Below are 57,671 nucleotides of genomic sequence, written 5' to 3'. Positions count from 1 at the left end.
AAACTAGCAGGGTATGTTGCGACTAAAACGCCGATAAAGCCGTTTATTTATGGCAGTGTGAATAAGGTGATGCTGGCGTCAGAAAAGTTAAAGCAAGCGGGTTTTTGGGTGGGCGCGATCCGCCCGCCTACGGTGGCCCAAAATAGCGCTCGGTTACGCATTACCCTAACCGCCAATCATAGCCAAGCCCAAGTGCAACAATTAGCGCAATGTCTTATTCAGTTAGCGCAAGAACGTTCGATACTCCAAACTAGCGACATGTCTTTTAAAAGCGCAGCTTGTATCGACGCAGCTTGTACCGATGCACTTTGTAGCAAGGAAACCGCTACTAATGAACTTGGCATAAGAGGGGGGATGTAATGAGCTTTGCTACTCTTGAGCAAGAATGCCACCACAGCCGAGTGAGTGATAAGCAAGCCATTGCGGATGCTTTTAGCAAAGCGGCCAGAACTTATGATCAGCATGCCGCTTTTCAGCGAGAGGTTGGCCAGCGCTTAATGGATAAATTACCCAACGACTTATCTGGTTTATCGGTATTAGATTTAGGCTGTGGAACCGGCTATTTTACTGAACAATTATTAAAACGTGGTGCTGATGTGACGGCCTTTGATTTGTCATATTCGATGCTAGAGCAATGCCAACAACGTTGTGATGGGGTTATGGCCCAAAGTGACAATGTATCAAGGGTGAGTTATCAGCAAGGTGATGCGGAAGACCCTCCTTTTTCCGCCGCTAGCTTCGATATTATTTTCTCCAGCTTGGCTATTCAGTGGTGTCATGACTTATCTCATTTGTTTCAGATGTTAAGCCGAATGTTAAAAAAAGAGGGGCAATGTTATTTTTCGACATTGTTAGAAGGTTCTTTGATTGAATTAAAGAGATCTTGGTCACAAATTGATAAATATCAACATGTGAACCAATTTCATCAGTGGGATCAACTAAACTTTGCGTTAGCGCAAACTTCAGCGCAGCGCTATCACGTAGACTCAGCCGAAATTCAAGTTTGGTATGACTCCGCATTTGAGTTAATGAAAGATTTAAAAGGCATAGGCGCAACCCATGTTGATGGTCGCAGTGCCGGTTTAACCAAGCGTCGTTCATTACTGGATGTAGAGAAAGCATACCAACAATTTCGTAATCCATTAGGTCAGCTACCTGCGACCTATCATGTTTGTTTAGGGCTTATTTTAAAATGATGAATTCAGTATTTATTGCCGGTACGGATACCGATGTAGGTAAAACTATGGTATCTCAGGCACTATTGCGTGCTTTTACAGAAAAAGGATTCTCAACCTCAGGTTATAAACCAGTGGCTTCAGGCTCGGAGATGACAGAGCAAGGGCTACGAAATTCAGACGCATTGCACCTGCAAAGCGCTTCAAGTGTTGAATTAGACTATGACACAGTGAATCCTTACACCTTAACCATGCCAGCTTCACCCCACTTTGCGGCGCAAAAAGACGGCGTAGTGATTGATTTTAATGCATTATCGACAAGCTTGGTGGCGCATAAAGAAGCGGCCGATTTGGTTGTGGTTGAAGGGGCTGGCGGCTGGCGAGTTCCTGTTACCGAACAAACCTGTTTATCCACTTGGGTTCAGCAAGAAAAAATGCCGGTTATTCTAGTGGTTGGGATCAAGCTAGGCTGTTTGAGTCATGCGATGTTAACCGCAGAAACGATTGAAAACGACGGTTTAGAAATCGTCGGTTGGGTCGCCAATCGCATTAATCCAGGTACAGAGCACTACCCAGAAATTATTCGTATGTTAGAGCTAAAAATCAATGCCCCTAAATTGGGTGAGATCCCATATTTACCTGGCTCAAAGCGCAAAAATGCCAATAAATATTTGGATGTTTCAAGCTTGATTTAATAACATTGCCATTATGTATTTAGCATACAAAAACGCGACTCCAAAAGAGCCGCGTTTTTTTATGTTCAATTTTTACATTTTGACAAAGGTATCTGCGTAATGAGTCATCTTGTTACTAATGAGGATTACGTTAACCCTTCACTGCTTTAAATTGACACCAGGGATCACAACGTTCACTTCTTCGTCTTTGTTTTCATTAATGCCTAAATGCTGCTTAGCTTCATCCTCTGAGAGTCCCAGATGGCAAGATAATAAATCAATCGCCATTTGGTAGTTCGCTTGCTCTGACATCTTACTATCCCTATTATTTATTGAAGTCTATAGATAAAATAAAGGGCTAGCGTTTATAAATCAATACGACCAAAGTCTTAGCTAACATGGTTCAATGAGTTTGAATCTCATCATAATGACTAGGGGCTGTTGATCAATGTAGTCGTTAACTCAACGGGAATTTAACCTTGTTTAAAATGTGACATTTTGAGTGCTATCACATTGTTTAATAATAAAAATCAATATTCAGTGCGATATTTATCAAGCAAACAGATAAAGACATCAAATGTTTCAATTTAACGCTTAACCTATGATGAGAAATCTACGATTATAGCGAAAGATAATTAAGCTTCTAATTTTATGGAGACAACGATGAAGCGAGTGATGTTATTTTTAGCAACCAACCTAGCCGTCGTGCTGGTGTTAAGTGTTGTTCTGAATATTGTTTATGCAGTGACTGGAATGCAACCGGGCAGTTTATCGGGTTTATTGCTGATGGCGGCGGTATTCGGCTTTGGCGGTTCATTTATTTCTTTGCTAATGTCGAAAAAAATGGCTCTGCGTTCTGTGGGGGGGCAAGTTATTGATCAGCCACGTAATGAAACCGAACATTGGTTAATTCAAACCGTGACTCGCCAAGCGCAACAAGTTGGAGTCGGTATGCCAACTGTGGCGATTTACGAATCCCCGGATATTAATGCATTTGCCACAGGCGCTAAACGAGATGATTCATTGGTTGCGGTGTCGAGTGGTTTATTGCATAGCATGACAAGAGAAGAAGCCGAAGCGGTTTTGGCCCACGAAATGAGCCATATTGCTAATGGTGATATGGTCACTATGACCTTGATGCAAGGGGTAGTGAATACTTTTGTGATTTTCTTATCGCGCATGATCGCCAATATTGTCAGTTCAAATAATAGCGATGAAGGCCGTGGTGGCAGTATGATGAGTTATTTCATTATTTCTATGATACTGGAAGTGGTGTTTGGCTTCCTCGCCAGCTTTATTACCATGTGGTATAGCCGTCATCGTGAATTTTATGCCGATGCGGGCGCTGCTCAATTGGTAGGCAAAGAGAAGATGATTGCTGCATTAGAGCGATTAAAAATGAGTCATGAGCCACAATTAGAAGGCTCAATGATGGCATTTGGCATTAATGGTAAGCAAACCATGATGCAATTATTAATGAGCCATCCACCGCTAGATAAGCGGATTGAAGCACTGCGTAATAGCTGATTATGTATAGATAGCAATCATAAAGGCTTGGATCTCATTTGAGACCAAGCCTTTTTTTGTTTGTGGTTATACTAATTGCATCAATCTAATGATCGTTCAAAATTGAGTACAGAGAAAATGTCAAAGGCCATGGATAATCTTTTCTCAAGCGAATAAGGATGGATCAGCGTCTTTTCGGTGTATTCAAATTGATCAAAACTTAAATGGAATGGGTATTATTTTGATTGCTTTTTTAAATCAGTCTTAACGATCTCAAGCGCCTTTAAAGCCACGCTAGGGTCAATATTATGACTTTCTAATAAGTAAATCAGATCAACCGCTAGCTTGATCTCATCGGGTGCATTATCAAGTGGGCTCGATACCGAGTCACTATCATTAGCACGATCACTATCATTCACAATTTCGGTTTGTCGCTTTTGTTCTGCTGGATTGGATTTAGACATAATCGTTACTTGGGTTGTGTTTTTCACGGTAAGTGATTTGGCGTTCAATCTTTAATTTCGCTTCTTTACAACGCGCTAAACGTTGCTCTGCGGTCATTAAATCTTGTTGCGCTTGTGTTTGGTTATGTTGGCCAGTGTGATTCAATGCGGCGGTCTTTTGGCGAACTAAATCCTGTAAACGGGTTTCCCATTCTTGGTGCTGAGCTAAATTTTGATATAACTCGCTGATCGGTTTACGGTAATGACTGCTGTGTTTTATTTCGGTATTGCGGATTTTTTGGGTAGCGAGTTCGCGTTGGATTGCGCCTAATTGGGATAATAATAATTGGGTTAAATGCTCTGCGCGCAATGCGGTTAACCGTTTTGCGGACTGTTCGCGAATAATGGTGTCATAGGTTGCGCGTGTTTCTGCCACACAAGGGACAAGCAGGCGAGCACGACAGCGAAATAAATGCTCATCAAATAATGCTTGATGGTGTTCGCCTTTTTGTCGGTCGCGACTGGCAGCTTGAATCGACATTTGGTCAAGTTTGCTGGTAATGTCGTTAAATGTGCTCATAAGTGACCTTAACTATCATGATATATGAATTTCTCATTTGTATGTGCGTTGTGCTCCTCACTTCAATATGAGCATAGCCTCAATACTCAATATTACGAGCAAAAGGGGGGAGGGAATCTAACAATGCCTTGCCATAACGCTTACTAATAATACGGCGATCAAGCAATACAACTCTACCAGAATCTTGCTCTTTACGCAGCAGTCGTCCGACCGATTGGATCAGTTTCTTGCTCGCTTCCGGCACCGAGATTTGTAAGAACGGATTGCCACCTTTATGGCTAATGTATTCTGAGTGTGCTTCTTCTACTGGAGAAGTTGGAACGCCAAAAGGGATCTTAGTGATGATCAAGTTTTCTAATAGCTTACCTGGTAAATCTAACCCTTCTGAAAAACTGCCGGTACCAAATAGAACACTGGTTTGGCCAAATTGGCAATAAGCACTGTGTTTTTTAAGAATTTCGCCGCGTGAGGCTTTACCTTGTACCTGCAAATTCCATTTATTCTTAACCGCGATCTTGTCTAACGCTTCGGTGACTTTGTTCATTTGCCAATAAGATGAGAAGAGTACCAAATTGGCTTTTTTCTCTTCGATGTATTTTGGTAGTAACTCAATTAAGTAGTCAGTGAATTCTTGCTGTTGCGGTTCTAATTTTAGTTTAGGGATCAATAACTCAGCATTGTTGGCGTAGTCGAATGGTGAGGCCAAGGCTAAAAATTGAGTGGCATCTTCCGGTTTTAAACTGACCCCAGCTTGAATCGCAAAGTATTGGAATGAATTCAGCGCGCGCATGGTGGCAGAGACTAATACCCCACCATAACAACGACTCCAAAGCTTTTGATCGAGTCGCCAACCGATTTCTAATGGAGACACATTTACAATAAAGTCATTATCACGCTCAGGGCTGATTTCAAGCCAACGGGCCAGCGGTGCGCCTGTTTCATGGTTAGGCTCAGCCATTAATTGCCAAACCTTCGCGAGATTTTCCAATCGTTGTAAGTAAAAGCCAGCTTCGGCTAATGCAGGCTCTGCGATGCGGCTTGAGAGTTCGCCATCTTTCACGCGCTCGCTAATTAAGTCGGTGATTTTTGCCATTGCTTTATAGGCTTTTTGAGTCAGCGATTTTAAGCCTTTGGATTCTTCTTCCAGCCACGCGGGCAGTTCGCCATGTTCAAAGCGATAAACTTGGTCTTTAAATTGTTCGGCGTTGAACTGTTGGCTTAATTGAGTCAGTGATGGGATCAATTGTTGAATCGCATCAATCAAATCATTTTGAAAACGACCGCTGCGTTTTATATCGGTCAGACCCGTAAACTTAGTGACCGATTTATTTAAGCTTTCTAGCCAACTGGTGACGCCTTTTAAACTTGCCGCCGCAGAAGCATGCTCACGCGCCACTTTTGGTAAATGATGCGCTTCATCAAAGATATAAATGCTTTGTTCAGGTTCGGGTAAAATTACGCCACCGCCTAAATCAATATCGGCCATCACTAAGCTGTGGTTGGCAATAATGACATCGACCTTATCTAAATTAGCTCGAGATTTTTGGAATGGGCAGTCTCGGTGAGAAGGCATCGAATTATTGCAACTGTGCTTATCGCTGGCAATCACTTTCCAAATCTCATCAGAAATTGTGGCAGGCCAACTGTCTCTATCACCATCCCACTTATTGTTGCTGATCGCTTTAAACAAAGATTGCAGTAATTCAATATCTTTGGTTTTTGGCTTGGTTTCAAACATACCCAGTTGCGAGCCGCTGCCTTGCGCGGAATTTTGCCCACTGGCGGCAACTAATTTTTCTAAACAGCAATAGCGTTGACGACCTTTGGCTAAGATAAAGCTAAAAGGGGTTTCAGTCAGCCTACGATAAAGCGGCATATCTTTATGCACCAGTTGTTCTTGCAGTGCCACGGTAGCGGTCGAAATAATGATTTTCTTTTGGCTAAATTGTGCGAAAGGAATGGTCGCCATTAAATAGGCCAGAGATTTACCAATACCCGTTCCTGCTTCTGCCACAATCATGCGATTGGAATCATGATAAGTGCCCGACAAGGTTTTCGCGATTTCAGCTACTAAGTAGTTTTGCGCTCGGCGGGGTATGAACCCATCCAGTTGATGAGATAGGTTTTGATAGCTTGTTTTGATGGCTTTTTGAATGGTTGGCGACAGCATAGATTCTTCTCATTAATTGACGCTGAGATAGTAGCATAAAATGCCGTTTTGGCCTTTAAATGAGATAGAAAGGAAGTTGTTGTAAAATTGTTGGGTTTATCAATTGAGCTAATAAAAGCTAAAACAAACAGTTTTTAGTGGCTTTTACCAATGAAAACAAGACGCTTGTCACAAAATAAGATGGAACTTTTAAAATAAAGGCGTTAAGTATCGAATTCCCATGTTGCCTTTGTGTTAATTCTTTGTTGTGGGCCATTCGTGATATTTAACTCTAAATAAATGTTATTTTTTAGTGTTATACGTTGATATTTTGTTTTGTTCTCGTGTGCTGTGTTGATTTCGAGTTACAATGCATTTTTATGAAAATGGATGTAATTAATAGTTAAATCATTATAAGTAAAGGGTTTTTATCATTTTTTATATGATCGATTATGTTTTTTTATGAAATTTGACACTTTGACGGAACTTTAGCAATCTTGTTGTGCGAATCAGATGTATGGCTTGTTGGTCGGAGTTACCGATGAGCATAAATAACAAGAAAGGAATCCCAAAGGGAATTTCAAAACAATTAAAGGCAGTGGATTATTATGAAAAAATCGTTAATCGCATTAGCAATTGCAGCAACAGCAACGGCAGGTTCTGTTAGCGCAGCGGAAATTTATAAGACAGATGAAGGCTCAATTAACTTTTATGGTCAACTTCGAACTGAGCTGAAGTGGAATGATATTGGTGAAAATAACCCTGAGTTAAGCTCTGGTTCATCACGTACTGGTATCGATGGTTCTTATAAGTTAACAGATGACGTTAAAGTTATTGGTTTAGTTGAAGTTTCTGTTGATGAAGACTCTGATATGTATGTACGTCAACATATATTTGGTCTAGCTAGTGACTCTCTAGGTACGATTAAATTTGGTAAGCAGTGGACTGTTTCGGATGATGTCTACGGTGCAGATTACTCTTACTTCTATGGTGGTTCAGCGCTTCGTTACGGTACACTGTCTGATGCCGAACATGATGCAATGATTAAATATGAGTATGTGGCTGATAGTTTTTGGATTAAAGCTGATTATGGCCTGCCTAATAATGATAAGGAGCAGGAGCTTGCAGAATTATTTGCAGGTACGTCATTTGGTGATTTAGATGTTCATGTTGGTGGTGGTTATAATATTGGCCAACCTAAAGCTTCTAAAGGTATAGATGTGAAGAATACTTACGGTGAAGCTACTGCAGAATATAATTATTCGAAAGGTGTTATTGGTTTTACGTATTATTACGCTAAATTAAAAAGTCAATCTTCAGTGGACTCAAGTATTGAAGAGAATGGCTTCTCATTAGCAGGAACATTTGCTTGGTCTGATAAAGGTACAGGCTACGCAGGTTATGAATATACAATGCAAGATCCTGATTTCGGCAATCTAGATTCTGAAGATGGTACATTGATTTACCTTGGTTCTGACTACCAAATGCTAGAGTTTGTGAGGGTTTATGCGGAAGTTGCATATGCTGACGGCACAACTTTAGGTTATGAAGCTGGTGGCTCTGGCAGTGGTAATGTTGTTGGTCCAACAATGGTTGATTCTGAAGTTCTTTTAGGTCTAGGTGCTCGCTTCTACTGGTAATTACTAATTTTAAGCACTCAAACAATAAAATAGCTCCTGATAGGAGCTATTTTTTTTATCTGTAAATAAATTCACTAAGAAAACTTACAAAAACGTGATCTCGAACATTGTTTTTTATTTGCGTTTATTTTGAACGTTGTGCAATTTATTCTGTTGAATATTCCTCATCTACGGGGTTATGGCAGGATATTTTGTGAAATTATCATTGATCGGGAGAATGTTTAATATCTGGTATCATAGTTTCCATGAATGCCAATGTTATTCGCATGGTTGAATTTTAAGGTATTTCTTGTCCATCTAATTGATAATTAAAGTGTTTTATGTTTTTTTACCTTGTTTGACTTTTTTGTGTCTATTTTGCATTCTTGTTTCAGCTTGAAAGCGGTATCGATCGCATCTTTACGCTTACTGTTTTCGTATAGCCAAAACAATAAAGACAAATGGAATTAAATTGAAAAGGCAGTAATTAACTATGAAAAAGACTTTTATAGCGTTAGCAGTGATAGCTGGCACGGTATCGGGAGCCGCGCAAGCCACTGAAGTTTACAAAAACGATACAACGTCAATCGACTTAAATGGCCGTTTTTACTCAGTCGTGGAAACGGTAAAGGCAAACGGGCATACCAATACCGATGTTAAAATTGATGACTCTCGCTTGGGAATGAACCTCCGCCATCAAGCGAATGACTCTTTAGCATTAATTGGTAAATATGAGCTTCAATTTACTACTGCAGAGGATGACAGTGCATTTGAAAATCGTGATGCATGGGCAGGCTTTGATTTTACCAATATTGGTCAGTTAACTTTTGGTCGTAACTCTACCGTTTATGATGACTTTTACCTTGGTGGCTTTGATGAATACTATGGCTTTAGCCAAACATTAGCAGACCGTGGTCGTGATAACGGCATGATTAAGTTTGTTTCTGCGCCAGTATTCGGTGGTTTAACTGTTGCGGGTAACTATCAAACTCGTAATGAAGCGGAAAGTATCCGTGGTGCGTATACCGCTGGTGTAAAGTATGATTTTACATTTGATGAATCGACGCTAACAATTGGGTTGAGTAATTTTGATTACGATATTATTAATAGCTCGGATCATGTCACCGGACAAAATCTAGGGGCTAAATATGCATTAACAGATAGCTTTGCCGTTGGTGCCGATTATGGTCTACAAAACAATCGTCTAGCGGGTGTAGGTAAGACGAAGACTGCAGTTGATTCTGATATTACGTTATGGCGTGCTGGTGCCGAGTACACCGGTTTTTCCGATTACCGTATCTATGGTGGTTTAGGTCAAGTGACTGTTGATGATAAAACAGCAGCGAAAAAGGACGGTCAGGGTTACTATGTAGGAATGTCTTATAATATCATTCCAAACGCCTATGTATTTGCTGAGTACGCGTCATATGATAAAGATACCTTAAACGCGAGTGGGGATGCTGGTTCAGATAAATTTGCTCTCGGCCTTAACGTTAACTTCTAATGTTATCGTTATACCCCCATAATGTGTTGTGAAATCATTTGGGTATAGTCTACTTTATATAAAGCCACTTCCTTTAGTGGCTTTTTTCATTTATGGAGAATAAATGATTTTTTGCTTGTCGCAACCGATTGCTATTTGTCTCCATATTGATGAAGTCCACTTCTGACGCTACAATCCATAACCCTGTCCCTACTAAATATACTCATTATGAAATTTCCTGGTCAACGTAAGTCCAAACACTATTTTCCTGTCCATGCTCGCGATCCATTAGTCAGCCAAGCACAAGAAAGCAAAACAATGACACGCACTCACATTATTGGTATTGATCAAACCTTGGTTGATATTGAAGCGAAAGTCAGTGACGACTTAATCGAAAAATATCAATTAAGTAAAGGACATTCATTAGTGTTGGACGACGATAGAGCAGAAGCTTTATATAATGAATTAAAAGAAAAGGACTTGATCACCGATGAATTTGCCGGTGGCACCATAGGCAATACACTGCACAATTACTCAGTATTAGCCGATGATAAATCGACCTTATTGGGCGTGATGAGCAACAATATTAAGATCGGTAGCTATGGTTACCGCTATATCTGTAATACTTCAAGTCGTATGGATTTGAACTATTTACAAGGGGTTGATGGCGCGATTGGCCGTTGTTTTGCATTGATCAGTGATAATGGTGAGCGTACCTTTGCTATCAGTGAAGGAAAAATGAATCAACTTTCCCCCAATAGTATTCCGGAATCTATTTTCCTTGGTGCGTCAGCATTAGTATTAACTGCTTATTTAGTGCGTTGTAAGCCTGGCGATCCTATGCCAGACGCCACAATGAAAGCAATTGAATTTGCCAAGAAACACCATGTTCCAGTGGTATTAACACTTGGTACTAAATATGTGATCCAAGATGATCCTGAGTATTGGCGAGAATTCATTCAACAGAATGTTTCAGTGCTGGCCATGAATGAAGAAGAAGCGGAAGCATTAACGGGCGAACATGATCCATTAGTGGCCTCAGACAAAGCTTTAGAGTGGGTTGATCTTGTCTTGTGTACCGCAGGGCCGGTTGGTTTATATATGGCAGGTTATACTGAAGACGATGCAAAACGGGAAACGACACTACCGCTATTACCGGGTGCGATTGGTGAATTTAACCGTTTTGAATTTAGTCGACCAACGCGTCGATTTGAATGTAACAATCCGATTAAAGTCTATTCTCATATTGCCCCATATATGGGGGGTCCTGAGAAGATTAAAAATACCAATGGGGCAGGCGATGCCGCGTTATCGGCAATATTGCACGATATGGCCGCCAATAAATACCACAAAGAAAATATCCCTAATTCCAGTAAGCATGAATATCCATTCTTAACCTATTCATCATTTGCTCAAGTTTGTAAATATGCTAACCGTGCCAGTTATGAAGTGTTGGCGCAACATTCTCCTCGTTTATCTCGCGGATTACCTGAAAAAGAAGATAGCTTAGAAGAAGCGTATTGGGAAAGATGAACATCGCTTTTAATTGACGATGGTAAAAGGTTAGACACAAAAAAGGGGCGCTAAATTAGCGCCCCTTTTAACGTTTTAATCAATGATTACTTGATTAAAAATGTATCAATTGATTTGCCAGAATCAAGAGCTTCTTGGATAACAGAAGGTGTACGACCTTGACCAGTCCAAGTTTTTACTTCGCCATTTAGCGTGTATTGATATTTTGCAGGGCGTGGCTCGCGTTTTTTACGAGACTTAGTTTTTACTTCGCCGCCGCTCATCGCTGCAACAAGATCTTCTAAGTTAATGCCATCTTTTGCGAGTTTATTTGCGTAATCCGCTAAAATTGCATCACGTTCAGCTTGTTGAGCAAGCTCTTGTTCTTCAGCTGCTTTTCTTTCTTCATATACAGTAGAAAGTTTTTCTAGTAGCTCTTCTACTTCTTGTAAAGTGAATTCTTCACGAGTGAAAGCGCGCAAGCTGCGAATATTAAGGAGTGCTGATTTTTTGATTTCTGACATGGTTGATCCTATTTGGTATTAGGTAGAATAATTAATAGTGTTGTTGCATCTGTGTGTAGATAATAACGTTCTTTATTTTATATGTGAAATTTTATTTTAACTAATGTGTAAAATTATTTAAAGATACAGCTATAAGATTAGACAAATCCGACAAAGTTCAATTATATATTAAATTATTTTGTATATCGTTTTATTGCTGGTCGATATCATACATAGCGTTTAGAATAGTACTGGGCTTATCGTATATATATAAGCCACTTACTGTATGTATGTATGTATATGAAGAATGGTGGAGATTGATTAGTCATTTATCTTGCCATTTTCCTCTGTATCATTACAATAAGCGGCATCTTTCCCTATGGCATCTTGAGATCCGCTAAAATGCGTATCTTGACTAGATGGTTGTATTGAAAAGATGTAGAGGTGCAAGTTTCATCAGTAACTTATGCTAGGGTGATGCCGATGAGTATAAGTGAAAGGGATATTTGCCGAAGTAAGAATAAAATTGTCACGATAGTGCTTATTTTATTGATATTTATCAAAATAACTTACTGGGGGTGCATCGAATAGGTGTACCACTGCCATAGTTTATATTTAAAAGAACCGACATAATGCATTCAACTGCTGTCTGTTTTATCTACGCTTGCTGTTGGCGTAATGTCGGTTTAAATATATTATTTACCCACTATGGAGCGCTACTGTAAGCAAACCTACTCATAGCTTTGCTTGTGCTAAGATATTTTATTGTTTGTAATGCTCAATAATATCCTTTCTGCAGTAGATCTCTGACCAATTTTGGTTCTTAAGATCATGAATTTAATAGATTTTACATCCTCTCCGGAATCCTTGCTTCCCCCATTAGTTGCACTCACGATGGCGATCTTAACTCGCCGTGTATTGTTGTCATTAGGGCTCGGTATCTTGCTCGGTGGCTTTTTGCTGGCTGATTACTCTTTGGTCCATACTTTCTCTTATGTCAGCAGTAAAGCACTTGGCGTGTTTGTCGATGGTGCAAGTTTAAATTGGAATAATATCTTTATTCTTGTTTTCCTTATCTTGCTTGGTATGACGACTGCGTTATTAACGTTATCTGGCGGGACTTATGCTTTTGCCGAATGGGCGCAAAAACGCATCAAAACCAAACGTGGAGCAAAGTTACTCGCTGTTTGGCTTGGGGTATTCATCTTTATTGATGATTATTTTAATAGTTTGGCGGTAGGAGCCATTGCGCGCCCAGTGACCGATCGTTATTACGTTTCACGCTCTAAATTGGCTTATATCCTCGATTCAACCGCTGCGCCTATGTGCGTGATCATGCCAGCGTCGAGTTGGGGAGCGTATATCATGACTGTGGTCAGTGGCATCCTGGTCTCGCATGGTATTACTGAGTATTCAGCATTAGGAGCTTATATGCGCCTGATCCCAATGAACTTTTATGCCATCTTTGCTTTGTTAATGGTGTTTGCAGTCGTATGGTTTGATTTAAATGTGGGCCCAATGCGTCAACATGAACTCGCGGCTAAACAAGGTAAAACCGATGATAAAGATGATAACGCGGTCGATTTAACCGAAGAGTCTGAGATCGAAGAGAGTAAGAATGGCCGAGTGTCCAATCTGATCTTGCCAATCGTGGCGCTGATTGTGGCCACGGTATACTTTATGATTGCCTCGGGTGCCAATGTATTAGAAGACGATGGGCAAGCCTTTAGTTTATTAAAAGCATTTGAAAATACCAATGTCGGACAATCACTTTGTTTTGGCGCTTTAGTTGGTATCGTGGTTGCTTTAATTACCGTAGCAAGACAAAAAATGCCAATTAAAGATGTGGTAATCACATTATGGATTGGCGCTAAATCGATGTTTGGTGCGATTTTGATCTTGGCATTTGCTTGGACCATTGGCGCGGTCATTAAAGATATGGGTACGGGTGCGTATCTTTCTACCTTGGTGGAAGGCAGCATTGATGATCACTGGTTGCCGGTTATTTTATTCTTGCTCTCTGGTGTGATGGCGTTTTCTACCGGTACCTCGTGGGGCACATTCGGTATTATGTTACCGATTGCAGGCGACATGGCTGGCGCAACGGATTTAGCGCTAATGTTGCCAATGCTCAGTGCGGTATTAGCGGGCTCTGTGTTTGGTGACCACTGTTCGCCAATTTCAGATACCACTATCTTGTCATCAACTGGCGCACGTTGTAATCATATCGATCACGTCTCTACTCAGTTGCCTTATGCACTGGCTACGGCGTTTATTTCAGCGGTTGGTTTCTTAGTGCTAGGCTTAACGGTCAATGTATGGTTGGGTCTATTAGCATCGAGTATTACCTTTGTGCTGGTTTGTTTTGCGCTTTCTATTATTGCAAAGTCGAAGATGCCAACTAAAGCTTAAGTCTCGCCTGCTTATACATAAGGTATTAACAATAAACCGTTTAGCTCGCCATTTGCGCTGCTAAGCGGTTTTTTCGCTTTAGCCGTTCAATGCACTTGGCAGATCCCGTATTGATGAAAAATCCAAGTTTCGGCTAACATCTTAAAAATAATTAAATTAATAGTTGAAAAAATTGGCGAGCTTCGATAATGTGAACTTATACAAACTGATTAACAAAAGTGAAAACTTATGCGTACATTTGATATGAACATTCATCATCACCATCATCCTGTTTTATCTTGCGGGTGAGTGTATGCATCCGGAAGATAACTCTTCCGGCGCTGAATCAGTAACAGATTCAAACCCTCGGAAGAGTAATCTCTCCGGGGGTTTTTTCATTTTGGACGGTTTTAATTAATACATTTAATAAAACAAATTACAGGGATAGAGATTATGCAAACCAAACGATTAAGAATTGCGATTCAAAAAAAAGGCCGTTTAAGCAAAGAGTGTCAATTGTTGCTTAAAAAATGTGGCGCTAAGTTCAATATTGCCGGTGAGCGCCTAGTGGTACACAGTGAAAACATGCCAATTGATTTACTGCTGGTTCGTGATGATGACATTCCGGGCCTGATCATGGATGGTGTGGTTGATTTAGGTTTTATTGGCGAAAACGAATTAGAAGAAGTGCGTCTTGATCGTAAAGCGCTGGGTGAGCCATGCGAATTTAACACTTTGCGCCGTTTGGATTTTGGTGGTTGTCGTTTGTCGATTGCAATTGATAAAGACGAAGCTTACAACGGCCCGCAAGATCTCGCCGGCAAGCGTATTGCGAGCTCTTATCCACACTTGTTAAAAAGCTACATGGATGAACAAGGCATTAACTTTAGCGCTTGTATGCTCACCGGTTCTGTTGAAGTTGCGCCACGCGCCGGTCTTGCCGATGCGATTGCGGACTTAGTCTCAACTGGCGCCACTCTTGAAGCCAATGGGCTAAAAGAAGTCGAAGTGATTTTCCGCTCAAAAGCGACGCTTATCCAACGCAAAGGGGAATTCTCTCAAGATCAACTTCAATTGATTGATAAATTACTGACTCGTATGCAAGGCGTTATTCAAGCCAAAGAATCAAAATACATCATGTTGCACGCACCATCGGACAAACTAGAGCAAATCAAAAAATTACTGCCTGGCGCAGAAGATCCAACCGTGTTGCCACTTTCTCAAGAAAAAAATCGGGTTGCGGTCCATTTAGTCAGTACTGAAAATCTATTCTGGGAAACGATGGAAGGCTTGAAAGAGCTAGGTGCAAGTTCGATTTTGGTATTGCCAATTGAGAAAATGATGGAGTAAGCACGATGAAAACAGTGGTTTGGCAATCATTAAGTGAGCAGCAACAACAAAGTATTTTGGAGCGTCCTGCGATCAGTGATGGCGCGAATATTACCGATATTGTCACGGGTGTCATCAAGCAAGTGCAACAAGACGGTGATGCGGCGCTGAAAGCATTAACGCAAAAATTTGATAACGTGGCACCAGATTCCATATGTGTGTCAGCGGCTGAAATTGACGCCGCATCAAATCGTTTATCCGATAAAATGAAGCAAGCGTTGCAACAAGCGCATAAAAATATTTCAGCTTTTCACCAAGCACAAAAAGCGAAGCCATTAAGTGTTGAAACCCAACCGGGCGTGGTGTGTGAATTAGTCACTCGCTCGATAAATAAAGTCGGCTTGTACATTCCAGGTGGCAGCGCGCCATTACCTTCAACGGTATTAATGCTCGGTGTGCCGGCACAAATTGCCGGTTGTCGCAAAGTAGTGTTATGTTCGCCACCGCCGATTGCCGATGAAATACTCTACGTTGCCAAGCTCTGCAATATCGATGAAGTGTATAACGTGGGTGGCGCTCAAGCGGTGGCTGCCATGGCTTATGGCACCCAAACTGTGGCAAAAGTCGATAAAATCTTTGGCCCGGGTAACGCATTTGTGACCGAAGCGAAACGTCAAGTCAGTAATGATTTTTCTGGCGCGGCGATTGATATGCCAGCGGGCCCTTCTGAAGTATTAGTGATTGCCGATGAAGGCGCGGATGCCGACTTTGTAGCGGCCGATTTATTGTCTCAAGCCGAACACGGACCTGATTCTCAAGTGGTGTTATTAACCCCATCAGCTACGATTGCCGATCAAGTTGCCGATGCGATAAAGCAGCAACTTAAACAGCTTTCGCGTAGCAATATTGCCGAACAAGCATTGGGTTCAAGTGTGCTTATTATTACAGAGTCGCTAGAGCAATGCGTTGAGATTTCCAATACTTATGGCCCTGAACACTTAATTGTTCAAACCCAAGACCCACGGGCATTACTGCCATTATTGGATAACGCGGGTTCGATTTTCTTAGGTCAATGGTCACCAGAGTCGGTGGGTGATTATGCCTCAGGCACCAATCATGTCTTACCAACCTATGGTTACACACGCACTTATTCTAGTTTAGGTTTAGCCGATTTTTCAAAGCGTATGACAGTGCAACAATTAACCCAACAAGGTTTACAAGGTTTGGCCGATACCGTGGTGACGATGGCAGAGGCGGAAGGGTTAGATGCGCATAAACGCGCGGTGACGATCCGTATCGAAAAGCTAGGCCGTATTGAAAAGCTAAGTAGTATTGATCAGTTAAGCCGCACTGAAGAATCAAATCAAAGCCAGTTAGGCGATTAATTAGGAGTCAACATGGAAAGGTTAGCTCGTAAACAAGTTCAAGCATTAACCCCTTATTTATCTGCTCGTCGTATTGGTGGCTGCGGTGATGTGTGGCTCAATGCCAATGAATCGCCATTTGATAATGAATATAAAACCAATTTCTCACGTCTTAATCGTTACAGCGAGTGCCAACCGAAAGCATTAATTGATGGCTATGCCGCTTATGCCGGTGTCGCGCCAGAGCAAGTATTAACTTCTCGCGGCGCTGATGAAGGCATTGAGTTATTGATCCGCGCATTTTGTGAGCCCAATGAAGATGCGATTTTATATTGTCCACCAACCTACGGAATGTATGCGATTAGCGCTGAAACTTCGGGTGTTGAGCGTAAAGTGGTACCTTTAACCTCTGATTGGCAATTAGATCTTGAGGCTATCCAAGCAAATCTGGCTAAGGTAAAACTGGTGTTTGTGTGTAGCCCTAATAACCCAACCGGCAATCTGATCAAGCGTGAAGACATTATTCGTTTATTAGAGTTGACGCAAGATAAAGCGATTGTGGTGATGGACGAAGCTTACATTGATTTTTGCCCTGAAGCGTCCACGGTTGATTTACTGGCGCAGTATCCAAACTTGGCTATTTTGCGCACCATGTCGAAGGCTTTTGCTCTAGCTGGACTGCGTTGTGGCTTTACTCTTGCCAATCCCTCTATTATTGAGGTGTTATCAAAAGTGATTGCGCCGTATCCAGTGCCAGTGCCGGTGTCGGATATTGCGGTGCAAGCGTTATCAGAAGCAGGCCTTGCTCGAATGCGATATCAAGTGTTGGATTTAAGTGCCAACCGAGCGTATTTACAAGCCGGTTTAGGTATGCTCGATGGTATTGAAGTGTTTGAAGGTTGGGGTAACTATTTATTAGTTAAGTTCAATGATGGTGACGCAGTATTTAAGGCTGCGTGGGATAACGGCATTATTTTACGTAACTCACCGATCAAAGATTGTGTCCGCATTAGTATCGGCAACCGAGATGAGTGTGAGAAGACGTTAAGTTTTCTGCGCAACGCTTTGATCGCCGCTTAAATAAAATCATTAAATATATACCCAAAGTAATTGATGTTGCAGTGCGGCAAGTAAATGAATCCCATGAGTTTAGCTCGTCTAAGTGATTGGGGTGAGTGCACGTAGCCAACAAAGCTGCAGCTTAAAGTACGACAGGTATACACGGCAGTCTAGGATTGCCGTAAGCTCTGAGAAGGAAATCGATGTGAGCCAAGCCAATAAAATTCTTTTTATCGACCGTGATGGCACCTTAATTGTTGAGCCTCCGGTTGATTTTCAAGTCGACCGTTTAGACAAACTTAAGTTTGAACCAAACGTGATCCCCGTATTATTAAAGCTGCAAGATGCCGGTTATCGTTTAGTGATGGTGACCAATCAAGATGGGTTAGGTACCGACAGTTACCCGCAAGCGGATTTTGATGCGCCGCACGATATGATGATGGAAATCTTCGCATCACAAGGGGTGAAGTTTGATGATGTGTTGATCTGCCCACACTTTGAGGCTGATAATTGTTCTTGCCGTAAGCCGAAACTGGGGATGGTAAAAGATTATCTGCAAGCGGGAAAAGTGGATTTCAAAACCTCAGCTGTGATTGGCGATCGCGCCACTGATATACAACTGGCTGAAAATATGGCGATTCGCGGTATTCAATACAACCCAGAAAGCATGAACTGGTTGGATATTCTAAAAGACCTAACCGTCAATGCTCGTAAAGCCACCGTGATCCGTACCACCAAAGAAACCGATATTAAAATCTCGGTGAATCTCGATGAGCAGGGCGGTAATAGCATTTCAACCGGTATGGGCTTTTTTGATCACATGCTCGACCAAATTGCCACTCATGGCGGTTTTCAAATGGTGGTTGAGGTGGAGGGGGATTTGCATATCGATGATCACCACACCATAGAAGATACTGCTTTAGCACTGGGTCAAGCACTAAAAGAAGCATTAGGTGATAAGCGCGGTATTGGTCGCTTTGGCTTTAGTTTGCCAATGGATGAATGTTTAGCTCAATGCGGTTTGGATTTATCTGGCCGTCCTTATTTGAAATTTGACGCTGAATTTAGCCGCGAGCAAGTCGGCGAACTATCAACCGAGATGGTGGTGCACTTCTTCCGTTCACTCACCGATACGCTAGCGTGTACCTTGCATTTGTCTTCTACTGGGCATAATGATCACCACATCATCGAGAGCTTATTTAAAGCCTTTGGTCGTACTTTGCGTCAGGCAATAAAAGTAGAAGGTAATGAACTGCCAAGCAGTAAAGGGGTGCTTTAATGTCGCTAATATCCTCTGATATAAACAATCAAAAAGTCGTGATTATTGATACCGGCTGCGCCAATGTGTCATCGGTACGATTTGCGATTGAACGCTTAGGTTATACGGTCACGATTTCTAAAGATCCCGCGGTGGTTTTGGCGGCAGATAAGCTATTTTTACCGGGTGTCGGCACCGCATCGGAAGCGATGAAAAACCTGCAGCAACGTAATCTCATCGAATTGGTTAAGCAAGTCGAAAAGCCCTTACTTGGCATTTGTTTAGGCATGCAGCTTTTGGGTAAGTTATCAGAAGAAAAAGGTCAGCAAGGCGCTCAAACTAACTCGCAAGACGTCGCGTGTCTTGGCTTGTGTGATGGTGAAGTTCGTTTGATGGACAGCGGCGATCTGCCATTGCCACACATGGGTTGGAATACAATTCAACCGGTGGCAGGACACCCATTGTTTAACGGTATTTCGCCAGAGAGTTATTTTTACTTTGTGCATAGTTATGCGATGCAAGTTGGTGATCATACTATTGCCCGTTGTGATTATGGTCAGCCGTTTACCGCGGCGTTGCAAAGTGGCAACTATTATGGGGTGCAATTTCACCCAGAACGCTCCTCGAAAGCTGGATCTAAGTTGATCCAGAATTTTCTCGAATTAGATGGATAAATTAAAAAGGATTTAATCGTGATCATTCCTGCACTCGATTTAATTGATGGTCAAGTAGTACGCTTATTTCAAGGCGACTACGGACAGAAAACAGAATACAAAGTAGACCCAGCTGAACAATTTAACTTATATCACCAAGCGGGAGCGAACTGGCTTCACTTGGTGGATTTAACCGGCGCGAAAGACACCAATGCGCGTCAGTTAGATTTGATTGCAAAGTTATTAGCCAGCACCCCAGCCAACATTCAAATTGGTGGTGGTGTACGCACAGAGCAAGATGTGGTCGATTTACTTGAAGCTGGAGCACAACGTGTTGTAGTGGGCTCAACTGCAGTAAAACAATCTGAGCTAGTTAAAGGTTGGATGAGTAAATACGGCGCTGACAAAATCGTGTTAGCGTTAGATATTAATATTGACGCGCAGGGTGTACGTAATGTGGCGATTTCCGGTTGGCAAGAAGATTCAGGCGTCACCATTGAAGCGCTGATAGAGGATTATCTCACGGTCGGTTTAACCCATGTGCTGTGTACCGATATTTCGCGTGATGGCACATTGATCGGTTCGAACGTTGAATTGTATATCGACCTTTGTAAACAATACCCACAAGTGCAATTTCAATCTTCTGGTGGCATTGGCAGTTTAGAGGACATTGCGGCGTTAAAAGGCTCAGGGGTTGCGGGCGTGATTGTTGGCCGCGCATTACTGGATGGTAAGTTTAGCGCCGAGGAGGCATTCTCATGTTGGCAAAGCGAATAATTCCTTGTTTGGATGTAAAAGATGGCCAAGTAGTTAAAGGGGTGCAATTTCGTAACCACGAAATTATTGGTGACATCGTCCCTCTGGCGCAACGTTACGCGGATGAAGGCGCTGATGAGTTAGTATTTTATGATATTACCGCATCCAGTGACGGCCGAGTGGTAGATAAAAGCTGGGTGGCGCGAGTCGCTGAAGTGATTGATATTCCTTTTTGTGTTGCTGGTGGCATTAAGTCTGCCGAAGATGCAGCGCGAATTTTAGAGTTTGGCGCGGATAAAGTGTCGATCAACTCGCCGGCATTAGCAAACCCTGAACTTATTACCGAACTGGCGGATAAATTTGGCGTGCAGTGTATTGTGATTGGTATCGATTCTTACTTTGATAGTGAAACCGGAAAATATCAGGTTTACCAATTTACCGGTGATGAAGAACGCACTAAGGCAACAAAATGGGAAACCCGAGATTGGGTGATTGAAGTGCAAAAACGCGGCGCTGGTGAAATCGTGTTAAATATGATGAACCAAGATGGCGTGCGTAATGGCTACGATTTAGAGCAATTAAATATGGTACGGGAAGTGTGCCATGTTCCGTTGATTGCATCAGGTGGCGCGGGTGAAATGGTGCATTTTAAACAAGCCTATCAAAAGGCCAATGTTGACGGAGCGTTAGCCGCTTCAGTTTTTCATAAGCAAGTGATCAACATTGGTGAATTAAAACAGTATTTGAAAAATGAAGGCGTGGAGATACGTTTATGAGTGAAGTAGCAAATCAAAATCAACTTAGCGCATTTCAAGCATCGGATTGTGCAACTTTAACGGCGCGAATTAACTGGGAAAAAGTCGACGGATTACTGCCAGTTGTAGTGCAAGATTTTCAATCAAGCCAAGTGTTAATGCTCGGCTATATGAACCCAGACGCGCTGCAAAAAACCGCGCAAACCGGCTTAGTCACCTTCTTTTCAAGAACCAAGCAACGCTTGTGGACTAAAGGTGAAGAGTCGGGTAACTCGCTTAATGTCGTTAATGTGGCGCTTGATTGCGATCAAGACACCTTATTAATCCAAGTTAATCCGATTGGGCCAACGTGCCATACTGGCACCACCACATGTTTTGATGCAGGCCAACAAATTGACCCGAGTAAACACAGCGAAAGTCAATTGGTGTGGCTTCATCAACTTGAGCAGTTATTGGCTGCCCGCAAGAGTGCCGATCCCGAGTCCTCTTATACTGCCAGTTTATATGCCCGTGGCACCAAGCGTATTTCGCAGAAAGTGGGCGAAGAGGGCGTTGAAGTCGCGCTTGCGGCAACGTCGGGTGACAAGGCGGAATTAGTGTGTGAGTCTGCTGATTTGATGTATCACTTATTTGTTTTGCTGCAAGACCAAGACTTGTCGTTTAACGATGTGATTAATAAGCTGAAAGAACGTCATCAATAACGCCGCATAAAAAATCAGCAATCAGAAAATCGCTTAATGTCTACTGACATTAAGCGATTTTTTTGTCTGTTATTATTTTTATTACCCACTTGTGCAGTAAATGCTTGTAAATTTAATAAGCAATGCTTACTATATGTGTGACTTACCGCACGTCATCATGAGTGTGAAATGTTCATTCAATCATAACTAATTGATACAAAGGTTTTTATGGCTAGGGCACCGATTGGGTATTTATTATCAGACGTTTCGCGTTTGATTCGACATGAATTTCAAAGCGATCCCGCGATGGGCGAAATGACTTTAGCGCAAGCCAGAGCATTAAGTTTGATTTCTCGCCATGAAGGGATCAAACAGGTCGAGTTGGCTGAATTGCTCGAAATTAAACCTATGACATTAGGGCGAATTATCGATCAATTAGTAGAAACGGGGTTGATTGAACGACGCCCAAATCCTAGTGATCGCCGCGCCTATTTGATTTATTTATTGCCAGCTGCACAACCAGAACTCGATCATATTCAAATGGCTGGAAGCCGAGTATGGGCCAATGCTTTAGAAGGGTTATCTGAAACAGAGATTGAAGCCTTTGTACAAACATTAGAACGTATCCATAAAAACTTACCGTCTTATTAACTTTGGAAATATTTATATATGACTAAGCCATCTACCAATAATGACTCACCTGAAACAAAGACGGTTGAATCTCTATCGCCAGCAGTGAAAAGCCCTAAGAAGAAAGCGAAACGTGTTGTCCTCCTTTTTGTCGTGTCTCTTCTTATTATTGCGGGCAGTGGTTTTATCTATTTGACTGGTGGTCGTTATGTTGAAACCGACAATGCCTATGTTAAAGCGGATAAAACATTGATTAATGTTGAAGTACCAGGACGTGTCACTAAAGTATTGGTAAAAGAAAATCAACAGGTTAAATCCGGTCAACTATTGCTCACCATAGATGCAAAGCCGTATAAAATTGCGGTTCAACAAGCGCGTTCTCACCTTGATGATGTACGCACTGGGCTGCTGACCACTAAGGCTGAATACAAGAGTAAACTGGCTAACTTAGCCGTATCAGAAAACCAATATAACTTCGCGAAACGTGAAGAAAAGCGTCAATACGATTTATGGCAGAAAAAGTATTCATCGCAAGCAGAATATGAAGCAGCGGAAAATAAATCGTTATTATTTCAACTTCAAACCAATATGTTTAAAACCCAGTTAAAACAAATTGCGGAAAGTTTAGGGGGCAATATCGAACGTCCTGTTGAACTACACCCTAAATACAAATTGGCACAGGCGCAATTAGCCCAAGCCAAATATAACTTGCAACACGTTGAATTACGCGCCCCAGCAGACGGTGTAGTTTCTAAGGTGATGAAAAAAGGTCAGTATATTTCACCAAATAACACCACCATGTTACTGGTTGCTAATACTCACCTTTGGATTGAAGCGAACTTTACGGAAAAAGAAATGACCAATGTAAAAGTAGGTCAAAAAGTGGCTATTGATGTCGATTACGCGCCTGATAATCAATGGACAGGTCATGTCAAAAGTATTAGTCCCGCCACCGGCGCCGAGTACTCTGTGATCCCTGCGCAAAACGCAACCGGTAACTGGGTGAAAGTGACCCAACGTTTACCTATCCGTATTCAAATTACGCCACAAAAAGATGCACCACAACTGCGTGCGGGTATGAGTGCCACAGTGACGGTTGATACCCAAAATGAACGCCATTTAGACCTGTAATTATTGAATCAGTCCGAGGTTTAAATGAGCCAAATTATTGTCAGCCAAGAAGAAAAAGATTTGAAGTCGAAACGACTGCTGATCACTTTCTCGGTGATGCTTGCCACCATAATGCAAGCATTAGATACCACTATTGCCAACGTTGCTCTGCCACACATGCAAGGCGCGATGGGCGCGACTCAAGATCAAATATCTTGGGTATTAACCTCGTATATTGTTGCGTCGGCAATTGCGATGCCGATGACGGGGTTTGTTGCCGCTAAAATTGGCCGTAAGCGCCTGTTTATTTTTTCTGTGATTGGTTTCACCTTAGCTTCGGCCCTATGTGGCGCGGCACAATCGCTTGATCAAATAATTATGTTTCGTTTACTGCAAGGGATATTTGGTGCCAGTTTAGTACCGTTATCTCAAGCGGTGATGTTAGATACTTATCCGAAAGAGCAACATGGATCTGCAATGGCATTGTGGGGCATGGGCGTGATGGTGGGGCCGATTTTGGGGCCTTCACTTGGTGGTTGGTTAACCGAGTATTATAACTGGCGTTGGGTGTTTTATATTAATATCCCATTTGGCGCTTTGGCTTGGTTTGGTATTGCCGCTTATGTCAAAGAAACCTCGTTGGATACGAAACGAAAATTCGATATGTTCGGCTTTGCGCTAATTGCGGTGGCGATTGGTTCTTTGCAACTATTTCTGGATCGAGGCGAGTCGCAAAACTGGTTCTCAAGTATGGAAATCGTGATTGAATGTGCATTAGCCGCGCTCACGCTGTATATGTTTTTGGTCCACATGTTTACTGCCAAAAAGCCATTTTTAGAGCCGACTATGTTTAAAGACCGCAACTTTGTGGTTGGGGTAACAATTGGTTTTATGATGGGGGTAGTGCTGCTTGCTACCATGGCATTATTACCGCCCTTTATGCAAAGTTTGATGGGTTATCCTGTGTTGGATGTTGGTTTCCTTTTAACGCCTCGCGGTTTTGGTACCATGACCAGCATGATGATAGTAGGACGAGTGGCTCGTAAGGTCGACCTACGTTATCTGATGTTTATTGGTGTGTGCTTAATGATTTTCTCATTATGGGAGATGACGTTATTTACGGCTGAAGTCAGTTCGTGGGATATTATTCGAACCGGTGTAGTACAAGGACTCGGTTTAGGTTTGGTGTTTGTGCCATTATCCACCATGACATTCTCTACGCTACCCACACACTATAGGACCGAAGGCACTGCGTTTTATAGCCTGATCCGAAATATTGGTAGTAGTATTGGGATCTCGGTGGTAACCACTTATCTGGCGCATCGAGTGCAGATCAATCATGAGTCATTTTCGCAATTTATTACCCCATTCAGTTTGCCGCTTAAAATGGCATCGGAGCATGGATTATACAATATTTCGACTCAAGCAGGCTTGTTATCGATCGATGCAGAAGTGAACCGACAAGCGGCTATTTTAGGTTATTTACAAGATTATCGTTTGATGATGTTTGTCTGTTTGTTCATGTTGCCGTTGTTATTTTTATTTAAAAAGCCGAGTAAGCAATAACGAATAGACGACAAATTTATTGCTATGAATATGATATAAAAAATGCCCAGATCTCTTTAACTGATAGGTAAAGAGTCTGGGCATTTTTAGATTAAAGTGAAGCACAAATGGTATTAACCGCAACACTTCTTAAATTTCTTACCACTGCCACAAATACACGGATCATTACGACCCACTTTTAAGCTTTGAATGCTTTGATTTAATCGAGGATCATCGCTTTGAGTTAACTGGGGTGATTGTGGCATAAAACCATCAATGTAAGTCCAAAGTCCATTTTCTTTAATAAATCGTGAACGTTCGTGCAAACAAAATTCGTTCTCTCCTTCCATAAAGTAAGCTTTAAATTCGACATAACCTTGGTCGTTATTGACCGAACTCGCGGCGACGACTTCTAAACGGCACCACTGGCTTTCAATTGATTCTGCAATCGCGGCACGCTGCGCAGGAGCTTGGCAGGATGAATGATAGGTATCCACCACAAAATCGACTAATTTCAGGACATGAGCACTATAGCGAGCACGCATTAATTGCTCGGGCTGCTTGGCTAATGTCACATCATTATGAATAGGCTGACAGCATTGTGAATAGGGGATGTTACTGCAACAAGGGCAAAGCATAATCGATCTCTTATTGTTTTAAACCCGATACCGAAGTGTCGATATCAAGATAACGAAATTCTGGGGTGGACCAATCATTAGCTTGAGAAAAAACCTGCAAAGCCTGATGGGTTTCAAGTGATAATGTAGCGCTTAAATTGACGATATTGTCGGCTTGATTGTTTTCTAAGGCAAGCGCAAGTTTTAATATATCGCCCAGTATTCCCTGTTGTTGAGTTAAGGCAAGTTTGGCCGCTGAGGTCAGTGGTAGCGATTGGATTAAATCGGCCAAAGGTTGTTCAAACAATTTATCCAGTTGTGAAAACATACCAATAAAGTAAGCCTGATCAGCATCTATTTCGAGTGGGCTGAGTTTTGCTAATTGAAAACAGCATTGAGCGCGTTGCATCGACGATTGATAATAAGGTGACGGTACCGAATCATGCTCAGCAATTATTGATAGCGAGATAAATAATTTGATATTTTTATTGCCAAGTAACTGTAATGATTGTTGCACTGAGACAAACGTACTTGGGTGGTGCCCAGTCATAAAATGCATCAACTTATAGGTCATAGTGATGTCATTTTCAATTAAATGGGCGACATAATCACAGTCAATAATATCTTGTTGCACAGCTTGTTTGAGCTCTTCAATCATAAAAGAGGCCGATTCAATCCGGCGTTTTCGGATGATTTCAGGTCGATGAAAGTGATAGCCTTGAAAGTAGTGGAATCCTGCCTGAATACAAGCTTGAAATTCGCTATCATCTTCAATTTTTTCTGCCAGATATTTTAGCTTAAATGCCTTGTTTTGATGCATAAAAACTTGCGCCTCAGCAATGCTGATCTGGCGAATATCAAATTTAATTAAGGTAATAAAAGGTAAGAAACGTTGCCATTTATCCGAAGGCACAAAATCATCTAATGCGATGCGATAGCCTTTGCTGTGCAAGGATTGTATCGCGTCAAAGAGTTCGTCATTGGGCGGACAGTCTTCCAATACTTCGATCATCAATAACTCAGATGGAAATAGAGTAGGCATTTGTTCAATTAAGCTTTGATATGGGAAATTGACCAAGAATATCTGGCGATCAATATCTTTCACATTGGTCAAAAAGAAATGCTCGATCAATAACCGGCTGGTGGCTTTGTCGGGATCCATCTGCGGAAAGGTATTAACTAAGCTCTCACGAAATAATAACTCGTAAGCTACGATGGAACTGTCTAGATCAACAATAGGCTGGCGTGCAATGTAAGAGTACATCTGGTCATCTCTTTTATTTTTGTAAATATCGCTTGGTAATATCAACAGTGTAGTGGATATAACCGGTTCGTGTATGAGTTCAACACACGACAATAACGAAATACGTTTGGACCATATATGAAAACGATTGCATTTACTATTTTAACAACAGTATTTTGTGAACTGCCTTTGTGTTAGTCATTTAGATGCTGGATTATCGGTCGCTTTGGGAGATAAAACGGCGAGTTTGTAGCGATGTTGATTCAGGAGTGCAAACTAAAACTGACCCTTGCTCATACCAATCGCCTAATACAATCCGGGTGGCGTTGCCTTGTTTGGTCTGAAGTTGATGCACCAATGGACGGTGTGTATGGCCGTGGATCATCTGCGTTACTTGGTAGGATTCTAATACCGCAATCACTTCACTGGGCGTGACATCCATTATATTCATTTGTTTGGTTTGCTTAACTTGTTTGGCTTTATTTTGTACGTGAGACACAATTTTTTGGCGAATGAATAATGGGATATGATTGAATAAGAACTGTAGCCAAGGTTGATGCACGCGAGCGCGGAATTTTTGGTAGTTTTCATCCATAGTGCACAAGGTATCACCATGCAAAATGACCGTTGGAATGCCGTATAAATCAATTAAACACACATCGTCAAGCAAGGTTACGCCAGTTTGCTGACAAAATCGTTTACCCAGTAAAAAATCGCGATTTCCTTGAATAAAGTAACACTTAACCCCTTGTTTGGTTAAGCTCGAAAATGCTTGTTTAATCGTGTGGTTGAACGGGTTGTCATCATCATCACCGATCCAAAATTCAAATAAATCGCCTAATACATATAAGGCTTGCGCTTGTGGTGCTTCGGTTTGCATAAAATGCAGAAAACAATCCGTAATATCAGGACGTAATGGAGAGAGGTGCAAATCTGCAATAAAAAGCGTGCTCATTGAGGCCTATGTATTTGGGAATTTTAGAAAGAGGAAATTGAATAAAAAGGAGAGAACATAGCCTCTCCTTTTTACGGCAATGAAACTATTAAGCTTCGATAGTGGTACTCGTGATCAGTACGTCTTCTAGTGGTACATCTTGGTGCATACCGTAAGAGCCAGTGTTTACATTTTTAATTTTTTCAACGATGTCCATGCCTTCAACTACTTCAGCAAATACGCAGTAACCCCAACCGTTCATTGATTCAGATTGGAAATCAAGGAAAGTGTTGTCATTGACGTTGATGAAGAACTGAGAGCTAGCAGAATGTGGTTCGTTTGTACGTGCCATAGCAAGTGTACCGGTTTTGTTGCTTAGGCCATTGTTAGCTTCATTTTTGATTGTTGCGCGAGTGGTTTTTTCTTTTAGGCCAGAAGTCATGCCGCCGCCTTGAACCATAAATCCGTCGATAACACGGTGGAAAAGCGTGTTGTCGTAGAAGCCATCTTGACAATATTGTAGGAAGTTAGCACTGGTTAGTGGTGCTTTTTCTTCGTTTAACTGAATTTTAATATCGCCGAAGTTGGTGTGCAGGATGATCATGGTGTAGTCCTTTCGTTCTTGATTAAATCTATACTTTGTTACATAAGTATAGGAGAAGTGAGTAAGGGTAATTTTATAGTAACTCGGGGTGAAAGCAACCGTAAGCCACTTAGGAATAACATTTGTTGCTATGCTGCTTAAAAAAGAGCCGATCAAGCACCAGAAAAGGCTTGAGGTTATCGACTTAATCGCCGCTTTGAGTATAATGAAAAACTTGAATTTTTACCCAATCAATAGATAGAGATCATGTTAAGAATATATAACACATTGACCCGACAGAAAGAGGAATTCAAACCCATTCATGCTGGCAAGATTGGCATGTACGTTTGTGGGGTAACCATCTACGATCTCTGTCATATTGGTCATGGTCGTACTTTTGTCTCTTTTGATGTTATTTCACGTTATTTACGCTTTTTAGGTTACGACTTAACCTTCGTACGTAACATTACCGACATTGACGATAAAATCATTAAGCGTGCAGCAGAAAATAACGAAACCTGCGATTCATTGACAGAGCGTTTAATCGAAGAAATGTACGCCGATTTCGATGCGCTTAATATTAAACGCCCAGATGTTGAACCTCGAGCAACACGCTTTATCTCTGAAATTATTGAATTGGTTGAATGTCTGATTGAACGTGGTTTTGCTTATGTTGCCAGCAATGGTGATGTGATGTTTGAAGTGAAAAAATTTGAACAATACGGCAAGCTATCTGGTCAAGATCTCGATCAACTGCAAGCCGGTGCTCGTGTTGATATTGACAGCGCAAAACGCAGTCCGATGGATTTCGTGGTGTGGAAAATGTCGAAACCTGGTGAACCAACATGGGAATCACCTTGGGGACCGGGTCGCCCTGGTTGGCATATTGAATGTTCGGCCATGAACTCGTCTATTTTAGGACAACATTTTGATATTCATGGTGGTGGTTCAGATCTGCAATTCCCACATCATGAAAATGAAATCGCTCAATCTTGCTGCGCCCACGATACCCCTTATGTGAATACTTGGATGCACAGCGGTATGGTGATGGTTGACCGTGAGAAAATGTCTAAATCACTGGGTAACTTCTTTACCATTCGTGATGTATTACAGCATTATGATGCCGAAACTGTGCGTTACTTCTTAATGTCGGGACATTACCGCAGCCAGTTAAACTACAGCGAAGAAAATCTGAATCAAGCACGCGCTTCTCTTGAGCGTCTATACACGGCATTGCGCGGTTTAGATCTTAATGCTGCGCCTGCTGGTGGTGAAGAATTTGTTGCCCGTTTTAGCAGCGCAATGAATGATGACTTTAATACCCCTGAAGCTTATTCAGTTTTATTTGATATGGCGCGTGAAGTTAACCGCTTGAAAACAGTCGATATCGACAAAGCGTCAGCATTGGGTGCATTAATGCGTGAACTGGCGGATGTGATTGGTATTTTGCATCAAGACCCAGACAGCTTCTTAAAAGGCGATGCCGGTAATGAAGATGAAGTGGCTGAAATTGAAGCCCTGATCAAATTACGTAACGATTCTCGTGCCAACAAAGATTGGGCTAATGCCGATGTGGCACGTGATAAGTTAAATGAGCTTGGTATTGAGCTTGAAGATGGCGCACAAGGCACTACTTGGCGTCGTAAATAAACGGATACCGATACATTTTAAAAAGGGAAGGCTGGTGAAAAACCAGCCTTTTTTATAACTATATTTTTTATAACTACAGACTTCGAATAGGTATTTCTTGTGGCTCAGATGTATTTCTATTACTCGGCAATGAATGCGGGCAAATCGACAACTTTATTACAATCTTCATTTAACTATCGCGAACGTGGCATGAATTCAGTGATTTTTACTGCTGAAATTGATGATCGCGATGGCGTGGGTAAAGTGAGTTCGCGTATTGGTTTGCAATCGGATGCGCATTTGTATAACGCTAACACCGATATGTTTAGCGCGGTTAAAACATTGAACCAGGCTGAGAAAATTCATTGTATTATGATCGATGAATGTCAGTTTTTATCCAAGCAACAAGTGTATCAATTATCTGAAGTGGTCGATAAATTGCATATTCCGGTATTATGCTATGGACTGCGCAGTGATTTCTTAGGTGAGTTATTTGAAGGCAGTCAGTATTTACTCGCTTGGGCGGATAAATTAATCGAATTGAAAACCATTTGTCATTGTGGACGTAAAGCCAATATGGTGGTGCGCATGGATGAAAATGGGGTCGTGATAGCAGAAGGGGATCAAGTCGCCATCGGGGGTAACGATCGCTACGATTCAGTATGCCGCATGCATTACAAAGAAGCGCTAGGTAAGTAATACCAATTTCATTTAATATTTGATCAATCTGAATATGCCGAAAAGACGCTGATCCGTCCTTGGTCGCTTGAGAAAAGGCCATTCATGGCCTTTGACACTTTTCTCTGTACTCAATTTTGAACGATCATTAAATTTATGGAATTGGTATAAGACAATTTGTATTATTTGTAAGCAAAGACAAAAAAGCCGCCGATATAAAAATATCGGCGGCTTTTACATTTAACGAGTATAAAGCTTAGAACTGCGGTTTGGCTGCGAACTGCTCGGCAGCATAAGCGACGCGCTCTGCCGGTTTCGGGTAGTTGGCTAGATCGGGTGTACCCAAACTTTCGATATGATGTAAACGAGGCAGTAGACCTGCGCCATTGGCAATTTGAATGGCTAAACCCGGACGGGCATTCAATTCAAGCACCATTGGGCCTTCTTCTTTATCGAGTACCATATCGGTGCCCATGTATCCCAAGCTAGTCATCTCCCACGCACTGGAGGCTAAAGTTAATAACTTTTCCCAGTTCGGCACGATCAAGCCATTCAATGGTTTATCGGTATCAGGGTGATTAGCGATAGGGCGATCATATTGAACCGCACGTACGGCGCGTCCGGTGGCAATATCTAAACCGACACCTACTGCGCCTTGGTGTAAATTGGCTTTACCATCAGAAGCAGCTGTAGAGCAACGCATCATCGCCATTACTGGGTAGCCTTGAAACACAATCACGCGAATATCTGGCACGCCTTCATAGCTATAACCTTCAAAGGCAGTATCATCAAACTTGATCAAGTTCTCAACCACGGCAACATCGTTTTTACCGCCTAAAGAAAATAAACCCGCCAATGCATTACTGATATGACGTTCGACATCTTCTTTGTTGATCGCTTGTCCAGAGGGTTTGATATAAACACCATCTTTATGCGAGATAATAACCAAAATACCTTTGCCGCCCGAACCTCGAGCAGGCTTTATTACAAAGCCAGGCCATTTATCGACCATGGCATGAATCGTTCTCACTTGCGCCTGTTGGGTAATCACACCAATCAGTTTAGGTACGGTTGCGCCGTGTTCTTGGGCAATGATTTTGGTTTTTAATTTATCATCTACTAACGGGTATTTTGAACGGTCGTTGTAGCGCCCGATATAGGCGCCGTTACGTTTGTTCATACCCATCACGCCTTTCGCGTTTAGCTTTTGCGGTGAGGTAAACATAGAAAACATAATTTAGTCCTCCGCAAGTGGTTTGAATCTTCTCAGCTCAAGTAAGCGATAGCCGGTGTAGTTACCGAGAGATAAAATACAAGCTAAGATAATGAACTGCGTACCGATAAAGTTAAAGGTGTAATGCTGGACATATGGGTTAGTCATCGCAAGATAAATAATCACAGCGGTAAGTAACGAACCACCACCTTGCATAACCACTTCTTTCGCACCTTCTTCTTCCCATAGAATAGACATACGTTCAATGGTCCAAGACAAGATGATCATTGGGAAGAATGTAATAGTCAGACCTTGAGTTAAACCGATATTAAACGCCACGATAGTAAAGACCGAGATGATCAATATTACCGTGATGATCACCGCGGATATTCGCGACACCAGAAGTAGGTTAAGTTTGGATAAATATCCCCTGATGATTAAACCAGTACCGACAATTAATAGGAAACCGACAATGCCGGGTAACAGTTGAGTCTGAACAAACGCTACTGCGATCAATACTGGCATGAAAGTACCAGAGGTTTTTAGACCGATTAACACGCGTAAGAACACAACAATAAATGCCCCGATAGGGATAAGCATTATGGTCTTAAACATAGACTGCTCTTCTAGCGGTAAGCTGTGAATCGAGAAGTTTAATAAGTTATCCGCAACAATTTTTTGTTTGGTTGCATTGGTTGGTGAAACGTCATGCGAGAGCATGGAGAAGTAAACTTTACTGTGTTTACCGCCAATAACATCCAGCAATGATACATTCGACTCATCCCAAATAAGCATGTTGTCACTCACGCCTTGCTCATTGGTGTCGGAGTTAAAGAGCTGCCATGCATTGCCATCCCAAACTTCTATCATAGGAATAATAGACTGGCGACGACGACCATCTTCCATTTCTACCACACCCACGGTTTTGTTGTAGATTTTTGAGGTGGCTAATAATTTAGAAATGGCATCGACTTTATTCATATCATCAAGCAATAAAGAAGCATTCTGATTATCAGGGTCATTGAACTGTTTAATAATCTCACGGGTGAGAGTGGTATTATCCGATGAGCGTTGTGATGCTTGGTTTAAAATTGAAGTTGCTGCAGCTTGCTGAGGGCCTGTGAGTGTTGGCTCAACAAAATCCTTAGCCACTGGCGGTATTGTTGATACGTGCGCTTGTGGATCAACTAAAAACTGGGTTTTATAATAAATCGTTTGTGGGCCGTTTGCATGACGAATAGACCATTCAGCGCGGCGACCAGTATCGGTTTTGATATAAGAAAGGCCATAACCAGGAGATGAAGCGCTTTCATCCACTAAGGTAAATCCATTTTGAGTATGAGGAGCGGCTAAAGAAACTTTAACCGGACCATCAGAGGCAAGAAATTCCACTCGCGCTTCGATATCCCAGACTTGTCGTGTTTCACCTGGAGTCCAAGGTACGCCATAGTCTTGATGGCGCATCACACTGAGCGTTACCCCAGTGGCGACCAAAATGGCAATGAGAAAATAAAAGGCTACTTTAGACGTCATAATTTTTCCTTAAATCAGTCTATACCCATGTTGTATTGAAATTATAGCTTCAATTGCGTTGGGTAATATTTATATTAATTGTTGTTAGTATACCTAAATTAATCAATGTCTTGTCACTTTATAATGACGAAAGATCAATTTTTAGTTTCAGCATGATGTTTTTTCTGTATGAATTTACGGCTCACATCGACTACGGCAATATCTTGAATGAATTCCCTTCCTAAAAGTATTGGATAATCCATTTGTGAACGGTCTGCAAGGGTAAATTGTGCTTTTTCATGTACCTTGCCAATTTGAATCCAAAGTTCAACCACAGGACGACGTTCTACTTGATCGCTACTTGATTGACGAATCTTGACATGGCGTATAATCGGCGCTTCAACCCATTTACGGGCCTTAGGATCGCTATCATCAGACACATGGAACTTAACCCAACGCTTACCGTTACGGTCAAACTCTTGCATATCGACAGCGTTGATGGATGAGGTGGTGGCACCGGTATCGATGCGCGCTGTAAATTCTGATTTAATCACATCGATATAAAGATGCTCCAAAGAGCCCAACGCAATCATACCGGCTTTTAAATTGGGCACGGTACTGGCAAGCAACTCTGGTTTGTCTTTGTTACTGCTTGGTGTTGCTGCACGAGTAGGGGAGCTGACTCTGGTAGTACGTTGGTTTTTCTTGAGTACTTCAACTTCGTTGGTGAGGTTGATGATAGAAGACTCTAAACTTTCGATATAATCGGTTTGATTACTCAAGTTTAAATTTACTGATTCTAGTTGTTGAGACAACTTCTGATCACTCTTTGCCATTGCATCGAGTGTTTTTTGTGAATATTGGTCACCATCTACTAATGTGCAAGCAGAAAGTAGTGAAAGTAGTGCGAGACTTGCTGTTACTTTGAACATACTAAAAATCATCATCCTTGATATTAGTGCAATAAGTTAAGTTATTGTTAGTAAAAGTTTAGCCGATCTAATTCATGAGGTGAAGCACTCATGATAAAGCTTGAGTGATCACGAGCAAAAATTTAAGGATTAGTGGCAATTAAAACTGCACGGCGCGGCGCAGGGTAACCTTCAATGGTTTTACTTGGATCGGTTGGATCTAAATAATCGGGTAGAGAATTGTGCGTCATCCAATCAGTTGTGCGCTGTTCACCGACAGATGTGGTATTTTCATCCACAATTTTAACATCAATGAAACCACATTTTTCCAACCACATTTTTAACGCTTTTGCCGATGGGAAGAAATAAACATTACGCATTTGAGCATAGCGATCGACTGGCACTAAAACGGCGTTTTCATCTCCTTCAATCACTAAGGTTTCAAGCACCAATTCCCCACCAGACACTAACTGGTTTTTAAGTTGGTATAAATGATCAAGTGGTGAGCGGCGATGATACAACACGCCCATACTAAACACGGTATCAAAGGCTTTGAGTTCGGGTAATTGCTCGATACCGAGAGGCAGAAGATGAGCGCGTTGGTCGCTGCCCATTAATTTACGCATCGCTTCAAACTGGATTAAAAATAGGTGGGAAGGGTCGATACCGACACACATTCGCGCGCCTGCGCCCAACATACGCCACATGTGATAACCATTACCACAGCCCACATCGAGCACTGAGCGATTGGTCAGATCAGAAATATGCGGCAACACACGGTCCCACTTCCAATCGGAGCGCCATTCGGTATCAATATTTAAGCCGTGTACATGATATGGACCTTTACGCCAAGGGTGAAATGTGCGTAATAGGCTCTCAAGTTTTTTTTGTTCGCCAATCGCCAATGCTTGGTTGTTAGTGATCCGCACTTCCTTACTAATTTCAATGTTATCTGGGTGCTGGTCTGAAATTTTATTTAACGCTCTTACCCAACGTTCAAAATCACCATGTTCGGCATTTTGCCAATCGGTTAATTGCTGCGGCAGCGTATTTAACCAAGGTTGAAGGCGTTGGTCTTGAGCAATAAGTTGATAAAAACTAGCAAAGTTAAACATAAAATTATCTTTTTTAAGTGAATGTATAGAGCGTGTTTACGCGTCAGTCGAGTGGTATTACTTGATGGCAAACATCGATCCAAAATTAAAGCACTGGAACCATACTTCGTAACTGCTAAAACCGATGCTTTTAAAGCGGGCTTTATGAGTGTCGATACTGTCTGGTTTCATCACGTTTTCAATCGCACTACGTTTTTGACTGACTTCAAGTTCGCTATAACCGTTGGCGCGTTTAAAATCATGGTGTAAGTCGATCAATAACTCATTCGCTTCGTTGTTTTTGAAAATATATTTTTCCGACAAGATCAAAATGCCGCCTGGACGTAGACCGTCATAAATTCTTTCTAGCAAAGTGAGGCGATCATCGGGGGTCAAAAATTGCAGAGTGAAGTTTAAAACCACCACAGATGCATTTTCGATAACCATGTTACGGATATCGGCTTCAACCACAGTAACAGGGGTGTCGGAGCGATAGGCATTGATATGCAATTTACAGCGCTCGACCATGGCAGGAGAGTTATCCACCGCAATGATTTGACAGTTTTCTTGATTAATATGACGACGCATAGACAACGTAGCCGCACCAAGTGAACAACCTAAATCATAAACATTCGAGCTAGGTTTGGCGAAGCGTTCCGCCAGCATACCAATGGCAGAAATAATATTGCTGTAGCCTGGTACCGAACGTTGGATCATATCAGGAAAGACTTCGGCTACTTTCTCATCAAAAGTAAAGTCACCCATTTTCTCAATTGGGGCTGAAAAAATCCTATCACGTTGAGTCATACGTTCTCGCTTACTAGCTAAGTTTGGCAAACAAATGCTTAAATATTGAATGGTTATTTTAAGGCAACTTGCGTGCTTCTGCTATGGCTGAAAGGGGATATTTGTCATTATTTTACCGAGTTGACACAAATGGATAAAAGATGGACGCCAATTGTTGTTTGTTTGAACAAATAGTGTTTCCAATTTTGCGTGAGGAACTCGATTGTCGTTTGTGCGCATTAACCGCTTTCTCTTATGCTGAACGATGATCTGAATAACAATTGACCAGTTATTCTCGCTTGTTAAATGAAAACGATGGAAATCAAACAAATTATTTCGGTAGTGGTCGATTTTTGTTGTCTTTCCAAGTATAAATAGTCAGATATAAATCCGGACGGCATTTTCTGTATTACAGAGAGTTTGTCGTCATTCGAACACTAAATTAGAGAGATTGGGAAATTCATTATGCGCACCCAGTATTGTGGTCACCTGAACAAAGCCCTTGCGGGACAAACTGTAGAACTTTGCGGATGGGTTAATCGCCGCCGTGATCTAGGCGGTCTTATCTTTATCGATATGCGTGATCGTGAGGGTATTGTTCAAGTTGTCATCGATCCAGATATGACCGAAATTTTCGCTCAAGCGAACCAATTGCGTAATGAATTTTGCATTAAATTAACCGGTGAAGTTCGCGCTCGTCCTGATACGCAAATCAATAAAGATATGGCGACTGGCGAAGTTGAAGTGTATGCCACAGGTCTTGAAATCATCAACCGCTCTGAAGCGCTGCCATTGGATTTCAACCAAACTAACTCAGAAGAGCAACGTTTAAAATATCGTTACATCGATTTACGTCGCCCTGAAATGAGCGACCGTATTAAGTTGCGCGCCAAAGCTTCTAGCTTTGTACGTCGCTTTTTAGATGATAGCGGCTTCCTTGATATCGAAACGCCAGTATTAACCAAAGCCACGCCAGAAGGTGCGCGTGATTACTTAGTACCAAGTCGTGTGCATAAAGGCAGCTTTTACGCATTGCCACAATCACCTCAGCTATTTAAACAATTGCTGATGATGTCGGGTTTTGACCGTTATTACCAAATTGTAAAATGTTTCCGCGATGAAGATCTTCGCGCCGATCGCCAACCAGAATTTACTCAAATCGATATTGAAACCTCATTTATGTCGGCTGAGCAAGTGCGCGGCGTAACTGAAACTATGGTGCGTGACATGTGGCAAGAGCTGCTGAATGTTGACCTTGGTGATTTCCCAATCATGCCATTCTCTGAAGCGATCCGTCGTTTTGGTTCAGATAAGCCTGATTTACGTAACCCACTTGAACTTGTCGATGTTGCCGACCTAGTAAAAGATGTTGAATTTAAAGTGTTCGCCGGCCCTGCAAACGATGAAAAAGGCCGTGTTGCGGTTATTCGAGTACCAGGTGGCGCGTCGCTTTCTCGTAAGCAAATTGACGAGTACGGCAGCTTTGTGGGTATTTACGGCGCCAAAGGTTTGGCTTGGATGAAAGTCAACGATCTGGATGCCGGCTTGGAAGGTATTCAATCACCAGTGGCTAAATTCCTGAATGAAGAAGTGATTAAAGGTATTTTAGAGCGTACCGGCGCACAATCTGGCGATATCATTTTGTTTGGCGCAGATAAAGCCAATATTGTATCTGAAGCCATGGGTGCGCTGCGTGTTAAATTAGGTAACGATCTAGAATTAACCGATAATGCTGCTTGGAAACCACTTTGGGTGATTGATTTCCCAATGTTTGAACAAGATGATGAGGGTAATTTGCATGCGATGCACCACCCATTCACATCGCCATTAAACCTAACAGCTGAAGAATTGCTTGCTAATCCTGCTAGCGCGATTTCAAATGCTTACGATATGGTGATCAATGGTTATGAAGTGGGTGGTGGTTCTGTTCGTATTCACAACACTGAAATGCAATCGGCAGTATTTGGTTTGCTCGGTATTGAAGAAACAGAGCAACGCTTGAAGTTTGGTTTCCTATTAGATGCACTAAAATACGGCACGCCTCCTCATGCTGGTCTTGCGTTTGGTTTGGATCGCTTAGTGATGCTACTTTGTGGTACTGATAATATTCGTGACGTTATTGCCTTCCCTAAAACTACGGCTGCAGCATGTCCGTTAACTAATGCGCCAAGTCTGGCAAACCCAGCAGCATTAGAAGAGTTGTCGATTGCGGTTGCGATTGCAAAAGACAACACCGAAGAAAAATAACATAACCTTTATTATGCTCAAGTGAGCGCAAGGGTTTACTAATTAACACCTACATTCTATTGATTAGTGTGTAGGTGTTTTTGTTTATAATGGCTTTGTTGCCACAAGGAAAACCATGACCATTATCCTCGGTATCGATCCTGGCTCTCGCATTACAGGCTATGGCGTGATCCGACAAGAAGGCCGACATTTGCAGTATTTAGGCAGTGGCTGCATTCGTATGTCTGAAAAAGAATTACCGGGGCGCTTAAAGCAAATCTATGCGGGCGTTTCAGAAATTATTACCCAGTTTCAGCCAGATGTATTTGCTATCGAGCAAGTGTTTATGGCCAAAAACCCTGATTCGGCGTTAAAGCTTGGTCAAGCTCGTGGCAGCGCGATTGTGGCTGCCGTAAATGTCGATTTGCCAGTGTATGAATATGCGGCACGATTAATCAAGCAATCGGTAGTGGGAACCGGCGCAGCTACCAAAGAACAAGTTCAACATATGGTGCAAAGTATGTTGAAATTGTCGGCCAAACCACAAGCAGATGCCGCCGATGCATTAGGCGTAGCAATTTGTCATGCTAATACCAATAAGACCTTAATAGCGTTAGCCGGTAAAGCCAGCGGTGCTCGGCGTGGCAGGTATCGATAAATGTGCAGTTTAATTTAATATGTACTGGATGTTTATCCAGTAACTTATTATGATTGGCGATATAATCAAGTTTAAGAAGGAAAGTGGTGTGATTGGTCGTTTACGTGGCAATATTATAGAAAAACAACCACCGGAAGTATTAATTGAAATTGCAGGCACCGGCTATGAAGTCAAAATGCCAATGAGCTGCTTTTATGAGCTGCCCAATGTTAATGAAGAAGCCATTATCTATACCCATTTTGTGGTGCGCGAAGATGCACAACTTTTATATGGTTTTAATACCGTGAAAGAACGCGCGCTGTTTCGCGAAGTAATTAAAGCCAATGGTGTCGGTCCAAAACTCGGTTTGGCTATTTTATCGGGTATGACCGCGTCTCAATTTGTCACTTGTGTTGAACATGAAGATGTCACCACGTTAGTCAAATTACCCGGAGTAGGTAAGAAAACCGCTGAACGCTTAGTGGTCGAAATGAAAGATAGATTGAAAGGCTGGACCAGCCATGATTTGTTTACGCCTGCAACTGATGCTGCGCCAATGGATTCTGGTTTTACGTCTTCGTCGCAACACGCGGAAGAAGAAGCGGTCAGCGCCTTGATCTCACTCGGTTATAAACCACCGATGGCGTCAAAAGTTGTCGCACAGGTTGCCAAGCCTGACATGAGCAGTGAAAACATTATCCGTGAAGCATTAAAGTCAATGGTATAAAATACCCGACTTAATCTCTCTTAAACTACGTTATATAGGTCTTAAATGATTGAAGCTGATCGCCTAATTGCTCCCGAAAATCCGATATTTCGCGATGAAGATATTATCGACAGAGCAATACGTCCAAAAAAATTGGCAGATTACCGTGGGCAAGATCATGTGCGCGACCAAATGGAAATTTTCATAAAAGCGGCACAGATGCGCAGTGAACCGCTTGATCACTTATTGATTTTCGGGCCTCCAGGACTTGGTAAAACCACGTTAGCCAACATTGTTGCCAATGAAATGGAAGTGAATATTCGCACCACTTCGGGGCCGGTGTTAGAAAAAGCGGGCGATCTTGCCGCTTTGCTGACCAATCTTGAAGAAAACGATATCTTATTTATCGATGAGATCCATCGTTTAAGTCCAGTGGTAGAAGAGATCCTTTATCCTGCAATGGAAGACTACCAATTGGATATTATGATTGGTGAAGGTCCGGCAGCACGTTCAATCAAAATTGATTTACCGCCATTTACCTTAATTGGTGCCACCACGCGCGCCGGTTCACTGACTTCGCCATTACGCGACCGATTTGGTATTGTGCAACGTCTTGAATATTATAAAATTGAAGATCTGCAATTTATCGTTAAACGGAGCGCTGATTGTCTTGGCCTTTCGATGGACGATGATGGCGCATTAGAAGTGGCAAGGCGGGCTCGTGGAACACCGCGTATTGCTAACCGTTTATTACGTCGAGTACGTGATTACGCTGAAGTTAAAGGTAATGGTCATATTTGCGCCGACACCGCCGATAAAGCGCTTAATATGCTCGATGTCGATAATCAAGGTTTCGATTATATGGATAGAAAACTGCTTTTGGCGATCATGGAGAAGTTTGCCGGTGGCCCTGTGGGGTTAGATAACTTAGCGGCGGCGATTGGCGAAGAAAAAGATACCATTGAAGATGTGATCGAGCCTTATCTTATCCAACAAGGCTATTTGCAGCGCACGCCAAGAGGGCGCATTGCCAGTGATCGTGCCTACCTCCATTTTGGTATCGATCGAAAATAATTTATCATTCAATTTAAAATAGCGACACCGCATTGTAGAAAAGATAATTGTTAGTGATATTAACGAACAATTATCTTTTATTTTGTATGTATCTGCTATTCCCCGCGCTACAGTTTCCCTATTTTTATTCCTTTCGATGCTATTTTCTAGATTAAAGCGTGTTTATTTTTCCTCATTAATGATTTGACACAACTTGTCAGGCTATTTCTACTAAACCGGATTGATTGAATAAGTGAGTTTTGATTCAAATCAAAGAAAAATTAACAAGAAACCTTTTGTAACATGAGGATTTAACAAGTAATATTAGCGCAGCTTTAATTGGCTGATATTTAACATAAAATAACTATTTATGTACATTTTTGTAACAACTCGGTATTGCGGGTTATTTTACAAAAGGGTACTAACACTACTTATCCTAATCGCCAGTTACCCTCTAATGAGGTAGGTGAAATAAAAAGGAGTTACCATGATTGATGTTGTTGATCTATCGCGGTTGCAATTTGCAATGACAGCGATGTATCACTTCCTATTTGTTCCTTTGACTCTCGGTATGGCATTTTTACTTGCCATTATGGAGTCAGTTTATGTAATGACTGGAAAGCAAATCTACAAGGACATGACTAAGTTCTGGGGTAAGCTTTTTGGTATCAACTTTGCACTTGGTGTGGCAACTGGCCTAACCATGGAGTTTCAGTTCGGTACTAACTGGTCTTACTATTCGCACTATGTAGGTGATATTTTTGGCGCCCCTCTGGCTATCGAAGCACTGGTTGCATTCTTCTTAGAATCAACTATGGTCGGCTTGTTCTTCTTTGGTTGGGATCGTCTATCAAAACGTCAACACTTGGTGGTAACTTGGTTAGTGGCATTTGGCTCTAACTTCTCAGCATTGTGGATCTTGATCGCCAATGGCTGGATGCAAAACCCAGTCGGTGCAAACTTTAACTATGAAACCATGCGTATGGAAATGGTGAGCTTCTCTGAAGTGATCTTTAACCCAGTCGCTCAAGTTAAATTTGTCCATACCGTTTCTGCTGGTTACACCTGTGGTGCAATGTTCATTCTTGGCGTAAGTGCTTATTACTTACTAAAAGGTCGTGACATTCCATTTGCTCGCCGTTCATTTGCTATTGCTGCCTCTTTTGGTATGGCTGCGATCATGTCAACGTTAGTACTTGGCGATGATTCTGGTTATGAATTAGGCGATGTTCAGCAAACTAAACTTGCAGCAATTGAAGCAGAATGGCACACAGAAGAAGCACCTGCATCATTCACTGCATTTGCTTTCCCAAGCCAAGATGAGCAAACCAACAAATACTCAATTGAGATCCCATATTTAATGGGTATTATTGCGACACGTTCATTAGATACCCAAGTTAAAGGTATTGATCAGCTTCAAATTGAACATGAAGGTCGTATCCGTAACGGTATGATTGCGTATGGTTTACTAGAGAAACTACGTGCCGGTGATAAGTCACCAGAAAACGTGAAAGCGTTTGATGAAAGCAAGAAAGATCTTGGTTATGGCATGCTACTTAAGCGCTATACCGATGATGTTCCTCATGCAACAGAAGAACAAATTCATAAAGCAGTGAAAGATTCGATCCCAACGGTTTGGCCGTTATTCTGGTCGTTCCGTATCATGGTTGCTTGTGGTGTTGTGATGCTGTTGGTATTTGGTTTTGCCTTTGTACAGACTTGTCGTCAACGTATTGGTCAACACCCTCTACTCCTTAAAGTGGCACTTTGCAGCATTCCACTGCCTTGGATCGCTATCGAAACCGGCTGGTTTGTGGCTGAATTTGGTCGTCAACCGTGGGCGGTAGGTGAAATATTACCAGTGAACATGGCGGTGTCTTCATTGTCTCGTGGTGATGTATTAACCACTATCTTTGGTATTATTGCACTGTATACGTGCTTCTTAGTGGCTGAAGTTTACCTAATGGTTAAATTCGCACGTAAAGGTCCTAGTAGCTTGAAAACAGGACGTTATCACTTTGAGCAAAACGATACTTCTTTAGAAAGTAAAGTTTCTCGTCAAGTTGAAGTATAAGCAGGGGATCATTTATGTTTGATTATGAAGCATTACGATTTATCTGGTGGGCATTGATCGGTGTACTATTCATCGGTTTCTCAATCACAGATGGATTTGATATGGGTGTGGGCGCGTTAGTCCCACTTATTGGTAAAACGGATACAGAGCGTCGCGTGATGATTAACTCAATCGCACCGCACTGGGATGGAAACCAAGTTTGGTTAATTACTGCTGGTGGCGCATTATTTGCGGCATGGCCAATGGTATACGCGACTTCTTTCTCTGGTTTCTATTTTGCAATGTGTCTGACACTTGCCGCGCTTTGGTTGCGTCCAATCGCGTTAGATTACCGTTCTAAAATTGAAACACCAAAATGGCGTAACAATTGGGACATTTGTATTTCAATCAGTGGTTTTGTTCCACCATTAATTTTTGGTGTGGCATTTGGTAACCTACTTCAAGGCGTACCATTTGAACTGAATGATTTCATGATGTCTCAGTACCATGGTGGTTTGCTTGGCTTACTGAACCCATTCGCATTAGTGTGTGGCTTGGTCAGTGTGTCAATGTTTGTACTTCAAGGTTCAACTTGGTTACAAATGAAGACTTCTGGTGAGGTTTACCAACGTGCTCGTGCAGTATCGGTTATTACTGGTCTAGCGGTTGCAGTACTGTTTATCGCAGCAGGTTTCTGGGTTCAAAACATTGACGGTTATGTATTGAAAAGTGTTATTGATCACAATGGTCCATCAAACCCTCTTCTTAAAGAAGTGGCACGTGAACCAGGTGCTTGGATGAACAACTTTGTTGAATACCCGTTGATGTGGATTGCTCCAGCATTAGGTGTGGTGATGGCATTGTTTGCTGTGGTTGCGACTAAAGCACAGAAAGGCGGATTGGCATTTGTTGCTTCAAGTTTGACTTGTGCTGGCGTTATTTTAACCGCTGGTTTTGCCATGTTCCCATTCGTTATGCCATCAAGCTTGAACCCTAATGATAGCTTTACTATGTGGGATTCGACCTCAAGTCTGTTGACACTGGAAATTATGACCGGTGTTGCCGCTGTGTTTGTGCCGATTATTCTTGGCTACACTTCGTGGACTTACTACAAGATGTTTGGTCGTATTGATGATAAATTCATCGAAGAGAACAAAAACTCACTTTACTAAGGAGCAATCAATATGTGGTATTTTGCTTGGATTCTAGGCGTGTTACTCGCCTGTGCATTCGGTATTGTCAATGCTCTTTGGTTAGAGCACTCAGAAATGATGGACGAGGATCGTGAATAATATTAGTCAAAAAATGACTGATATACACGCGCCAATGAATAGGGCTCTTTTTAGAGCCCTGTTTTTTATTGTTGCGATGTTTCATATCAGTATGTTTATGTGGTTACCAAAAGCTTATGCCGAGCAAGTAGGTGGTTTTAACTTGATTTTGACCATCTTATTTATTTGGTCAATTTGCAGCACCATGATCTACAGTGTTGGTTTTAAACCCATTTACTGGTTATGGCAGGGTTTATTTAGCCCATACATTTCTGGTGTGATCTTACTCTTCTTTTCTTATCAGTATTTTGTATAAATAGATTTGATTATAAAATAAACAAAGTGGCACCATCGACAACTTGCGTCGATGGTGCTTTTTTTATTTATAGCGCTACGGTTATGAAATAAATATTAAACATAATAAAAACGATGCAAAGGGAAGGCTTTGTGGCTAATCTTCCAGGCTGTAATGCCTATTGTGCACCGCTCAAACTAGTAATAAGCTGAAGATGACGCAAAAGTGAGCGATATCTGTTCAATTGAGTCTGTTTTGGATAAATTTGTACGTATGTTATTATTGAATCTCGTAACTTACTGTATAGTGAATAGTAATAGATATATTGTCGATGGGAAGTGACATGGAAGAACAAGCAACATCTGCATTCAAATGGCCAATTACCATTTATTATGAAGATACAGACGCAGGTGGCGTTGTATATCATTCTAATTACCTCAAATTTTTTGAGCGCGCGCGTACTGAGCTACTGCGCATGCTTGGCATTTCTCAATTTACTCTACTTGAACAAGAGATTGGTTTTGTGGTTCGCCATATGGATATTGATTACATCCATGGCGCGACGTTAGATCAACAGTTAAACGTCATCACCACTATTTCTAGCCTTAAAAAAGCATCAATAATATTTTGTCAGGAGTTAGTCAATCTTGATGGCAAAGTGTTGTGTAAAACAAATGTTAAGGTAGCCTGTGTCAACATTACAAAAATGAAACCACAAGCTATCCCTAGCTCAATTATGTTGGAGTTAACCCGTGTCAGCTGATATTTCAATTTTTGACCTTTTTTTACAAGCGAGCTTATTGGTTAAGCTTGTTATGCTTATTCTGTTAGGAATGTCGGTGCTGTCTTGGGCTGTGATCCTAAAAAGAAGTAAATTACTCAACCGAGCATCTAAAAATGCCTCAACGTTTGAAGATAAGTTTTGGTCAGGTATCGATCTGTCTAAGCTTTATCAAGAAGTGAAAGGGCGTAAAGATGAATTAACTGGCACCGAGCAAATTTTTTATGCAGGTTTTACAGAGTTTGCCCGTTTGCGCCGCACGCCAGGTGCTTCTGCTGAATACGTGATGGATGGTGCAGGTCGCACAATGCGAGTGACACTCTCAAAAGAAATCGATGAGCTTGAAAATCAACTGCCGTTTTTAGCTACGGTAGGTTCAATTAGTCCTTATATCGGCTTATTTGGTACGGTATGGGGTATTATGACGGCGTTTATCGCGTTAGGTCAGGTAAAACAAGCAACCTTGGCAATGGTCGCTCCAGGGATCGCGGAAGCTTTGGTGGCTACAGCAATGGGTTTGTTTGCGGCGATCCCTGCGGTAATGGCATTTAACCGTTTAACCAATCAAGTGACTAAGCTTGAGCATAACTACGTTACGTTTGCCGAAGAATTCCACAGTATTTTACATCGCCAAGTTATGACTGAGAATAAGGAATAATCATGGCGGGTTACGGTCGTAAAAAACGTCAACTTAAAGCTGAAATCAATGTCGTCCCTTATATCGATGTGATGTTAGTGCTATTGATTATCTTTATGGTGACCTCACCTTTTGTTACCCAAGGGGTGGAAGTTGAATTGCCGAAAACAGAAAGCGCTAAGCCAGCGTCAGATATTGCCGGTGACTCTGGTGCCAGTTTTATTATTGTTGAGATCAACCAAAAAGGACAGCTTGGACTAAGTGTCAATGATGAGGATATGATCCGAGGTCTCACTATGGACCAAGTCGTTACTCGAGTGAAAGCAGAACGCAGCATTAACCCTGAATCTCCAGTGGCAGTCGGTGGAGATGCGAAGACTTCTTATGCCGATGTTGTCTTGGTCTTAGATCAACTTAGTAAAGCAGGCATAGAGAAAGTCGGTCTGCTCACTGATATTAAAGAGAACAGCTAATTTGTTGATATTTAGCAAAGAATACAAATCAGCTATATTGTTTTCGATAGCTCTGCATATTATCATCCTAGTGCTTCTTGTGGGCGGCTCGTGGTTTTCTGAAACTGAAAAAAAACCGCAGCATAAAATGGTAGAGGCGGTGGTGATTGATCCAAAAGCGATCGCACAGCAAGCGAAAGGTATTCGCGAAAAACGTGAAGCCGCCCAAAAAGCCGAACAACAGAAAATTGAAAAGCTACGCCAACAAGCGCAGCGAGTTGAGCAGAATAGAAAGAAAGAAGAACAGCGCTTAAGAGCGGAAAAAGAAAAACAAGTTGAAGCGGCCAAAGCAGCGCGTGATGCCGAACGACAAAAGCAAATCGAACAAGAAAAGCAAAAAGTTGCAGCCCAAAAAGCGAAAGTAGCCAAAGAACAAGCAGCTAAGGCAGAAGCGCAACGTCAAGCGAAAGCAAAAGCAGCGGCAGAAGCAACCGCTCTAGCTGAAGCCAAAGCTGCAAAAGTTGCGGCCGAGCAAAAAGCTAAAGCCGACGCAGAAGCAAAAAAACAAGCGAAGGCTAAGGCCGATGCCAAAGCCAAAGCTGACGCTCAAGCGAAAGCCGAGCAAAAAGCAAAATTAGCCAGAGAAAAGAAAGCGCAAGATGAAGCTTTAAATGATGTTTTCTCCGGACTTGAAGCCGAAAAAGCACAGGTTTCAGTGGCGAGACAACGTTATATCAGTTCTGAACTGGATAGATATGGCGCAATTTATACCCAAATGATCCAAGAAAAATTGTTAACCGAGGATTCATTTAAAGGTAAATCGTGCAAAATTAATATTAGATTAGTTCAAGCAGGCAAAGGCGCTATTATTAGTAAAGTATCGCCGATCGATGGTGATGCGCGGCTTTGCTCTGCTGCTAAACGAGCGGTTGCTCAAGTAGGGACATTCCCATTGCCAACCGATCAAGATGTGATTGACCAACTTAAAAACATCAACTTGACCGTTCAACCTGAATAGAAAGGAATTATCAGTGATTAAACGTATATTACTAGGATTGTTTATTCTGCTCACTGCAAGCCAAACGGCCAATGCAGCGCTAGAGCTTGTGATTACCGAAGGGGTTAACTCAGCGCGTCCAATCGGTGTTGTGCCTTTCCAATGGACAGGAAAAACTGCAATTCCTCAAGATGTTGCCGCGGTTATTGCCTCAGATTTACAACGCAGTGGTAAATTTAGCCCAGTTGCCACTTCTAAAATGCCTCAGACCCCATATTCAGATTCGGAAATTAATTTTTCTCAATGGAATTCAATGGGGGTTGATTCACTGGTCACAGGCTCAATTAGCCAAAATGACAAAGGTGATTACATTATTAATTATCAATTAGTTGATATTGTGCGTGGACAGCTTAATAATGGTCAAAACAAAGCCTTAGATAGTGATGGTAAACTCGTATTATCTAAAGATTATTTGCTATTAAATAAGCGCGCAGTAGTGCCGGCGAAGCGATTACGTGAGTATGCTCACCGTATTTCGGATTTAGTTTATGAGAAACTAACGGGTGAAAAAGGTGCATTTCTCACCAGAATCGCCTATGTTGTTGTAAGTAGTAAAAGTAATTATCCGTATCAATTAAGAATTGCCGATTATGATGGCTACAACGAACGATTGGTTTTACGCTCTAAACAACCGTTAATGTCACCAGCCTGGTCACCAGACGGGCGTAAATTGGCGTATGTCAGTTTCCAAACCGGTCGTGCAGAGTTGTACATGATGGACATCTATACGGGTAAATCGGAAGTGCTAACTGCATTCCCTCGTCATAATGGTGCGCCAGAATTTTCGCCAGATGGTAAAAAATTAGCGTTAGTGCTATCCAAATCTGGCAGTTTACAAGTTTATATTCTCGACCTACAAACCCGTAAGTTAGACAGAGTCACGACGGGATGGGCGAATAACACTGAACCATTTTGGACTCCAGATGGTCAGTCACTCATATTTACTTCTGATAGAGGTGGTTTACCGCAAATCTACAAAGTGAATTTGTCAGATCAAGCGACGACTCGTTTGACTTGGCAAGGTAGCCAGAACCTTGGTGGGCAAATTACCCCTGATGGTCGATTCCTTATTATGGTGAATCGTAATTCAGATGGGTTTAATATTGCGAAACAAGATCTGGAAACAGGAGCAGTTCAAGTGCTAACTAAAACGCAATTGGATGAATCTCCTAGCTTGGCGCCAAATGGGAGTATGGTGATTTATAGTTCGATGTATCAGAGCCAGAACGTATTGTCTATGGTTTCAATTGATGGTCGATTTAAAGCCCGCTTACCGGCGACAAATGGGAGAGTTAAAGCACCTGCTTGGTCTCCATTTTTATAATTAAGAATAACAATTTTACAATATAAGGAAGATATACATGCAACTTAATAAAATTCTAAAAGGTTTAATTATTGCCCTGCCTCTTTTAACAGTTGCAGCTTGTAGTTCTAGTGATGATGCAGCAAACAATACTGACTCACAAACGAGCTCACAAGAAACAGCAGTAACAACACCAGTTGTTGACGATGGCGCAATGTCTGAGCAAGATATCGCAGCTGCACAACAAAAACTGCGTGAAAACTCTACTGTATTCTTTAAATTTGATACTTCAGAAATCTCTTCTGAGTACGAAGATACATTGGCAGCACACGCTAAATTCCTAAGCACAATGCCAGATGTTAAAGTAACTATCGAAGGTTATGCTGATGAGCGTGGTACTCCAGAGTACAACATCGCACTAGGCGAACGTCGTGCTGAAGCGGTATCTAAATATATCCAAGCACTAGGTGTTCAAGCTGACCAAATTTCTATCGTAAGCTACGGTGAAGAAAAACCTTTAGAAATGGGCCAAACAGAAGCGGCTTATTCTAAAAACCGTCGCGCAGTTATCGTTTACTAATAGGCGATATCTATGCTTAGTAACATAAAGCGAGTTATTACGCTTTCGTTACTCGTATTAGCAGCAAGCCCTGCGCTTGCTGCTTCTACTTCAGTATCTGATGTTAATAGCTCTAGCCGTTCAGAAACCGACATTCAACGTGTCCAGCGTTTACTTGATAACAGTAATCGTGTCCAAGCTCGTCTGCAACAACAGGTTGATGCGCAAAATGCAGAAATCACCACTCTACGCGGCACCATAGAACGTAGTAACTATGATATGAAGCAATTGGTTGAACGCCAACGTCAACTCTTTATTGAGCTTGATAATCTGCGTACCGATGTTAAAAAAGCCAAAGTAGCGCCCACCACTGCATCGGCGGTTACATCAACGGTGGCTGCCATTCCAGCATCAACGTTTGATGCCAGCAAAGACGAACAATCTTCTTATCAAACCGCGGTTGATATGATTTTAAAAGACCGTAACTATGACGGCGCTATTACCGCATTCCAACAATTCAAAACCCAATATCCAAACTCTAGCTTGTCTGGTAACGCGAATTATTGGTTAGGCCAATTGTATTTTGCTAAGAAAAAAGATGGCGATGCTGCCAGAAGTTTTGCTGCTGTGATCTCAGAAGCTAAATCACCAAAACGACCAGATGCCTTGGTTAAACTGGGTGATATCGCCAAGAGAAACAATAAAGCGGATATCGCTAAAAAATACTACCAACAAGTCATTAAAGAATATCCAGACTCTTCAGCGGCTAAACTCGCGCAAGGCAGTTTACAGTGACAGTTTGTGTATAGCTCAATATGTCTTATTACTTGATTGAAAACCATCTTAACCGATGGTTTTTGTTTTTAATCATCTCGCGATTGGGATTATATCAATTAGTTAGGGTATGTTAGGGGTGAAATCGTCATTTATCTGCCGGCGAACGGTAACTTCAATTCGTTTGGCTATCGGTGTACAATGCTGAGAATATTTGATTGCCGAGAGTAAGAGCAATGACGTACATTACCGATACCATCGATACCATCGATACTATTTATCCATTTCCAGCAAAACCGGTTCCGTTGACTCAAGATCAAAAAGATCAGCATATAACCAATATTAAAAAGCTGCTAATTGAAAAAGATGCAGTGCTTATCGCGCATTATTATACTGACCCAGAAATTCAAGCATTAGCAGAAGCGACGGGTGGTTATGTTGGCGATTCGTTAGAAATGGCTAAATTTGGTAACCGCCATTCAGCCAAAACGCTGATCATTGCTGGTGTACGCTTTATGGGTGAATCGGCAAAAATTTTGACGCCAGAAAAACGAATCTTAATGCCTACTCTAGAGGCAGAATGTTCACTTGATTTAGGTTGTCCAACCGATGCTTTCACCGAATTTTGTGATGCCCATCCAGACCATGTTGTGGTGGTATACGCCAATACTTCTGCCGCAGTCAAAGCACGCGCCGATTGGGTGGTGACTTCAAGTATTGCACTGGAAATTGTTGAACACTTAGATGCCCAAGATAAAAAAATCATTTGGGGTCCCGATCGCCATTTAGGATCCTACATTGCTAACCAAACTGGCGCAGATATGTTGCTATGGCAAGGTGAGTGTGTGGTACATGATGAGTTTTCAGCTAAAGCTCTAAAAGACATGAAAGCGCTATATCCTGAAGCAGCGGTATTGGTTCATCCTGAATCACCTGCTAGTGTGGTAGCGTTAGCCGATGCAGTAGGTTCAACCAGTCAATTGATTAAAGCGGCTAAGTCCTTACCGAATAACAAATTGATCGTGGCAACGGATAAAGGCATTTTCTTTAAGATGCAGCAATTAGTGCCAGAAAAAGAATTGGTTGAAGCACCAACGGCAGGTAACGGCGCCACCTGTCGCAGTTGTGCGCATTGTCCGTGGATGGCAATGAATGGCTTAAAAGCGATAGAAAACGCCTTACAGCAAGGTGGTGCTGAGCATGAGATCTTTGTTGATGAGGCTATCCGAGTAAAATCGCTGATCCCGCTTAACCGAATGCTCGATTTTGCCGAATCCTTAAACATGAAAGTCAAAGGCAACGCATAAACACAAATTTCAGTTTGATGTGTATTGAATTTGATATGCATTAAAAAAGAGGTCGATAAGTGAGTTCTTATCGGCCTCTTTTTATTTGCTTATGCTTTGTACTTAGGGCGGTTTAATGATTAGCTTGTTGGGCTAAAGCATGACCTCGTTGAGTTAAACCACATAGCATTAATGGAATGGCATTATAAATTTCTTGGAATTCATCTAAGCCAGTTAAACCTTGGTCAGATAACGTGGTGATCGCCGTTTCTGGATCGTACAACATGCTGATAGACAACAATACACCACCAAGCAGTGCATCATCTTCGCTATCTTCTGGCATTAAGGTTTCCCAATCATCACGGGTTAGTTGCCAACCTTGTAAAAGACCCTCAGCAAAGTCACGTACTGCTTCTGTAACCACTTCTTCTTCATCTAGGTCATAACCTTCCGGCCAAGCCCAAGAACCGTCTAATAGAGCAGGGTGGATAATATTCCATTGCTCAATCACAAGTTCAGCATATTGCTCAAATTGCTCTGCAGTTTCAAAAGGAGCAACCTCATCACCACCCCATAAATAGGCGAGCCAATCCGATGGATCCAGCAAATGTGGCGCGGCAGCCATTGCGGTTAAAAAACCGATCGTTTGCTCATTATTAAGCAGTTTGTTCTCGAGTTCGGGTTGGCTGAGTAGTTGGTTTAAAGTCACGATAATATCCTTACAAGAATGTATAGCACTATGATAACAAGGTGTGAGGTTTTTAAATATAGCTGTACCGAAATAGAGCTAGTGAACCGTGCTGGTATCTTTAATTTATCCAGCTTTTAAAACTGGTCTACCAACTAAAAAGCAATCATAAAAACTAGATATTGACTCAAGAATAGTGATATAAACTTTGTTTTTTACCTGGTAAAGGTCATATAATCTGCAATTATCCGGTGAGGGCAGAATAAGCGCCCAAATCGAAATAAAATCCTAGCAGTATTGATGACTTTAAGGCGCAGCAATGACAGCAACTAACCAATTACGCTTTCGACAATTAGCGGCAGATACCTTTGCCATGGTCGTTTTTTGCTTTATCTCAGGCATGCTGATTGAAATTTTTATATCTGGCATGACGTTTCATCAGTCATTGGCATCGCGTCTTGTTTCGATCCCTGTCAATATTGCGATTGCGATGCCTTATGGTGTGTTCCGTGATTGGATGCTACGCCAAAGCAACAAAATATCGTCTAATACATTGAGTAAAAAAATTGCTGATATGCTGGCTTATGTACTGTTCCAGTCACCAGTCTATGCATTGATCTTATTGTTTGTTGGCGCATCGCCAGAACAGATCATTACCTCAGTGCTGAGTAATGCAGTGGTCTCTTGTGGTTTGGGGGTTTTGTACGGCACATTCTTGGATCTATGTCGCCGTTGGTTCCGCGTGGCAGCGTACCAAGAAAGTCAGGAAGTGGTAGAAACAACCGCCGCTTAACCAGTGAAAGTGTTAAATAATGAGCAGTTAAACCGTAATAGAGTAAAAATCGGCATTTAAGCTTGACCTTACCCTATAGAATCATTAAATTAGCGCTTCGTTAAGCAAAGCCTTAACACACAATACGGTGAGTTGTCCGAGTGGCTTAAGGAGCACGCCTGGAAAGCGTGTATACGGCAACGTATCGAGAGTTCGAATCTCTTGCTCACCGCCAAATTATAAAGGTCTGATTATTCAGGCCTTTTTTCATTTCTAAAGGTTAATGACAACATGATAGCCCACACTGAGCTAACACATGTTATCTAAGCACCGCTTATCATCACGTAAAGCCACCTACCTAATCACCAGTAAAACAGGGGGTTATTCCTTTCGTTGGAACATCCGAATTGATGGTATTTTTATACGTTCTGTACGGTTACAATGTGGGTTTGAACCATCATATTCAGACTCGCACTGAAGTCCGTGATAATACTGCATATCATCAATAACCGAGTTATCTTCTGTCGTTTGAGATATAGTGCGGATCGCTTGACTTAGATCGGTAGGGTTCAAGACATCACTTTTCCCCCAATATTTGTCTCCCCATAAGACTTCAGATTGACGGATAATAATATCTTCACCGTTATTGTCTTCTGTGCGGATAGTGACAACATGGAAAAGCGCATCAGGGTATTCAGTTTCAAGTTTTGCGCGATAGGCATAACTGGCTTGAAGTTGTTCGACGATATAGATCGCATCAGCTTGAAGTTGTGTATTTCCATCGGCAATAAAATCGCTGTAAATATCATCAACTGTGATGTTGTATTGATTAGCGATACGATACTCTTCATGTTCCATATCATCTTGCAATTGCAGATAGGTATCTTGATTAGACTTTAATTCAGCACATGTTTTACCTTGCAAGGTTGGGTAGTTTCCTTTAATTGAATCCCAAAATGAATATTTGCTTAAACCTTAGTCCACACTTTCTACCCACAAAACTCCGACGTCTTGCTTTACAACACTAACCGTTTGTCCTTTTGATAGCGGTTGTTGACTACGTACTTTCCAGTTAATACCAGAATAAGCATGTAATACCGTATCACTGGAGGAGTTAACATCGTCCGTTAACACAAAAGTGATCTGAGCAAAATCGGTACGTTGATGTTCTTTATCAACAGGTTTGTTTTGTAGATGTTTAAGCGGACGCCATAAGATTAGAGCAAAGATACACGTTAAAACACCACCGAGCCAAATAGCGTTGTGGATGTTAGCTTCAAGCAAATTAAACTGCATGCTCAGGCCGGTAAAAAACACGCTGAGTCCCATGAAAAATAATAAGAATGTAGAAAAACCAAACACCGCAATCTCAATAATTAGTAGCACAATACCGAGGGCCATTAAAACTTGCGGGAAATAACTGTGTATCAAATCCATAATTAACCTTTAGGGCGATTTAATGAGTTAATAATCGACATGCCTTGTGCCACTAATGAGCTGGCGTCAGTGCCGTTTTCTGGTAGTAATACCACCGATGACTCTTTGGCAATTGCATGTTTGGCTTCAATCGCTTTTGTGGCAAGATCAAGCTGAATCGCTTTTTGGCCTTCTTCGGTATTGGCGGCATCACCGACGGTTCTTAGTGCTTCGGCTTGAGCTTCAGCAACCGCAATAATCGCTTTTGCTTCACCTTCTGCTTTTAAAATCTGCTCGGTTTTATCCGCTTCAGCCGCTAATACTTGAGCTTGTTTTTTACCTTCTGCAACGTTGATTGCCGCTTGGCGATCACCTTCAGATTCTAAAATTTGAGCTCGTTTTACCCGCTCAGCTTTCATTTGTGCTTCCATCGATTCCATGATGGAACTTGGTGGCACAATATCTTTGATCTCGTAACGTAAAACCTGAATACCCCAAGGTTCAGCCGCCATATTGATTGCAGCCACAATGTTGGTATTCAGTACATCACGCTCTTCAAAGGTTTTATCCAATTCCATTTTGCCAAGTTCAGAACGCATTGTTGTTTGCGCTAATTGAGTCACGGCAAATGCGTAATCATCGACACCGTAAGTCGCTTTGTATGGGTCTAATACGCGGAAGTAGAGAATACCATCCACTACTAATGAGATATTGTCACGCGTGATGGCCGATTGAGATGGAACGTCTTGAGCTTGTTCTTTTAAACTACGTTCTGCAGAAATACGGTCAATGAAAGGAACAATGAAATTGATACCTGCCACTTTTGTTGAATGGTATTTACCAAAACGCTCCACTAACCAAGCTTGGTTTTGGGGAACAAATTTTATCCCACTTTTTAAAATCGCGATGATAAAAATAAATAGGACAATGGGGACAATATTGCCAAATAAAATATCGATTATAGGGTTCATACGTTTCCTTGTTGTATGTCATTAAGTGATGGCTATTATTCTACTCTTTATTCGCTTGATTGGCTTGTATAACAAAGATAAGCCACATACGGATACAGAACAAAACGACCATTATCGCTTTTTTATGTAACTTATAGAGTTGTAAAGGCGACGATCATTGGTCTAATTGGCATTAAAACCAGAGTCTCTTTGGTTTTGTACCCATAACTTGATTTTTTGATTAAAAATATAAATACACAAGCCAATGATGATGATGCCGCAACCCATAAATTGTAGCGAATTCAGTGTTTCGCCTAAAATAAACCAACCTGAAAATAATCCGATCACCGGCACGAGAAGCGCAAAAGGCACCACGTTAGCGGTGCCATGTTTGGCGATCACAAATCCCCAAGCGCTGTAGCAAAATAATGAGGCAGCAAAAGCAAGGTACACAATCGTTAAGCCACTGGATAAGGTAGGGTAGCTTATCGCTTGGATCACTAACTCTCTATTATCTAACAAATAACTTGAAATGAAGAATGGCAACACTGGGACTAAAGAGGCCCAAACAACCAAGTGGATCATATTGGTATGCGGGTAGCGCACTGAAATAGTGCGGTTACAAATGTTGCCTACACCCCAAGAACATGCCGCACACAAGGTGAAAAAATAACCGGCAAAACTGATATGGGTGTCTAATACGCCTATCAACAAACAGACCACGCCACTAAACGCGATAAAACCACCGAAGAGTTGCAGTCGATTTATTGTATCTTTATAAATAGTCACTCCTAGAATAGCAGTTACGAACACCTGCATTTGTAATATGAGTGAGGCTTGACCCGATGGCATTCCAACATGTAAGGCGTAGAATAAAAACGCAAATTGACCAAAACTGATGGTTAAGCCATACCAAATAATCCAGCGCCAAGGCACTTGAGGTTTTGGTATGAAAAAAATGAGAGGCAATGCGACAAAAATGAAACGAGAGCCTGCCAGTAAAAAAGGCGGCATGTCTTGTAGCCCTAGCGTAATAATGACGAAATTAATGCCCCAGACAAACACCACTAATAAAATAAGAAATACGCTGCGAGCATCCATGTAAAACCTCTAATCTTAACCGCGATCTCATCATCCACATGCTGGTAAATCGCGCCAATGTGGATGAATGACAAATCAACAAATGTTACAAAAAAGTTATCATGGCACGTGTTGTTTAATTAAGCATTAATTATTTATTGTACTGAGGTAATGCTTGGCCTGTTCGACACCCATTTGATAACCAATATCTAGCTTTTGTCGGTCTTTGGTTAAACGGCCAACGGGGAAGTCATCGGGTGGGGCAATCACATGAATAATACAATCATGCGGTGGATTGTTAATAAAATTGATGGTGCGGTTATATATCTGAGCTCGTTGTAGCGCAGCTTCTGCCAAATTAGGATGACGAGCTAAAAATTTGCGCGTTAACCACGGCGCTCTGCTAGTTTTTTTTATATAGCCTAAAGGGCGCGACAAAATGACGGTAATTTCTTTGGCGCCCATCTGGTAGGCTTTTTCTACTGGAATAGAATCGGCCACGCCGCCATCAGTCATCGGTTGCTGTTCAATCATAGGAAAATGTCGATAAGCAAGCGGCACCGAACAAGAGGCTTTTAATAACTCGACCACATTAGTTGGGGTGGCTGCAATGTAATGGGCCTTCCCTGTCTCTACATTGGTTGTTACCACATACAACGGGATAGGTTGAGCAAATAATGCTTCAGTATCAATAGGGATTTCATCAATAGTGATTTGCCATAACCAATCTAAATCGAGCCAATGACCCCCTTTTAAAAAGCGCCCAAAGCGAATAAATTCTGGTCGGCAGGAGTAATCGGTTATCACGGTGTAGGTTCGTATTTTTTGATTGGCGAGCCAAGAGGCCAAACTGGTTGAGCCGGCAGAAACCCCTAAACAAAAATCAAACGAGGTATAATCCGTGTCAATAAAATGGTCGAGTACCCCAGAAGAGAAAATGCCACGCATAGCCCCACCTTCCACTACTAATGCGTGTGCATGAGAGAATAATTCCATTTGTATTTTGCCTTGTATGACTCAATATTTAATCTATTAAATCATGCCTAAATTGCTATTTGCAATCAATCGCATGGCTTTAAGGTTAAAAGATAAAATCAACCACTAAAAGGAAGCGTTTTTTTACGAGTGAAGAGGTTATTTTTGTTATGTTTTGGCCAAGAAGTGATAAGCTGATTATTCTGGTCAAGCCCAATAGGACACCTGACTTTGTAATTTTTCATAGTCGATTGGCGTTAAATCACCAAGCGTAGTATGCAACCTTTCATGGTTGTAATACCGGATATATTCTTCAACATCTTCTT

The 57,671-nt window shown here is 41.8% G+C and carries 58 protein-coding genes, 1 tRNA gene, 1 pseudogene, 1 riboswitch and 1 other annotated feature (1 of these 62 running past the window's edge); of the genes and pseudogenes, 39 read left to right on the top strand and 21 right to left on the bottom strand.

Annotated elements, in window-relative coordinates; all coding sequences use genetic code 11:
* The 3 genes and pseudogenes from bioF to bioD all read left to right on the top strand — a co-directional run.
* Positions 1-234 (top strand): annotated as a pseudogene (bioF, locus tag HC723_RS03080) (8-amino-7-oxononanoate synthase); its annotated part reaches 921 nt to the left of the window's first position; the annotation flags it as partial.
* A gap of 125 nt (positions 235-359) precedes the next feature.
* On the top strand, positions 360-1,196 hold the full coding sequence (gene bioC / locus HC723_RS03075) for a malonyl-ACP O-methyltransferase BioC (protein WP_190338186.1): 837 nt from the start codon (positions 360-362) through the stop codon (positions 1,194-1,196).
* Positions 1,193-1,870 carry a dethiobiotin synthase gene (gene bioD / locus HC723_RS03070; RefSeq protein ID WP_190338185.1) on the top strand — a complete coding sequence of 226 codons (678 nt, stop codon included), beginning with the start codon at positions 1,193-1,195 and terminating at the stop codon, positions 1,868-1,870. The genes bioC and bioD overlap by 4 nt, the downstream gene beginning before the upstream one ends.
* 138 nt (positions 1,871-2,008) lie before the next feature.
* On the opposite strand, the gene HC723_RS03065 is transcribed toward bioD, so the two are convergent.
* On the bottom strand, positions 2,009-2,161 hold the full coding sequence (locus tag HC723_RS03065) for a hypothetical protein (protein WP_178306460.1): 153 nt from the start codon (positions 2,159-2,161) through the stop codon (positions 2,009-2,011).
* A 351-nt stretch (positions 2,162-2,512) separates the two neighbouring features.
* Between HC723_RS03065 and htpX the strand changes: the two genes are divergently transcribed.
* On the top strand, positions 2,513-3,376 hold the full coding sequence (htpX, locus tag HC723_RS03060) for a protease HtpX (protein ID WP_153447331.1): 864 nt from the start codon (positions 2,513-2,515) through the stop codon (positions 3,374-3,376).
* Between the two features lie 215 nt (positions 3,377-3,591).
* On the opposite strand, the gene rsmS is transcribed toward htpX, so the two are convergent.
* The 3 genes from rsmS to dinG all read right to left on the bottom strand — a co-directional run bounded on the left by rsmS (position 3,592) and on the right by dinG (position 6,548).
* Positions 3,592-3,774 carry a pleiotropic regulatory protein RsmS gene (gene rsmS / locus HC723_RS03055; RefSeq protein ID WP_225874311.1) on the bottom strand — a complete coding sequence of 61 codons (183 nt, stop codon included), beginning with the start codon at positions 3,772-3,774 and terminating at the stop codon, positions 3,592-3,594.
* A 37-nt stretch (positions 3,775-3,811) separates the two neighbouring features.
* The gene (locus tag HC723_RS03050) at positions 3,812-4,378 is read right to left on the bottom strand and encodes a primosomal replication protein (protein ID WP_190338184.1); all 567 of its coding nucleotides are present in this window, start codon (positions 4,376-4,378) and stop codon (positions 3,812-3,814) included.
* A 79-nt stretch (positions 4,379-4,457) separates the two neighbouring features.
* The gene (gene dinG, locus HC723_RS03045; RefSeq protein ID WP_190338183.1) at positions 4,458-6,548 is read right to left on the bottom strand and encodes an ATP-dependent DNA helicase DinG; all 2,091 of its coding nucleotides are present in this window, start codon (positions 6,546-6,548) and stop codon (positions 4,458-4,460) included.
* Positions 6,549-7,135: 587 nt separating this feature from the next.
* On the opposite strand from dinG, the gene HC723_RS03040 reads away from it, so the two are divergent.
* The 3 genes from HC723_RS03040 (at position 7,136) to HC723_RS03030 (ending at position 11,162) form a co-directional block, all read left to right on the top strand.
* The gene (locus tag HC723_RS03040; protein WP_190338182.1) at positions 7,136-8,167 is read left to right on the top strand and encodes a porin; all 1,032 of its coding nucleotides are present in this window, start codon (positions 7,136-7,138) and stop codon (positions 8,165-8,167) included.
* Positions 8,168-8,639: 472 nt separating this feature from the next.
* Entirely contained in the window at positions 8,640-9,650 is a 1,011-nt protein-coding gene (locus HC723_RS03035; RefSeq protein ID WP_190338181.1) for a porin, read from the top strand.
* Between the two features lie 207 nt (positions 9,651-9,857).
* Positions 9,858-11,162, top strand: a complete 1,305-nt coding sequence (locus tag HC723_RS03030) for an inosine/guanosine kinase (protein ID WP_190338180.1) — start codon at positions 9,858-9,860, stop codon at positions 11,160-11,162.
* 86 nt (positions 11,163-11,248) lie between these two features.
* On the opposite strand, the gene HC723_RS03025 is transcribed toward HC723_RS03030, so the two are convergent.
* Positions 11,249-11,665, bottom strand: coding sequence for an H-NS family histone-like protein (locus HC723_RS03025; protein WP_153447324.1), 417 nt, complete (start codon positions 11,663-11,665; stop codon positions 11,249-11,251).
* A gap of 410 nt (positions 11,666-12,075) precedes the next feature.
* Positions 12,076-12,371: riboswitch (Lysine riboswitch) on the top strand.
* Positions 12,372-12,475: 104 nt separating this feature from the next.
* Between HC723_RS03025 and HC723_RS03020 the strand changes: the two genes are divergently transcribed.
* The 12 genes from HC723_RS03020 to HC723_RS02965 all read left to right on the top strand — a co-directional run bounded on the left by HC723_RS03020 (position 12,476) and on the right by HC723_RS02965 (position 25,195).
* A complete protein-coding gene (locus HC723_RS03020; RefSeq protein ID WP_190338179.1) occupies positions 12,476-14,056 on the top strand; it encodes a Na+/H+ antiporter NhaC family protein in 1,581 nt (526 codons plus the stop codon).
* Positions 14,057-14,307: 251 nt separating this feature from the next.
* Positions 14,308-14,431: a sequence feature (His leader region), on the top strand.
* Positions 14,432-14,488: 57 nt separating this feature from the next.
* The gene (gene hisG, locus HC723_RS03015) at positions 14,489-15,385 is read left to right on the top strand and encodes an ATP phosphoribosyltransferase (protein ID WP_153447322.1); all 897 of its coding nucleotides are present in this window, start codon (positions 14,489-14,491) and stop codon (positions 15,383-15,385) included.
* A gap of 5 nt (positions 15,386-15,390) precedes the next feature.
* Positions 15,391-16,749, top strand: coding sequence for a histidinol dehydrogenase (gene hisD / locus HC723_RS03010; protein WP_153447321.1), 1,359 nt, complete (start codon positions 15,391-15,393; stop codon positions 16,747-16,749).
* 12 nt (positions 16,750-16,761) lie between these two features.
* A complete protein-coding gene (hisC, locus tag HC723_RS03005) occupies positions 16,762-17,808 on the top strand; it encodes a histidinol-phosphate transaminase (RefSeq protein WP_153447320.1) in 1,047 nt (348 codons plus the stop codon).
* 184 nt (positions 17,809-17,992) lie between these two features.
* Positions 17,993-19,066 (top strand): bifunctional histidinol-phosphatase/imidazoleglycerol-phosphate dehydratase HisB, encoded by a 1,074-nt coding sequence (gene hisB / locus HC723_RS03000; protein ID WP_153447319.1) that lies wholly within the window; start codon positions 17,993-17,995, stop codon positions 19,064-19,066.
* A complete protein-coding gene (gene hisH / locus HC723_RS02995; protein ID WP_178306459.1) occupies positions 19,066-19,719 on the top strand; it encodes an imidazole glycerol phosphate synthase subunit HisH in 654 nt (217 codons plus the stop codon). The genes hisB and hisH overlap by 1 nt, the downstream gene beginning before the upstream one ends.
* Before the next feature lie 18 nt (positions 19,720-19,737).
* Positions 19,738-20,475: a 1-(5-phosphoribosyl)-5-[(5-phosphoribosylamino)methylideneamino]imidazole-4-carboxamide isomerase gene (hisA, locus tag HC723_RS02990; protein ID WP_190338178.1), complete on the top strand. Its 738-nt coding sequence runs from the start codon at positions 19,738-19,740 to the stop codon at positions 20,473-20,475.
* A complete protein-coding gene (gene hisF / locus HC723_RS02985) occupies positions 20,457-21,230 on the top strand; it encodes an imidazole glycerol phosphate synthase subunit HisF (protein ID WP_153447317.1) in 774 nt (257 codons plus the stop codon). Before hisA ends, hisF begins: the two co-directional genes overlap by 19 nt.
* A complete protein-coding gene (gene hisIE, locus HC723_RS02980; RefSeq protein ID WP_190338177.1) occupies positions 21,227-21,910 on the top strand; it encodes a bifunctional phosphoribosyl-AMP cyclohydrolase/phosphoribosyl-ATP diphosphatase HisIE in 684 nt (227 codons plus the stop codon). The genes hisF and hisIE overlap by 4 nt, the downstream gene beginning before the upstream one ends.
* Before the next feature lie 207 nt (positions 21,911-22,117).
* Positions 22,118-22,540, top strand: coding sequence for a MarR family winged helix-turn-helix transcriptional regulator (locus tag HC723_RS02975; RefSeq protein WP_153447315.1), 423 nt, complete (start codon positions 22,118-22,120; stop codon positions 22,538-22,540).
* Positions 22,541-22,558: 18 nt separating this feature from the next.
* Positions 22,559-23,650 carry an HlyD family secretion protein gene (locus tag HC723_RS02970; RefSeq protein WP_190338176.1) on the top strand — a complete coding sequence of 364 codons (1,092 nt, stop codon included), beginning with the start codon at positions 22,559-22,561 and terminating at the stop codon, positions 23,648-23,650.
* A 24-nt stretch (positions 23,651-23,674) separates the two neighbouring features.
* Entirely contained in the window at positions 23,675-25,195 is a 1,521-nt protein-coding gene (locus HC723_RS02965) for a DHA2 family efflux MFS transporter permease subunit (protein ID WP_190338175.1), read from the top strand.
* 113 nt (positions 25,196-25,308) lie between these two features.
* Here HC723_RS02965 and HC723_RS02960 read toward each other — a convergent pair whose 3' ends face one another.
* The 4 genes from HC723_RS02960 to HC723_RS02945 form a co-directional block, all read right to left on the bottom strand.
* Positions 25,309-25,815, bottom strand: coding sequence for a YchJ family metal-binding protein (locus HC723_RS02960; protein ID WP_178306489.1), 507 nt, complete (start codon positions 25,813-25,815; stop codon positions 25,309-25,311).
* A 7-nt stretch (positions 25,816-25,822) separates the two neighbouring features.
* On the bottom strand, positions 25,823-27,055 hold the full coding sequence (locus HC723_RS02955; protein WP_190338174.1) for an EAL and HDOD domain-containing protein: 1,233 nt from the start codon (positions 27,053-27,055) through the stop codon (positions 25,823-25,825).
* 193 nt (positions 27,056-27,248) lie between these two features.
* Positions 27,249-27,989 (bottom strand): UDP-2,3-diacylglucosamine diphosphatase, encoded by a 741-nt coding sequence (gene lpxH, locus HC723_RS02950; RefSeq protein ID WP_190338173.1) that lies wholly within the window; start codon positions 27,987-27,989, stop codon positions 27,249-27,251.
* An 88-nt stretch (positions 27,990-28,077) separates the two neighbouring features.
* Positions 28,078-28,572, bottom strand: coding sequence for a peptidylprolyl isomerase (locus HC723_RS02945; protein WP_153447309.1), 495 nt, complete (start codon positions 28,570-28,572; stop codon positions 28,078-28,080).
* Between the two features lie 246 nt (positions 28,573-28,818).
* Between HC723_RS02945 and cysS the strand changes: the two genes are divergently transcribed.
* On the top strand, positions 28,819-30,201 hold the full coding sequence (gene cysS / locus HC723_RS02940; protein ID WP_190338172.1) for a cysteine--tRNA ligase: 1,383 nt from the start codon (positions 28,819-28,821) through the stop codon (positions 30,199-30,201).
* A 99-nt stretch (positions 30,202-30,300) separates the two neighbouring features.
* The gene (locus HC723_RS02935; protein WP_190338171.1) at positions 30,301-30,879 is read left to right on the top strand and encodes a thymidine kinase; all 579 of its coding nucleotides are present in this window, start codon (positions 30,301-30,303) and stop codon (positions 30,877-30,879) included.
* 235 nt (positions 30,880-31,114) lie between these two features.
* Here HC723_RS02935 and HC723_RS02930 read toward each other — a convergent pair whose 3' ends face one another.
* The 5 genes from HC723_RS02930 to cmoA form a co-directional block, all read right to left on the bottom strand.
* Complete coding sequence (locus tag HC723_RS02930) at positions 31,115-32,092, bottom strand: alpha-L-glutamate ligase-like protein (RefSeq protein WP_190338170.1); 978 nt, start codon at positions 32,090-32,092, stop codon at positions 31,115-31,117.
* Positions 32,093-32,095: 3 nt separating this feature from the next.
* Positions 32,096-33,604 carry an inactive transglutaminase family protein gene (locus HC723_RS02925; RefSeq protein WP_190338169.1) on the bottom strand — a complete coding sequence of 503 codons (1,509 nt, stop codon included), beginning with the start codon at positions 33,602-33,604 and terminating at the stop codon, positions 32,096-32,098.
* 134 nt (positions 33,605-33,738) lie between these two features.
* Complete coding sequence (locus HC723_RS02920; RefSeq protein WP_190338168.1) at positions 33,739-34,515, bottom strand: ATP-dependent zinc protease family protein; 777 nt, start codon at positions 34,513-34,515, stop codon at positions 33,739-33,741.
* A gap of 122 nt (positions 34,516-34,637) precedes the next feature.
* A complete protein-coding gene (gene cmoB, locus HC723_RS02915; RefSeq protein ID WP_153447303.1) occupies positions 34,638-35,609 on the bottom strand; it encodes a tRNA 5-methoxyuridine(34)/uridine 5-oxyacetic acid(34) synthase CmoB in 972 nt (323 codons plus the stop codon).
* A 57-nt stretch (positions 35,610-35,666) separates the two neighbouring features.
* Positions 35,667-36,395, bottom strand: a complete 729-nt coding sequence (gene cmoA / locus HC723_RS02910; RefSeq protein WP_153447302.1) for a carboxy-S-adenosyl-L-methionine synthase CmoA — start codon at positions 36,393-36,395, stop codon at positions 35,667-35,669.
* Positions 36,396-36,839: 444 nt separating this feature from the next.
* On the opposite strand from cmoA, the gene aspS reads away from it, so the two are divergent.
* From aspS to nadA, 16 genes are all read left to right on the top strand, one after another.
* Complete coding sequence (gene aspS / locus HC723_RS02905; RefSeq protein WP_190338167.1) at positions 36,840-38,621, top strand: aspartate--tRNA ligase; 1,782 nt, start codon at positions 36,840-36,842, stop codon at positions 38,619-38,621.
* A 115-nt stretch (positions 38,622-38,736) separates the two neighbouring features.
* Positions 38,737-39,258, top strand: a complete 522-nt coding sequence (gene ruvC, locus HC723_RS02900) for a crossover junction endodeoxyribonuclease RuvC (protein WP_153447300.1) — start codon at positions 38,737-38,739, stop codon at positions 39,256-39,258.
* Positions 39,259-39,346: 88 nt separating this feature from the next.
* On the top strand, positions 39,347-39,964 hold the full coding sequence (ruvA, locus tag HC723_RS02895; RefSeq protein ID WP_190338166.1) for a Holliday junction branch migration protein RuvA: 618 nt from the start codon (positions 39,347-39,349) through the stop codon (positions 39,962-39,964).
* A 45-nt stretch (positions 39,965-40,009) separates the two neighbouring features.
* Positions 40,010-41,017, top strand: coding sequence for a Holliday junction branch migration DNA helicase RuvB (gene ruvB, locus HC723_RS02890; protein WP_153447299.1), 1,008 nt, complete (start codon positions 40,010-40,012; stop codon positions 41,015-41,017).
* 466 nt (positions 41,018-41,483) lie between these two features.
* Complete coding sequence (locus tag HC723_RS02885) at positions 41,484-43,070, top strand: cytochrome ubiquinol oxidase subunit I (protein WP_190338165.1); 1,587 nt, start codon at positions 41,484-41,486, stop codon at positions 43,068-43,070.
* Positions 43,071-43,084: 14 nt separating this feature from the next.
* Positions 43,085-44,221, top strand: coding sequence for a cytochrome d ubiquinol oxidase subunit II (cydB, locus tag HC723_RS02880; protein WP_153447297.1), 1,137 nt, complete (start codon positions 43,085-43,087; stop codon positions 44,219-44,221).
* 12 nt (positions 44,222-44,233) lie between these two features.
* Positions 44,234-44,341, top strand: a complete 108-nt coding sequence (gene cydX, locus HC723_RS02875; RefSeq protein WP_153447296.1) for a cytochrome bd-I oxidase subunit CydX — start codon at positions 44,234-44,236, stop codon at positions 44,339-44,341.
* 13 nt (positions 44,342-44,354) lie between these two features.
* Positions 44,355-44,636 (top strand): cyd operon YbgE family protein, encoded by a 282-nt coding sequence (locus HC723_RS02870; protein WP_194704459.1) that lies wholly within the window; start codon positions 44,355-44,357, stop codon positions 44,634-44,636.
* 310 nt (positions 44,637-44,946) lie between these two features.
* Complete coding sequence (ybgC, locus tag HC723_RS02865) at positions 44,947-45,378, top strand: tol-pal system-associated acyl-CoA thioesterase (protein ID WP_407701698.1); 432 nt, start codon at positions 44,947-44,949, stop codon at positions 45,376-45,378.
* Positions 45,368-46,054 (top strand): protein TolQ, encoded by a 687-nt coding sequence (gene tolQ / locus HC723_RS02860; RefSeq protein WP_153447293.1) that lies wholly within the window; start codon positions 45,368-45,370, stop codon positions 46,052-46,054. The genes ybgC and tolQ overlap by 11 nt, the downstream gene beginning before the upstream one ends.
* Before the next feature lie 2 nt (positions 46,055-46,056).
* Positions 46,057-46,506, top strand: coding sequence for a protein TolR (gene tolR, locus HC723_RS02855; RefSeq protein WP_153447292.1), 450 nt, complete (start codon positions 46,057-46,059; stop codon positions 46,504-46,506).
* A gap of 1 nt (position 46,507) precedes the next feature.
* Positions 46,508-47,503 carry a cell envelope integrity protein TolA gene (tolA, locus tag HC723_RS02850; protein WP_194704458.1) on the top strand — a complete coding sequence of 332 codons (996 nt, stop codon included), beginning with the start codon at positions 46,508-46,510 and terminating at the stop codon, positions 47,501-47,503.
* Between the two features lie 13 nt (positions 47,504-47,516).
* Complete coding sequence (gene tolB, locus HC723_RS02845) at positions 47,517-48,866, top strand: Tol-Pal system beta propeller repeat protein TolB (protein WP_190338163.1); 1,350 nt, start codon at positions 47,517-47,519, stop codon at positions 48,864-48,866.
* A gap of 37 nt (positions 48,867-48,903) precedes the next feature.
* Entirely contained in the window at positions 48,904-49,425 is a 522-nt protein-coding gene (pal, locus tag HC723_RS02840) for a peptidoglycan-associated lipoprotein Pal (protein WP_153447290.1), read from the top strand.
* A gap of 12 nt (positions 49,426-49,437) precedes the next feature.
* Positions 49,438-50,199, top strand: coding sequence for a tol-pal system protein YbgF (ybgF, locus tag HC723_RS02835; RefSeq protein ID WP_153447289.1), 762 nt, complete (start codon positions 49,438-49,440; stop codon positions 50,197-50,199).
* 215 nt (positions 50,200-50,414) lie between these two features.
* On the top strand, positions 50,415-51,485 hold the full coding sequence (gene nadA, locus HC723_RS02830; RefSeq protein ID WP_194704457.1) for a quinolinate synthase NadA: 1,071 nt from the start codon (positions 50,415-50,417) through the stop codon (positions 51,483-51,485).
* A gap of 112 nt (positions 51,486-51,597) precedes the next feature.
* On the opposite strand, the gene HC723_RS02825 is transcribed toward nadA, so the two are convergent.
* Entirely contained in the window at positions 51,598-52,173 is a 576-nt protein-coding gene (locus HC723_RS02825) for a UPF0149 family protein (RefSeq protein ID WP_153447287.1), read from the bottom strand.
* A gap of 298 nt (positions 52,174-52,471) precedes the next feature.
* Between HC723_RS02825 and HC723_RS02820 the strand changes: the two genes are divergently transcribed.
* Entirely contained in the window at positions 52,472-52,945 is a 474-nt protein-coding gene (locus tag HC723_RS02820) for an L-alanine exporter AlaE (protein ID WP_153447286.1), read from the top strand.
* 126 nt (positions 52,946-53,071) lie between these two features.
* A tRNA-Ser gene (locus tag HC723_RS02815) sits at positions 53,072-53,159 on the top strand.
* A 146-nt stretch (positions 53,160-53,305) separates the two neighbouring features.
* Here HC723_RS02815 and HC723_RS02810 read toward each other — a convergent pair.
* From HC723_RS02810 to HC723_RS02785, 6 genes are all read right to left on the bottom strand, one after another.
* Positions 53,306-53,848: a hypothetical protein gene (locus tag HC723_RS02810; protein ID WP_190338162.1), complete on the bottom strand. Its 543-nt coding sequence runs from the start codon at positions 53,846-53,848 to the stop codon at positions 53,306-53,308.
* Positions 53,849-53,899: 51 nt separating this feature from the next.
* Positions 53,900-54,361 (bottom strand): NfeD family protein, encoded by a 462-nt coding sequence (locus HC723_RS02805; protein ID WP_190338161.1) that lies wholly within the window; start codon positions 54,359-54,361, stop codon positions 53,900-53,902.
* A 2-nt stretch (positions 54,362-54,363) separates the two neighbouring features.
* On the bottom strand, positions 54,364-55,311 hold the full coding sequence (locus HC723_RS02800; protein WP_153447283.1) for an SPFH domain-containing protein: 948 nt from the start codon (positions 55,309-55,311) through the stop codon (positions 54,364-54,366).
* A 162-nt stretch (positions 55,312-55,473) separates the two neighbouring features.
* Complete coding sequence (locus HC723_RS02795) at positions 55,474-56,391, bottom strand: EamA family transporter (protein WP_190338160.1); 918 nt, start codon at positions 56,389-56,391, stop codon at positions 55,474-55,476.
* 126 nt (positions 56,392-56,517) lie between these two features.
* Complete coding sequence (locus HC723_RS02790; RefSeq protein WP_153447281.1) at positions 56,518-57,366, bottom strand: patatin-like phospholipase family protein; 849 nt, start codon at positions 57,364-57,366, stop codon at positions 56,518-56,520.
* Positions 57,367-57,552: 186 nt separating this feature from the next.
* Positions 57,553-57,671 (bottom strand): IS3 family transposase (locus HC723_RS02785; protein WP_190338159.1); only part of this gene is annotated, 119 nt, incomplete at its 5' end.

This window comes from Vibrio sp. S11_S32 (assembly GCF_014694465.1).
Classification (GTDB): domain Bacteria; phylum Pseudomonadota; class Gammaproteobacteria; order Enterobacterales; family Vibrionaceae; genus Vibrio; species Vibrio algicola.
Note: the sequence above shows the minus strand (reverse complement) of the source record. Positions and strands in the feature narration are given on the sequence as shown.

Coding starts and splice junctions, on each gene's coding strand:
- pal (WP_153447290.1), top strand. CDS start 48,904: ATGCAACTTAATAAAATTCTAAAAGGTTTAATTATTGCCCTGCCTCTT.
- HC723_RS02870 (WP_194704459.1), top strand. CDS start 44,355: ATGACTGATATACACGCGCCAATGAATAGGGCTCTTTTTAGAGCCCTG.
- HC723_RS03065 (WP_178306460.1), bottom strand. CDS start 2,161: ATGTCAGAGCAAGCGAACTACCAAATGGCGATTGATTTATTATCTTGC.
- cmoA (WP_153447302.1), bottom strand. CDS start 36,395: ATGACTCAACGTGATAGGATTTTTTCAGCCCCAATTGAGAAAATGGGT.
- hisIE (WP_190338177.1), top strand. CDS start 21,227: ATGAGTGAAGTAGCAAATCAAAATCAACTTAGCGCATTTCAAGCATCG.
- HC723_RS02920 (WP_190338168.1), bottom strand. CDS start 34,515: ATGTTCAAAGTAACAGCAAGTCTCGCACTACTTTCACTACTTTCTGCT.
- hisG (WP_153447322.1), top strand. CDS start 14,489: ATGCAAACCAAACGATTAAGAATTGCGATTCAAAAAAAAGGCCGTTTA.
- hisH (WP_178306459.1), top strand. CDS start 19,066: ATGTCGCTAATATCCTCTGATATAAACAATCAAAAAGTCGTGATTATT.
- HC723_RS03030 (WP_190338180.1), top strand. CDS start 9,858: ATGAAATTTCCTGGTCAACGTAAGTCCAAACACTATTTTCCTGTCCAT.
- cydX (WP_153447296.1), top strand. CDS start 44,234: ATGTGGTATTTTGCTTGGATTCTAGGCGTGTTACTCGCCTGTGCATTC.
- HC723_RS02930 (WP_190338170.1), bottom strand. CDS start 32,092: ATGTTTTCTATGTTTACCTCACCGCAAAAGCTAAACGCGAAAGGCGTG.
- HC723_RS02820 (WP_153447286.1), top strand. CDS start 52,472: ATGACAGCAACTAACCAATTACGCTTTCGACAATTAGCGGCAGATACC.
- cmoB (WP_153447303.1), bottom strand. CDS start 35,609: ATGTTTAACTTTGCTAGTTTTTATCAACTTATTGCTCAAGACCAACGC.
- HC723_RS03025 (WP_153447324.1), bottom strand. CDS start 11,665: ATGTCAGAAATCAAAAAATCAGCACTCCTTAATATTCGCAGCTTGCGC.
- bioD (WP_190338185.1), top strand. CDS start 1,193: ATGATGAATTCAGTATTTATTGCCGGTACGGATACCGATGTAGGTAAA.
- HC723_RS02955 (WP_190338174.1), bottom strand. CDS start 27,055: ATGTACTCTTACATTGCACGCCAGCCTATTGTTGATCTAGACAGTTCC.
- HC723_RS02885 (WP_190338165.1), top strand. CDS start 41,484: ATGATTGATGTTGTTGATCTATCGCGGTTGCAATTTGCAATGACAGCG.
- dinG (WP_190338183.1), bottom strand. CDS start 6,548: ATGCTGTCGCCAACCATTCAAAAAGCCATCAAAACAAGCTATCAAAAC.
- HC723_RS02805 (WP_190338161.1), bottom strand. CDS start 54,361: ATGGATTTGATACACAGTTATTTCCCGCAAGTTTTAATGGCCCTCGGT.
- HC723_RS03040 (WP_190338182.1), top strand. CDS start 7,136: ATGAAAAAATCGTTAATCGCATTAGCAATTGCAGCAACAGCAACGGCA.
- HC723_RS02925 (WP_190338169.1), bottom strand. CDS start 33,604: ATGACGTCTAAAGTAGCCTTTTATTTTCTCATTGCCATTTTGGTCGCC.
- hisF (WP_153447317.1), top strand. CDS start 20,457: ATGTTGGCAAAGCGAATAATTCCTTGTTTGGATGTAAAAGATGGCCAA.
- bioC (WP_190338186.1), top strand. CDS start 360: ATGAGCTTTGCTACTCTTGAGCAAGAATGCCACCACAGCCGAGTGAGT.
- HC723_RS03020 (WP_190338179.1), top strand. CDS start 12,476: ATGAATTTAATAGATTTTACATCCTCTCCGGAATCCTTGCTTCCCCCA.
- htpX (WP_153447331.1), top strand. CDS start 2,513: ATGAAGCGAGTGATGTTATTTTTAGCAACCAACCTAGCCGTCGTGCTG.
- ruvC (WP_153447300.1), top strand. CDS start 38,737: ATGACCATTATCCTCGGTATCGATCCTGGCTCTCGCATTACAGGCTAT.
- nadA (WP_194704457.1), top strand. CDS start 50,415: ATGACGTACATTACCGATACCATCGATACCATCGATACTATTTATCCA.
- ybgC (WP_407701698.1), top strand. CDS start 44,947: ATGGGAAGTGACATGGAAGAACAAGCAACATCTGCATTCAAATGGCCA.
- HC723_RS03035 (WP_190338181.1), top strand. CDS start 8,640: ATGAAAAAGACTTTTATAGCGTTAGCAGTGATAGCTGGCACGGTATCG.
- HC723_RS03050 (WP_190338184.1), bottom strand. CDS start 4,378: ATGAGCACATTTAACGACATTACCAGCAAACTTGACCAAATGTCGATT.
- HC723_RS02945 (WP_153447309.1), bottom strand. CDS start 28,572: ATGATCATCCTGCACACCAACTTCGGCGATATTAAAATTCAGTTAAAC.
- ybgF (WP_153447289.1), top strand. CDS start 49,438: ATGCTTAGTAACATAAAGCGAGTTATTACGCTTTCGTTACTCGTATTA.
- HC723_RS02975 (WP_153447315.1), top strand. CDS start 22,118: ATGGCTAGGGCACCGATTGGGTATTTATTATCAGACGTTTCGCGTTTG.
- ruvB (WP_153447299.1), top strand. CDS start 40,010: ATGATTGAAGCTGATCGCCTAATTGCTCCCGAAAATCCGATATTTCGC.
- HC723_RS02965 (WP_190338175.1), top strand. CDS start 23,675: ATGAGCCAAATTATTGTCAGCCAAGAAGAAAAAGATTTGAAGTCGAAA.
- hisD (WP_153447321.1), top strand. CDS start 15,391: ATGAAAACAGTGGTTTGGCAATCATTAAGTGAGCAGCAACAACAAAGT.
- tolR (WP_153447292.1), top strand. CDS start 46,057: ATGGCGGGTTACGGTCGTAAAAAACGTCAACTTAAAGCTGAAATCAAT.
- HC723_RS02795 (WP_190338160.1), bottom strand. CDS start 56,391: ATGGATGCTCGCAGCGTATTTCTTATTTTATTAGTGGTGTTTGTCTGG.
- cysS (WP_190338172.1), top strand. CDS start 28,819: ATGTTAAGAATATATAACACATTGACCCGACAGAAAGAGGAATTCAAA.
- HC723_RS02790 (WP_153447281.1), bottom strand. CDS start 57,366: ATGGAATTATTCTCTCATGCACACGCATTAGTAGTGGAAGGTGGGGCT.
- HC723_RS02970 (WP_190338176.1), top strand. CDS start 22,559: ATGACTAAGCCATCTACCAATAATGACTCACCTGAAACAAAGACGGTT.
- HC723_RS02800 (WP_153447283.1), bottom strand. CDS start 55,311: ATGAACCCTATAATCGATATTTTATTTGGCAATATTGTCCCCATTGTC.
- hisC (WP_153447320.1), top strand. CDS start 16,762: ATGGAAAGGTTAGCTCGTAAACAAGTTCAAGCATTAACCCCTTATTTA.
- aspS (WP_190338167.1), top strand. CDS start 36,840: ATGCGCACCCAGTATTGTGGTCACCTGAACAAAGCCCTTGCGGGACAA.
- lpxH (WP_190338173.1), bottom strand. CDS start 27,989: ATGAGCACGCTTTTTATTGCAGATTTGCACCTCTCTCCATTACGTCCT.
- cydB (WP_153447297.1), top strand. CDS start 43,085: ATGTTTGATTATGAAGCATTACGATTTATCTGGTGGGCATTGATCGGT.